51 protein-coding genes and 1 tRNA gene are annotated in these 50161 nt (G+C 70.6%); 25 read left to right on the top strand and 27 right to left on the bottom strand.

Annotated elements, in window-relative coordinates; translation table 11 throughout:
• Window positions 1-214, bottom strand: a 214-nt coding sequence (locus tag G407_RS31280) for a transposase (RefSeq protein ID WP_156917645.1), incomplete at its 3' end; no start/stop codon positions are given.
• A 137-nt stretch (window positions 215-351) separates the two neighbouring features.
• On the opposite strand from G407_RS31280, the gene purU reads away from it, so the two are divergent.
• The 4 genes from purU (at window position 352) to G407_RS0118990 (ending at window position 4394) form a co-directional block, all read left to right on the top strand.
• Window positions 352-1218, top strand: a complete 867-nt coding sequence (gene purU, locus G407_RS0119005; protein ID WP_029032093.1) for a formyltetrahydrofolate deformylase — start codon at window positions 352-354, stop codon at window positions 1216-1218.
• A gap of 108 nt (window positions 1219-1326) precedes the next feature.
• Window positions 1327-3183, top strand: a complete 1857-nt coding sequence (locus G407_RS0119000; protein WP_156917643.1) for a hypothetical protein — start codon at window positions 1327-1329, stop codon at window positions 3181-3183.
• Between the two features lie 136 nt (window positions 3184-3319).
• Window positions 3320-4171, top strand: coding sequence for a phenylalanine 4-monooxygenase (gene phhA, locus G407_RS0118995; protein WP_029032091.1), 852 nt, complete (start codon window positions 3320-3322; stop codon window positions 4169-4171).
• Window positions 4172-4318: 147 nt separating this feature from the next.
• Window positions 4319-4394: transfer RNA gene (locus G407_RS0118990), tRNA-Lys, on the top strand.
• Between the two features lie 921 nt (window positions 4395-5315).
• On the opposite strand, the gene G407_RS0118985 is transcribed toward G407_RS0118990, so the two are convergent.
• Window positions 5316-5753, bottom strand: coding sequence for a hypothetical protein (locus G407_RS0118985; protein ID WP_029032090.1), 438 nt, complete (start codon window positions 5751-5753; stop codon window positions 5316-5318).
• Between the two features lie 498 nt (window positions 5754-6251).
• On the opposite strand from G407_RS0118985, the gene G407_RS0118980 reads away from it, so the two are divergent.
• Together G407_RS0118980 and G407_RS0118975 are read left to right on the top strand one after the other, a co-directional pair.
• Complete coding sequence (locus tag G407_RS0118980; protein ID WP_156917642.1) at window positions 6252-6743, top strand: hypothetical protein; 492 nt, start codon at window positions 6252-6254, stop codon at window positions 6741-6743.
• A gap of 178 nt (window positions 6744-6921) precedes the next feature.
• Window positions 6922-7176 carry a hypothetical protein gene (locus G407_RS0118975; protein ID WP_029032088.1) on the top strand — a complete coding sequence of 85 codons (255 nt, stop codon included), beginning with the start codon at window positions 6922-6924 and terminating at the stop codon, window positions 7174-7176.
• Window positions 7177-7231: 55 nt separating this feature from the next.
• On the opposite strand, the gene G407_RS28730 is transcribed toward G407_RS0118975, so the two are convergent.
• The 4 genes from G407_RS28730 to G407_RS0118955 form a co-directional block, all read right to left on the bottom strand.
• A complete protein-coding gene (locus tag G407_RS28730) occupies window positions 7232-8137 on the bottom strand; it encodes a zinc metalloprotease HtpX (protein WP_052341583.1) in 906 nt (301 codons plus the stop codon).
• Between the two features lie 15 nt (window positions 8138-8152).
• Entirely contained in the window at window positions 8153-9979 is a 1827-nt protein-coding gene (gene ftsH / locus G407_RS0118965; RefSeq protein ID WP_029032087.1) for an ATP-dependent zinc metalloprotease FtsH, read from the bottom strand.
• A gap of 70 nt (window positions 9980-10049) precedes the next feature.
• Entirely contained in the window at window positions 10050-10553 is a 504-nt protein-coding gene (locus G407_RS30710; RefSeq protein WP_052341581.1) for an SPW repeat domain-containing protein, read from the bottom strand.
• A gap of 76 nt (window positions 10554-10629) precedes the next feature.
• Complete coding sequence (locus tag G407_RS0118955) at window positions 10630-11142, bottom strand: Hsp20/alpha crystallin family protein (RefSeq protein WP_029032086.1); 513 nt, start codon at window positions 11140-11142, stop codon at window positions 10630-10632.
• A gap of 328 nt (window positions 11143-11470) precedes the next feature.
• On the opposite strand from G407_RS0118955, the gene G407_RS0118950 reads away from it, so the two are divergent.
• The 4 genes from G407_RS0118950 to G407_RS0118935 all read left to right on the top strand — a co-directional run bounded on the left by G407_RS0118950 (window position 11471) and on the right by G407_RS0118935 (window position 17210).
• Window positions 11471-12148, top strand: coding sequence for an ETC complex I subunit (locus G407_RS0118950; RefSeq protein ID WP_029032085.1), 678 nt, complete (start codon window positions 11471-11473; stop codon window positions 12146-12148).
• A 10-nt stretch (window positions 12149-12158) separates the two neighbouring features.
• Window positions 12159-13955 carry a cation:proton antiporter gene (locus tag G407_RS28720; protein ID WP_084327642.1) on the top strand — a complete coding sequence of 599 codons (1797 nt, stop codon included), beginning with the start codon at window positions 12159-12161 and terminating at the stop codon, window positions 13953-13955.
• Window positions 13956-14003: 48 nt separating this feature from the next.
• Entirely contained in the window at window positions 14004-16796 is a 2793-nt protein-coding gene (locus G407_RS28715; protein ID WP_052341579.1) for a cation-translocating P-type ATPase, read from the top strand.
• A 75-nt stretch (window positions 16797-16871) separates the two neighbouring features.
• Window positions 16872-17210 carry a PepSY domain-containing protein gene (locus tag G407_RS0118935; protein ID WP_029032084.1) on the top strand — a complete coding sequence of 113 codons (339 nt, stop codon included), beginning with the start codon at window positions 16872-16874 and terminating at the stop codon, window positions 17208-17210.
• Between the two features lie 37 nt (window positions 17211-17247).
• Here G407_RS0118935 and G407_RS0118930 read toward each other — a convergent pair whose 3' ends face one another.
• From G407_RS0118930 to G407_RS0118895, 8 genes are all read right to left on the bottom strand, one after another.
• A complete protein-coding gene (locus G407_RS0118930; RefSeq protein ID WP_029032083.1) occupies window positions 17248-18573 on the bottom strand; it encodes an MFS transporter in 1326 nt (441 codons plus the stop codon).
• Window positions 18574-18741: 168 nt separating this feature from the next.
• Window positions 18742-19974: a cation:proton antiporter gene (locus tag G407_RS0118925; RefSeq protein ID WP_029032082.1), complete on the bottom strand. Its 1233-nt coding sequence runs from the start codon at window positions 19972-19974 to the stop codon at window positions 18742-18744.
• A gap of 134 nt (window positions 19975-20108) precedes the next feature.
• Entirely contained in the window at window positions 20109-20351 is a 243-nt protein-coding gene (locus G407_RS32610; protein ID WP_245259129.1) for a phosphate-starvation-inducible PsiE family protein, read from the bottom strand.
• A 330-nt stretch (window positions 20352-20681) separates the two neighbouring features.
• Window positions 20682-22859 (bottom strand): amylo-alpha-1,6-glucosidase, encoded by a 2178-nt coding sequence (locus G407_RS0118915; RefSeq protein WP_029032081.1) that lies wholly within the window; start codon window positions 22857-22859, stop codon window positions 20682-20684.
• A 10-nt stretch (window positions 22860-22869) separates the two neighbouring features.
• On the bottom strand, window positions 22870-23964 hold the full coding sequence (locus G407_RS0118910) for a glycosyltransferase family 4 protein (protein WP_029032080.1): 1095 nt from the start codon (window positions 23962-23964) through the stop codon (window positions 22870-22872).
• Between the two features lie 198 nt (window positions 23965-24162).
• Entirely contained in the window at window positions 24163-24540 is a 378-nt protein-coding gene (locus G407_RS0118905; protein WP_029032079.1) for an SPW repeat domain-containing protein, read from the bottom strand.
• A gap of 127 nt (window positions 24541-24667) precedes the next feature.
• Window positions 24668-25075: a hypothetical protein gene (locus G407_RS30705; RefSeq protein ID WP_052341577.1), complete on the bottom strand. Its 408-nt coding sequence runs from the start codon at window positions 25073-25075 to the stop codon at window positions 24668-24670.
• A gap of 55 nt (window positions 25076-25130) precedes the next feature.
• Window positions 25131-25607 carry an Hsp20 family protein gene (locus tag G407_RS0118895; protein ID WP_029032078.1) on the bottom strand — a complete coding sequence of 159 codons (477 nt, stop codon included), beginning with the start codon at window positions 25605-25607 and terminating at the stop codon, window positions 25131-25133.
• A gap of 1000 nt (window positions 25608-26607) precedes the next feature.
• Here G407_RS0118895 and G407_RS0118885 point away from each other — a divergent pair.
• The 3 genes from G407_RS0118885 (at window position 26608) to G407_RS0118875 (ending at window position 29122) form a co-directional block, all read left to right on the top strand.
• On the top strand, window positions 26608-27969 hold the full coding sequence (locus G407_RS0118885; RefSeq protein ID WP_043540181.1) for a DegQ family serine endoprotease: 1362 nt from the start codon (window positions 26608-26610) through the stop codon (window positions 27967-27969).
• 134 nt (window positions 27970-28103) lie between these two features.
• Entirely contained in the window at window positions 28104-28667 is a 564-nt protein-coding gene (locus tag G407_RS0118880; protein ID WP_029032075.1) for an alpha/beta fold hydrolase, read from the top strand.
• Window positions 28664-29122: an alpha/beta fold hydrolase gene (locus G407_RS0118875; protein WP_156917640.1), complete on the top strand. Its 459-nt coding sequence runs from the start codon at window positions 28664-28666 to the stop codon at window positions 29120-29122. The genes G407_RS0118880 and G407_RS0118875 overlap by 4 nt, the downstream gene beginning before the upstream one ends.
• On the opposite strand, the gene G407_RS28700 is transcribed toward G407_RS0118875, so the two are convergent.
• The 5 genes from G407_RS28700 to G407_RS0118850 all read right to left on the bottom strand — a co-directional run bounded on the left by G407_RS28700 (window position 29112) and on the right by G407_RS0118850 (window position 32255).
• Window positions 29112-29597, bottom strand: coding sequence for an HXXEE domain-containing protein (locus G407_RS28700; protein ID WP_052341575.1), 486 nt, complete (start codon window positions 29595-29597; stop codon window positions 29112-29114). The genes G407_RS0118875 and G407_RS28700 overlap by 11 nt on opposite strands.
• Before the next feature lie 63 nt (window positions 29598-29660).
• Window positions 29661-30209 carry a DinB family protein gene (locus tag G407_RS28695; protein WP_084327640.1) on the bottom strand — a complete coding sequence of 183 codons (549 nt, stop codon included), beginning with the start codon at window positions 30207-30209 and terminating at the stop codon, window positions 29661-29663.
• A 61-nt stretch (window positions 30210-30270) separates the two neighbouring features.
• Window positions 30271-30414 carry a DinB family protein gene (locus G407_RS31275; protein ID WP_245259128.1) on the bottom strand — a complete coding sequence of 48 codons (144 nt, stop codon included), beginning with the start codon at window positions 30412-30414 and terminating at the stop codon, window positions 30271-30273.
• A gap of 116 nt (window positions 30415-30530) precedes the next feature.
• The gene (locus G407_RS0118855; protein ID WP_029032073.1) at window positions 30531-31169 is read right to left on the bottom strand and encodes a GNAT family N-acetyltransferase; all 639 of its coding nucleotides are present in this window, start codon (window positions 31167-31169) and stop codon (window positions 30531-30533) included.
• Window positions 31170-31232: 63 nt separating this feature from the next.
• Window positions 31233-32255 (bottom strand): GlxA family transcriptional regulator, encoded by a 1023-nt coding sequence (locus tag G407_RS0118850; RefSeq protein WP_084327638.1) that lies wholly within the window; start codon window positions 32253-32255, stop codon window positions 31233-31235.
• Window positions 32256-32569: 314 nt separating this feature from the next.
• Between G407_RS0118850 and G407_RS0118845 the strand changes: the two genes are divergently transcribed.
• Together G407_RS0118845 and G407_RS28690 are read left to right on the top strand one after the other, a co-directional pair.
• A complete protein-coding gene (locus tag G407_RS0118845) occupies window positions 32570-32914 on the top strand; it encodes a DUF1127 domain-containing protein (RefSeq protein WP_029032071.1) in 345 nt (114 codons plus the stop codon).
• A gap of 400 nt (window positions 32915-33314) precedes the next feature.
• Window positions 33315-33926 (top strand): class I SAM-dependent methyltransferase, encoded by a 612-nt coding sequence (locus G407_RS28690; protein WP_169728808.1) that lies wholly within the window; start codon window positions 33315-33317, stop codon window positions 33924-33926.
• 65 nt (window positions 33927-33991) lie between these two features.
• Here G407_RS28690 and G407_RS0118830 read toward each other — a convergent pair whose 3' ends face one another.
• Window positions 33992-35962, bottom strand: a complete 1971-nt coding sequence (locus G407_RS0118830; RefSeq protein ID WP_084327635.1) for a PAS domain-containing sensor histidine kinase — start codon at window positions 35960-35962, stop codon at window positions 33992-33994.
• A gap of 170 nt (window positions 35963-36132) precedes the next feature.
• Between G407_RS0118830 and G407_RS0118820 the strand changes: the two genes are divergently transcribed.
• From G407_RS0118820 to G407_RS30700, 5 genes are all read left to right on the top strand, one after another.
• On the top strand, window positions 36133-37194 hold the full coding sequence (locus G407_RS0118820; RefSeq protein WP_084327634.1) for an NAD(P)H-dependent flavin oxidoreductase: 1062 nt from the start codon (window positions 36133-36135) through the stop codon (window positions 37192-37194).
• Window positions 37195-37224: 30 nt separating this feature from the next.
• Window positions 37225-37404, top strand: coding sequence for a hypothetical protein (locus tag G407_RS31855; RefSeq protein WP_156917638.1), 180 nt, complete (start codon window positions 37225-37227; stop codon window positions 37402-37404).
• Window positions 37405-38019: 615 nt separating this feature from the next.
• A complete protein-coding gene (locus G407_RS32800) occupies window positions 38020-38376 on the top strand; it encodes a YjiS-like domain-containing protein (protein WP_043540180.1) in 357 nt (118 codons plus the stop codon).
• A complete protein-coding gene (locus tag G407_RS0118810; protein ID WP_156917637.1) occupies window positions 38373-39569 on the top strand; it encodes an ABC transporter substrate-binding protein in 1197 nt (398 codons plus the stop codon). Before G407_RS32800 ends, G407_RS0118810 begins: the two co-directional genes overlap by 4 nt.
• A gap of 50 nt (window positions 39570-39619) precedes the next feature.
• A complete protein-coding gene (locus G407_RS30700) occupies window positions 39620-40360 on the top strand; it encodes a class I SAM-dependent DNA methyltransferase (RefSeq protein ID WP_052341573.1) in 741 nt (246 codons plus the stop codon).
• Between the two features lie 10 nt (window positions 40361-40370).
• Here G407_RS30700 and G407_RS28675 read toward each other — a convergent pair whose 3' ends face one another.
• The gene (locus tag G407_RS28675) at window positions 40371-41438 is read right to left on the bottom strand and encodes a GlxA family transcriptional regulator (protein ID WP_052341572.1); all 1068 of its coding nucleotides are present in this window, start codon (window positions 41436-41438) and stop codon (window positions 40371-40373) included.
• A gap of 110 nt (window positions 41439-41548) precedes the next feature.
• Here G407_RS28675 and G407_RS0118795 point away from each other — a divergent pair, with 110 nt between their 5' ends.
• Complete coding sequence (locus G407_RS0118795) at window positions 41549-42637, top strand: class I SAM-dependent methyltransferase (protein ID WP_029032066.1); 1089 nt, start codon at window positions 41549-41551, stop codon at window positions 42635-42637.
• Window positions 42638-42651: 14 nt separating this feature from the next.
• Window positions 42652-43848, top strand: a complete 1197-nt coding sequence (locus G407_RS28670; protein WP_084327633.1) for a flavin-containing monooxygenase — start codon at window positions 42652-42654, stop codon at window positions 43846-43848.
• 30 nt (window positions 43849-43878) lie between these two features.
• On the opposite strand, the gene G407_RS0118785 is transcribed toward G407_RS28670, so the two are convergent.
• The 3 genes from G407_RS0118785 to G407_RS28660 form a co-directional block, all read right to left on the bottom strand.
• On the bottom strand, window positions 43879-44274 hold the full coding sequence (locus tag G407_RS0118785; RefSeq protein ID WP_029032065.1) for a response regulator: 396 nt from the start codon (window positions 44272-44274) through the stop codon (window positions 43879-43881).
• An 18-nt stretch (window positions 44275-44292) separates the two neighbouring features.
• A complete protein-coding gene (locus tag G407_RS30695; protein WP_052341571.1) occupies window positions 44293-44694 on the bottom strand; it encodes a response regulator in 402 nt (133 codons plus the stop codon).
• 211 nt (window positions 44695-44905) lie between these two features.
• Entirely contained in the window at window positions 44906-45436 is a 531-nt protein-coding gene (locus G407_RS28660; RefSeq protein ID WP_052341570.1) for a TetR/AcrR family transcriptional regulator, read from the bottom strand.
• Window positions 45437-45558: 122 nt separating this feature from the next.
• Between G407_RS28660 and G407_RS28655 the strand changes: the two genes are divergently transcribed.
• Together G407_RS28655 and G407_RS0118765 are read left to right on the top strand one after the other, a co-directional pair.
• Window positions 45559-45798: a hypothetical protein gene (locus G407_RS28655; RefSeq protein ID WP_029032064.1), complete on the top strand. Its 240-nt coding sequence runs from the start codon at window positions 45559-45561 to the stop codon at window positions 45796-45798.
• Window positions 45791-46279: an ester cyclase gene (locus G407_RS0118765; protein ID WP_084327632.1), complete on the top strand. Its 489-nt coding sequence runs from the start codon at window positions 45791-45793 to the stop codon at window positions 46277-46279. Before G407_RS28655 ends, G407_RS0118765 begins: the two co-directional genes overlap by 8 nt.
• A gap of 67 nt (window positions 46280-46346) precedes the next feature.
• Here G407_RS0118765 and G407_RS0118760 read toward each other — a convergent pair whose 3' ends face one another.
• Both G407_RS0118760 and G407_RS0118755 read right to left on the bottom strand, forming a co-directional pair.
• Window positions 46347-47819, bottom strand: a complete 1473-nt coding sequence (locus tag G407_RS0118760; RefSeq protein ID WP_169728807.1) for a winged helix-turn-helix domain-containing tetratricopeptide repeat protein — start codon at window positions 47817-47819, stop codon at window positions 46347-46349.
• Window positions 47820-48064: 245 nt separating this feature from the next.
• Window positions 48065-48973: a class I SAM-dependent methyltransferase gene (locus G407_RS0118755; protein WP_029032061.1), complete on the bottom strand. Its 909-nt coding sequence runs from the start codon at window positions 48971-48973 to the stop codon at window positions 48065-48067.
• Window positions 48974-49278: 305 nt separating this feature from the next.
• Here G407_RS0118755 and G407_RS0118750 point away from each other — a divergent pair, with 305 nt between their 5' ends.
• Window positions 49279-49785 (top strand): cupin domain-containing protein, encoded by a 507-nt coding sequence (locus G407_RS0118750; RefSeq protein ID WP_043540179.1) that lies wholly within the window; start codon window positions 49279-49281, stop codon window positions 49783-49785.
• 9 nt (window positions 49786-49794) lie between these two features.
• Here the strand turns inward: G407_RS0118750 and G407_RS0118745 are convergent.
• Window positions 49795-50161 (bottom strand): IS5 family transposase (locus tag G407_RS0118745; protein ID WP_029032059.1); only part of this gene is annotated, 367 nt, incomplete at its 5' end.

Genomic DNA, 50161 nt, shown 5'->3' with positions numbered 1-50161 from the left:
CACCCTTCTCGCTCCAGCGTTTCCAGCGATTATAGAGCGTCTTCGGTGGGCCGTACTCCTTCGGCGCATCGCACCACCGTAAGCCATTGCGATTGATGAAGATTATCCCACTCAACACCCGCCGATCATCAACCCTCGGCTTGCCATGGCTCTTCGGAAAGAACGGTCGCAGCCGCGCCATCTGTTCGTCGGTCAGCCAAAATAGATTGCTCATGATACCCCCTGAAAGTTTGGGGATTTGAATCATGCGACCAATGCGATCTCAAGCCGATTAATGGGTCCTGAGCCTAGAGCGGGACGGCGCGGAGCCGCGATGCCGTCCGCATGCCCGATAGCCCGATGCGAGATCCCATGCCCGCCGAGCCCGCCATCGTCCTGACCCTGTCCTGCCGCAACCGGCCCGGCATCGTCGCCGCGGTCTCGGCCCATCTCTTCGAGAACGCCTGCAACATCCTCGATGCGCAGCAATACGACGACACGCAGACCGGCAACTTCTTCATGCGCGTCGTCCTCAACCGGCTCGACGGCGCGCCGGCGGTGGAGGCGCTGCGCGAGAGCTTCGCGCCGCTGGCGGCACGTTTCGGCATGGCCTGGTCGATGCGCGGCACGGACGCGCGCCGGCGGGTGATGATCCTCGCCTCGCGGTTCGACCATTGCCTCGCCGACCTGCTCTACCGCTGGCGCACCGGCGAGCTCGCGATGGACCTCGCGGCCGTCGTCTCGAACCATGCGCGCGAGACCTTCGACCATCTCGACTTCGGCGGCGTGCCCTTCCACCACCTGCCGGTGACCAAGGACACCAAGCTCGAGCAGGAGAGCGCGCTGTGGCGGCTCGTCCAGGAGGTCTCGCCCGATCTCGTCGTGCTCGCGCGCTACATGCAGGTGCTCTCGGACGGGCTGTCGGCGAAGCTCTCGGGCCGCTGCATCAACATCCACCATTCGTTCCTGCCCGGCTTCAAGGGCGCCAAGCCCTACCACCAGGCCCACGCGCGGGGCGTGAAGCTGATCGGCGCGACGGCGCACTACGTGACGTCCGAGCTCGACGAGGGGCCGATCATCGAGCAGGACGTCGAGCGCATCTCCCACCGCGACACGCCCGACGACCTCGTGCGGAAGGGCCGGGACATCGAGCGCCGCGTGCTCGCGCGCGCCGTGCGGTTGCATATCCAGGATCGCGTCGTCCTCAACGGCGGCAAGACGGTGGTCTTCACCGACTGAGCGGCCGCGCCGGCGCCGATTTTTCGCCCATCCGCTCTGTCAAATCGTCGGCTCGTGGCTATGATCGCGCCGCGCCGCGGGGAGGCGCGGCCAGGAAGAGGACCTCACATGACACGAGATAAGCGCTTTCGCGCGCGGCGCCTCGCGCTGATGGCCGGCGTCGCCGCCACGGTTCTCGCGCTCGGCGACATCGGCGTCTCTCCCGTCCGCATCGCGCTCCCGGCGGGGGAGGGCCCGGTTTCCGTCGAGGCCGTGCGGCTGGAGCACGGGCTCTTCGCCGCCGCCTACGCGCAGAGCGCGGTGACGCTCGAGAACGTAACGATCGACGCCGGCCCGAGCGTCTACCGCCTGCCGAGCGTCACGATCGAAGGCTCGAGCCTCTCGCGCGAGGCGCTCCTCGACGCGATCCAGGGCAAGACCGACGCGCCCTGGCACGAGGCGCTCGCCGGGATCTCGGCCGAGCGGATCACGATGCCCGAGCTGATCATCGAGCAGGAGGTCGAGGAGGCGCAGACGACGATCACCTACCGCGACCTCGTCGCCGAGGACGTGAGCGAGGGCGTGATCGCCCGCTTCGTCGCCGGCTCCGCGCGGATCGCGGCCAAGGGGCCGGACGGACGGCCGTTCGAGGGCGAGATCGGCGAGACCGTGGTCGAGGGCTTCGACCTGCCCTTCACCGTGCGCTGGTACACCGACGCCGCGCCGGAAGACGGCGAGAACCCCTTCCGGCCGATCTATCGGTCCTTCTCGGTCGCCGACATGCGCTTCGGCGACAGCGACGCGCCGACCGCCGTCTCCGTCGGTCGCATGGCGGGCGAGACCATCGAGGGGCGCCTGATGCGCGAGCCCTTCACGCAGATGATGCCCGAGATCGAGGCGATGGCAGAGGCCGACGAGGAGCCCGGCGAGGAGGACACGCGCCGCATGCTCGGCATGATGGCCGACATGCTCGGCTCGGTGCGCTTCGGGCAGGTGGTGGTCGAGGACGTCGCCGTCACCGTCGCCGAGGCCGGCGACGAGCCGGTCTTCGCCGTCGAGCGGATCGTCTTCGGCGGCGACGGGCCGGCGCGCGCCGAGACCATCCGCGTCGACTCGGAGCAGGTTCGGCTGACGATCGCGGCGGTCGTCTCCGAGGGCTTCTCCTTCGAGCCGATGATCGCGGGGATGCGCCGCATCGCCGAGGGCGAGGTCGCGCTCGACGCGAGCGGCGCCCGCGCGCTCGCGCCGACGGTCGGTACGCTGCGGCTCGAGGAGCTCGCCGGCTCGATCGTGCCGCCGGGCCGCACGGAGGCGGTCGACCTGACGCTCGCCGCCTTCGCGATGACGGCGGACGATCTCGTCGAGGGCACGCCGACGAGCATTCGCGCAAGCTTCGACAACCTCGCCTTCGCCCTGCCGGAGGGCTCCGGGCAGGGCCGCGCGGCGCAGCTGCGGGCGCTCGGCTACGATGAGGTCGATCTCTCCGGCGCCTTCGCCGCGCGCTGGAACCCGCAGGAGCAGACGCTCGCGATCGAGGAGGCCGTGCTGACGGGCGTCGAGATGGGCCGGTTCGGTCTCGCGGCCGAGTTCGGCAACATCGGGCCCGGCGTGTTCTCGGGCGACCAGATGGCGGCCATGATGGCCGCGGCCGCCGCCACCGCCCGCAAGGTCAGCGTCTCCATTGCCGATGCGGGCCTCACCGAGCGGCTGCTCGAGATGCAGGCCGGGCGCATGGGCGCCACCGCCGACGACCTGCGCGGGCAGGGCGTCATGCTGGCGCGCACCATGGTGCCGGCGGCGCTGGGCGGGACGCCCGAGGCGCTCGCGCTGGGCGAGGCGCTGGCGACCTTCCTCGAGGCACCGGGCGAGCTCGACGTCTCCGTGAGCGCCGTCGATCCCGCCGGCATCCCGCTCGCTGCGGCGATGCAGACGGACGACCCGCTCTCGCTCCTGCCGCTCGTGACGATCGAGGCGCAGGCGCGCTAACGCATCCAATCCGACGAAGGCGGCGGCGCGGGCGCGTTCCATCGGGACGCGCCCGTTTCGCTGGCGGCGTCGCACGCGGTATGGAAATCGAAGCGCGACTCACGACTTGTACCTCCGAACGACGAGGGAGGATTCCATGAACCCCAACGCCACGAGCGACGACCCGCGCGACTTCCTGCAGGACCAGGGCTTCTCGTCCTACACGGCGGAGGACCACGCCACCTGGGCCCGGCTCGCCACGCGCCAGCGGGCGCTCCTGGAGGGCCGCGTGGTCGACGGCTTCCTGGAGGGGCTCGACCGGCTCGGCATCTCCGACGACGGCATCCCGGACTTCCGGGTCATGAACGAGCGCCTGAAGGCGACGACCGGCTGGGAGGTCGTGGCGGTGCCCGGGCTCGTGCCCGACGTCGTGTTCTTCAAGCTGCTCGCCGACCGCAAGTTTCCCGCCGGCTGGTGGATCCGCAAGCCCGAGCAGATCGACTACATCGAGGAGCCCGACGTCTTCCACGACGTGTTCGGCCACGTGCCGCTGATCATGCAGCAGGTCTATGCCGACTATCTGGAGGAGTACGGCAAGGCCGGGCTCGAGGCGGCCCGGCACGGCACGCTGCACCGGCTGGCGCGGCTCTACTGGTACACTGTCGAGTTCGGCCTCGCGCAGACGCCGCAGGGCCTGCGCATCGTCGGTGCGGGCATCGCCTCGTCGCCCGGCGAGACCGTGTTCGCCGTCGAGAGCGCCTCGCCCAACCGCATCGCCTTCGACCTCGGCCGGGTGATGCGCACGCGCTATCGCATCGACGACTACCAGGAGACCTACTTCGTGCTCGACGGGCCGGACGCCTGGCCGCGCCTCGACATCGCGCAGCTCACCCCTCTGTGGCGCGCGCTCGACCGCGAGAGCGACCTCGACCCCGGCGACGTGCTGCCGGACGACCGCGTCCTGACGCGCGGCAGCGGCGCCTACCACCGCGAGAAGGCGCACGCCTGAGGGCGCCGCCGGGGCGATCCGCGGCCGGGCCTTCCGTCCGCGAAGTTCGTCGCGAATTTTCCGTCGTGAGGGCTGGACACGCCGTCCGGCTTCGGATATCGAAGCGCCCTCACGACGGGGCGGGCCTGAACCGCCCCCGACTGGACCGGGCGCATAGCTCAGTTGGTAGAGCAGCTGACTCTTAATCAGCGGGTCCTAGGTTCGAGCCCTAGTGCGCCCACCAAATTCCGCCAGCAATGGCATATGGTTCGCGGGCGGCCCATCGGGCCGCCCGTTTGCGTTTTGCGGCCGGGGGAAACGCTGGGGGAAAACGCTAACTCCCGCGGCCTTGCACCCTGCGCCTCTCCCGCGATGAGCTTTGCGCTGCGATGGGCTCCGATTCGCGGGCGAGGCGACTGGGGGAGGGCAGCGATGGGGTTGGCTGTCGTACTGCGACCACGAGACGCCTGCCGGGAGGATCTCACGCGCGGATTAGGGCGGCGAGGCGCTTGGGTCGAGACCTCGCCCGCACGCAGCCCGACGACGTCCCATCGGTAGCTTCCGGGCCTCGCAGCCTCGGCATGGCGAAGCACGGATAGCGCGCAGGTGAGCTCCCACAGATGCAGGCCTTTGTGAACGAGGAAGCGGACGCACCGCCGCACGGTCGGCCAGGGCCAGGATCAAGAAATTGGCCGCGAGGTTCTGGAGCGCCTAGTCCTGCACGGCTCGGATCGAGCTGCGCTCCGCAGCCTCGGCCGCGAGGAACACGCTGAACTGCGACGGCCGCACGGGCGTTCAAACGTGGGCGATCGTGCTGGAGCGCGCCGCCTGACGGCGGCCGCATAGGTGGTGCTGGCGTTCCCTTGCTACGGTCGAGGCGGGTCCGAACCTCAGCGCCCTGATGGCCGCGCGGCGCCTCGACGAAGGGCCGCATGATCTTTTCTCGCTGAAGTCACGCGGCGCGTCGAAGACGAACGCCCGAGCGCCTGCATCCGCCCTTGGATTGATCCAGCAGGCCGCGGCCGCGAAACGTCATCACCGAGGCGCGCTTGCTCGGGCTCGCATTCATGCCCCTCCGGGGTGGCGTGGCTCTCTCGTCGAGTCGCTTGGCACGGCGCAGGAGAAACGAGCTGCTCGATCGCGCGCCCCCAGGGCACGACGCTCTTCAGCCGCCGATGACGGCCCTGGAGACGGCGCCGGCGGTGAAGCGCTCGATCCAGCCCGCAAGATCTCCCGCGTGCCGCTCGTCCATGACAATCGAGAAATTGTGCGCCTCGGCCATCACCCCGTGCCGCCCGCGGGAGGAGCGCGCTGCGATCTCGGCGTGAGGCTCTTCGATGACGTCGGAGAAGTCCGAAGATCTAGCGACGGGCGCGCCCGCGGTGACGCCGAGCAGCGGGATGTCCGCGGGAAGGGCCGCCTCGCGCGGCCTCCGGGCGATGGCATCCCAGGCGTCGAGCTCGGACGGCGACGCGGCGAGATGGACATGGTCGCCTGCGAACAGGGACGCGGCCCGGAGCGCGCCGTGCCCGAGCCCCTCGGCGCCGGCCTCCAGCGGATTTTTAAGCTGCAGCAGGCGAAGACGCGAGACGTCGGCGGGCACCCGCAGCTGGCCGGGAAGGAACGAAACTGATCGACCATCTCGGGCTGGAAAAGCGAGAGACCGTCTTCGTGGGACGGGTCGACGAGCACGTGGCCACCGACCTCCTCAGGACGCCGGCTCGCGAAATCGCGCACCAGGAGCTCGCCCAGGGAATTACCAAAGAGGACGTAGGGACCCTGCTCTCCGTGCGCCGCCAGCGCGGCCGCGAGGTTCTCGCTCGTCCGGTCCGGGTCGAAGCCGTCCGTCGGAGCATCGCTGAGGCCGAGGCCTGCCCAATCCTTTACAACGCGCCTCTTGCTTCCCACGTCTTGACGCGCGCCAGAGCGCATTCACTCATCTGCTCGCTCGCCCGACATCTCGGCCGACGTGCCGGCCGACCATCGTCGAGGCCGGCTGAGCGGCCGCGACCCGATCGGCCCGACACCGGGCCTGCGGCGAGCAGCACAGGCGGAGACCACGTCAGCATTGGAGGAGCCGATGATGGTGAGAGCTTGGCGGATGGCGACGATCCTTCTCGCCTCCCTCAGCATGGGCATGGCGTTCTGCCACCTGCTCGAGATGCCGGCCAGGTTCGGCTGGGACGCCGAGCTGTGGGTCGGCACGACCGTCGTTGGGGAAGTGTTCGCGCTGTTCGGCACGGTCGGCGCCGCGATCGAGACCGGGGCCTGGATAGCGGCGGTGGCCCTGGCGCTAATGGTCAGGAACCGCAGCGGGGCGACGTTCATCACGAGCGCCGCCGGAGCCGCCTTCCTCGTCGCCGCCTTCGTGGCATGGTGGGCCTTCGTGTTTCCTGTCAACGCCGAGATGTCCGGCTGGACCGTCGCGAGCCTTCCCGAGAACTGGGAGGCCTGGCGAGCTCAATGGGAATACGCCCATGCGGGCCGTGCGGTGCTCCTGCTCGCCGGGCTGGGCGGCCTCGTGCTTTCCGTCGTGCTGGAGACGCCGCGCGAGCGGCCTGCCGGAGAGGCGACGCCGGCTCGGGCCCGCTGAGGCGCAGCGGAGAGAGAGCGGAACTTTCGCTCCCTCCCGGTACGTCTGCGCGCGAAGATCGGCTGCGCGACGCATCGTTCCAATTCGACCTTCGCGGCGAACCTGGCCACGCCGAGCGTGTTCTTCTCAAGATCTCGCACGAGATAAGACAATCCGAGACGAGCGAACATCTGCCAAGATGATCATGGCGACCATACGCATGGATCTCCTGCCGAGCGACGTTCCCGAGACGGAGCGGGCCGACGATCTCGATCCGACCGTCTTCGCCGGAGTGAGAAGCGGAGGATCCGGACACGACTATGCCTGCGGGAATTGCGGCGAGGTGCTGGTCTTCGACTACGACTACGCGACCGCCCCCTTGAAGATCTCCGACGCGGTGATCGTTTGCCCGAAATGCGGCGCTCGCAACAGGATGTCGCCCGAGAAGTCTTGACCCGTGGCGCGTCCAGCCGGCGACGGCTCGAGGCCCGCGCCGCGGCGCGTTAGCGCTAGGCCCAGCCGCCCGAGCCGAACGCCGGCGGCCGGCGGTGAGGATGCCATCCGCGCGACCGGCCGCTCGCGAGCTCCTTCAGCCGCGCCACTCGCTCTTCCGTCGGCGGGTGCGTCCTGAGCAGCGAAGGCTCGGGAATGCGCCGTCCCTGCAGCAGGATATCCTCCCACCAGCGCCCGACCCGTCGCTCCAGCTTCAGCAGCGCCCGCGCCAGCCCTGCAGGGTCTCCGGTGAGCTCCGCGGCGCCGAGATCTGCGTCGAACTCGCGGGCGCGGGAGAGGGCGAGCTGCAGCAGGCTCATCACCGTCGGGGCCAGAAGCAGGACGAGGACCGTCGTCCAAGGCACCAGCACGACGCCCATCATGAGAAGCGGCAGCCCGAAGAGGACGATGAGCTGCCCGATCGCCACAGAAAGGCCGACGAGCCGCGCCATGACGTCGGCCAGCGCCATGAGCCAAAGATCCCGGTTGGCGATGTGGCTGACTTCGTGGGCTAAGACGCCGGCGAGCTCGCGGGCGTCGAGCAGGCGCAGCAGCCCCTCGCTCACCACGATTGCGCTGTCCCGGGGCGAGCCGAGGGCGAAGGCGTTCGGAAGCCGGCTCGGGACGTACCAGAGCTGGGGTACGGCCGGCAGCTCGGCGCGCACCGCGAGCTCGCGCAGCGCCGCGACACCCATCGGGAACTCGCGGCTCGTCAGGAGCCGCGCGCCGTGCGCGGACAGGACGAGCCGCTTGGGCACGCTCGGCGCGAAGGCGAGGCTTGCCAGGAGGACGAGCAGGGCCGCGGCGCCGCCGTCAGATCCCCACAGCGCGCTCGTCGCGGCCCAGGTGATGGCCGCCATCGCGGCCACGAGGACCGCGGCGTGCGCGAGATTGCGGAGCTTGTGCCGGAGGGTCGGCGCCATGGCCTCCGCCCCGCCTCAGGCCGCCACCGGCGCGCTGCGCTGGTCGACGATCCGCGCGAGATCCTCCTCGGCGAGCGTCTCCCGGCGCAGCAGCTCGGCGGCGCCGCGCTCGAGGGCGGGCCTGTTGTCCTCGATCAGCCGCAGGGCGCGCTCGAAGCAGCGCTCCACGATCTCGCGCACGGCGTCGTCGAGCCGCTCCGCCGTGCGCTCGCTGTACCGCCGGCGGCCGGCGCCGGCGTCCGCCGCCTGCCCGAGGAAGTTCGGGCGCTCGGGATCGAGGCTCACCTGCCCGAGCTGCGCGTCCATGCCGTAGCGGGCGACGATCGCCTTGGCGATGTCGGTCGCGCGCACGAGGTCGTCGGCCGCCCCGGTCGACACCTCGCCGAAGACGAGCTTCTCGGCGGCGCGGCCCGCCATCAGCACGACGATCTTGTCCTCGAGCTCCGCGCGCGTCATCAGGAAACGCTCCTCGGTGGGGCGCTGCATCGTGTAGCCGAGGGCGCCCACGCCCCGCGGGATGATCGAGACCTTGTGGACGGGATCGACGCCCGGCAGGAGGCGGGCCGCGAGCGCGTGGCCCATCTCGTGGTACGCCACCACCTCCCGCTCGCGCGGGTTGATCAGCCGGTTGCGCTTCTCGAGGCCCGCCACGATCCGCTCGACGGCCTCGGTGAAGTCGCCCATCGTCACGGCCTCTGCGCGGCGGCGCGTGGCGAGGAGCGCCGCCTCGTTCACCAGGTTGGCGAGGTCCGCGCCGCTGAAGCCCGGCGTCATCGCGGCGACCTTCTCGACGTCGACGTCCGCCGCCGCCTGGATCCTGGCGAGGTGGACCGAGAGGATCTCGACGCGTCCCGTCCGGTCCGGACGGTCGACCAGCACCTGCCGGTCGAAGCGCCCGGCCCGCAGCAGCGCCGGGTCAAGGATCTCGGGCCGGTTCGTCGCCGCGAGGAGGACGATGCCGACGGAGGGATCGAAGCCGTCGAGCTCGGCGAGCAGCTGGTTGAGCGTCTGCTCGCGCTCGTCCTGCCCGCCCGGCTGCGGGCCCGCTCCCCGCGCGCGTCCGAGCGCGTCGAGCTCGTCGACGAAGATGATCGCCGGCGCGGCCTTGCGCGCCTGCTCGAAGAGATCGCGCACCCGCGCCGCGCCGACACCGACGAACATCTCCACGAATTCCGAGCCGCTGATCGAGAAGAACGGGACGCCGGCCTCGCCGGCAACAGCGCGCGCGAGCAGCGTCTTGCCGGTGCCAGGCGGGCCGACCAGGAGGACGCCCTTCGGCACCCGGGCGCCCAGGACGCCGTAGCCCTTCGGGTCCTTGAGGAAGTCGACGATCTCGAGCAGCTCGGTCTTGGCCTCGTCGACGCCCGCCACCTCCGAGAAGGTGACGCCGGTCTCCTTCTCGACGTAGACCTTCGCCTTGCTCTTGCCGATCGACATCAGGCCGCCGAAGCCCTGGCGCTCGGCGAAGCGGCGAAAGAAGAAGAACCAGATTCCGACGAAGAGCAGGATGGGAACGATCCACGACAGCAGCGTCGAGACGAGGCCGCTCTCGTAACGTCCCGCATACTCGATTCCCGCCTCGTCGAGCCGCTCGGTCAGGCCCGGATCGACGCGCACGGTGACGAAGCGATCCCGGCCGTCGACGGGCTCGAGCAGCCGTCCGCTCACGGTGTCGGCATCGATCACGAGATCGTCGACCTTGCGCTCCTCGACGAGCTCGACGAACCGGCTGTAGGGTATCGCGGCGACCGTGCGCCACTGCTCGACCAGGCCCTGGATGACCAGGACCGCGAGGATGGCGAGCACGACGTACCAGAAATTCAGCTGCTCCTTCGTCTTCACGTCCCTTCTCCCGAAAGGTCACGCACAGGGCCCGGACCCGGCAACAGCCGGGCTCCGCGCCACCCCCCGGCTAGGCCGAGCGGCGGTGCACGGCTTCGTCCGCACGCAGGGTCCTGCCCGCAGCCCGGCTGGGGCGCGGCGCGTCCCGCCGACGCTCCGTGCGGGCCGCGGGCGGCGTCCTCGCCGCGCCCTCGTGCCGCTTCGCCTCTGTGCCGGCGCGGGCGCGACGCTCGCGGATCACGTCGTCGTCGAACGCTGCACGCAGGACTGCGAGCGCCGCGAGCCCGACGCCGAGCGCCACGTGCATGCCCGCCGCGTTGCGGACGTCGGCGAAGCCCAGAAGCCACGGCGCGGCGGCGGCGAGCCCTCCGGCCGCGAAGGCGACCCAGGTTCGCGTCTCGGCGCGCGGCAGCGCCAGCGAGGCGCACGCACCGAGACCCAGCGCCGTCGCGCTCGCCAAGGCGAGGATCTCCTCTTCGAAATCGTAGAGCCAGGGCGAGGCCGCGAGCCCTAGGCCCAGGGCGGCAAGGACCCAGTCCATCGCCGTTCGCTCGTTCGTCCATCTCACGATCATGACCCCATCCTCCGACCGGGTTGGACAGGACGGGCCGGGCGGCGTCCCGCCCGGCCGTCGGATCGCATCTCCCGGATCACGCCGCCTTCTGCTTCGATCCGTTCACCGGGATCCGGCGACGGTGCTCCTCGGCCTCGGCCGAGCGCGGCAGGGTCACCGAGAGCAGGCCGTTGTCGAAGGCGGCTTCGACGCGCTCCTCGTCCACCTTGTACGGCAGCGGGATCCGCCGCTCGAAGGCGCCGTACCAGCGCTCGCTGAAGCGCCGATCCTTGTCCTCGACGGTCTCGCGGCGCTCGCCTCGCACGGTGAGCACGTCGCCATCGAGGGTGACGTCCACGTCCTTCTCCTCGAGCCCCGGCAGCTCGGCGACGACCTTCAGGCCGCCGTCGGTCTCGCTGACCTCGAGCGCCGGCCAGGCCGTGCCCAAGGAGCGCATCGGCACGCCGCCATCGAGGCTGCCGAACGCGTTCTCGAAGAGACGGTCGATCTCTCGATGCAGCATCGCGAACGGGTCGTCCCGGTCGCGCATCGTCGCCAGGGCAGAACGCTCCTGCCCGCGACCCCAGGGAATGAGACCTCGAACCTTCATGGCATCCTCCTTCGATGATGTGTCACCGAATTCAGCGCCTTCGCCAGGGCCAAGTTTTCGAAAGCATTCGCGGCGATCTACCAAGTCGGTCGCGGCGACCGCGGCCGACCTGCGCTCCCGGCGCAGACGCCTACGAGCATCGAGATGGTCGCGTCGATCGCCGTGTCAAGGGGGAGCGATATCGAGACAGGCGTCGGGCTCGAGGCCGGTCGCCGAGAGCTGGCGAATTCTTGAAAAGCGAGGCGCGACGACGCAAATCGAGGCGGTGGGGCGGCTGGGGCCGCCCCGGATCGGTCCTTCAGCTCCTGCGCCATCATGGAGGGCTGCGATGACCAAGCTCTTCGCAATCGGCCACGACACATTTCTGCACGACCCTTCCCCGACCGCCGCCGAACGGCGCGCACTCATCGTCGAGCGAACGAGGAGACCGAAGCAGCGCGGCCGCTATCGCAGGCGGGGCTGGCTGCTGCGCATCGAGCCTGCGCCGCCGACGGGGAACGGCGCCCCGACCGAGCTCGCCTTCGACACGCTCGAGCAGGCGGAAGGCTACGCACGGCGGGCGGGCCTGGACTACGAGGTGGTCGCCGCGAAGGCGGCCGGACGCTCGAGCTGCCCGGGCGCCGCTGTCGGCGACGCGGAGGCCGGCCTCGAGGCTTGGGCCCATCTCTGGACCGCGCTGCTGCGGGCGCGCTACGGACTGTGCGATCCGCCCCTCCTCCCGGAGGTCGAGCGCGGCCTGTCGGCGCCGTCCGCGGCCTTCGCGTCGCCGTGGCGCGTGATCGCCCATCCGGCGCTCGACGAGACCGCAAAGCGCGCGATTCTCGAGCGCTGGACCTGGGACGAGCTCGCGCTGGAGCGTCTCGCCGAGGACGGCGGGATCACCGGAGACGGATCGCGGCTCGACGAGGTGCGGCGCGCGATCCACGCCCTGGGAGCAGCGCCCACCACGGAGGCGCCCGAGCTCGGGCTGCGCGCGCCCGAGCCGGAGAGCCGCAGCAGCGCGTGAGGCCCCGCGCATGGCCGACGGCTCGATCTTCTACCAGATCGCCGCGATCCTGGCGCTGGCCGCGGCGCTCGGGGCGGCGACGACCGCGTTGAGGCAGCCGCTGATCGTCGCCTTCATCGTCACCGGCATGATCGCCGGGCCCGATCTTCTCGGGCTCGTCTCGTCCGGCAAGATCATCGATGTCCTGGCGGAGATCGCGATTGCGGTGCTGCTCTTCCTCGTCGGGCTGATGCTCGACCCGCAGGCGGTCCGCTCGCTGGGGCCCGTCGCCCTCGCCACCGGGCTCGGGCAGATCGCCTTCACGGCGGCCGTCGGCTTCGTCCTCTGCCTCGCGCTCGGCCTCGATCCGGTGACGAGCCTCTACGTCGCGGTCGCGCTGACGTTCTCGAGCACGATCATCATCGTCAAGCTGCTCACGGACAAGCGCGAGGTGGACAGCCTGCATGGGCGCATCGCCATCGGCTTCCTCATCGTCCAGGACGTCTTCGTGATCGGCTGCTTCGTAGCCCTCTCGGCCTTCGGCCTCGCCTTGCGGCCTGCCGCCGAGGCGATCGCGTGGCCGGCGGCGCTCGCGCTCGGGGCCAGCGCGGCGCTCGCGCTCGCCGTCTTCACCCGCTATGCGGCCGAGCCGCTGATGCTGCGCATCGCGCGCACGCCCGAGTTGCTCGTCGTCTTCGCCATCGGCTGGGCGGTGGCGCTCGCGGCGCTGTTCGACACCGCCGGGCTCGGCAAGGAGCTCGGGGGCCTCGCGGCGGGCGCGACGCTCGCCTCGACATCGGTCCGCGAGGCGGTCTCGACGCGCCTCGCCAGCCTGCGCGACTTCCTCCTGCTGTTCTTCTTCGTCGATCTCGGCGCGGGGCTCGACCTCTCCTCTCTCGGGCCCGAGATCGAGGCCGCGCTCGCGCTGTCCGCCTTCGTGCTGATCGGAAACCCGCTGATCGTGATCGCGATCATGGCCGCGATGGGCTACCGCAGGCGCACCGGCTTCTTCGCCGGGCTGACCGTGGCGCAGATCAGCGAGTTCTCCCTCGTCTTCGTGGCGCTCGGCGCCTCCCTCGGTCACGTCCCGGAGGACGCCGTCGCGCTCGTGACGCTCGTCGGTCTCGTGACGATCACGCTGTCGACCTACATGATCACCTATTCGCAGCAGCTCTACCGCATCGTCGAGCCGGCGCTGTTCTGGGCCGAGCGCCGCAACCCGTTCCGGGAGCGCGTCGACCGCACCCGCGAGGAAGACGCCTTCGACGTGATCCTCATCGGCCTCGGGCGCTACGGGCGCGAGATCGCGGATGCGCTCGCCGCCTCCGGCGCGCGGATCTTCGGGGTCGATTTCGACCCGCAGGCGCTACGCCGGTGGCGCGCGGAGGGCCGCGCCGGCGTCTTCGGCGACGCGCTCGACCCCGAGCTGATCTCGACCCTGCCCCTCTCCGGCGCACGCTGGGTCGCCATCGTGACGCGCCCTCCGGTCGCGCCGAGCTTCTGGCAGGCCGACAGCCGGCTCGCGGCGATCGACGCGCTGCGCCGGGCCGGCTTCGAGGGCAGGATCGCCGTGCGCAGCCACGACGCAGACGACGCGGCGCGCCTGGGCCGGGCCGGAGCCGACCTCGTCCTGTCCCCGTTCGGCGACAGCGCGGTGCAGGCATCGCGGCTGATGGGGTTCGACGCCGACGCGGTCCCGAGCGGCGTGCGGCCGAGCTGTCCCGCGCCGGCCGCGCGCGGAACCGTGCCGGCCGATCGCGGTTCAGAGGGCGAGCCCGCACTTCCGGCCGCCGATCCCCGTTCTCATGGTGGGCGTCCTCCCGCGTGAGCCGGCAGGGCCGAGGCGCGGAAGTATATCGATCCTGGTGAAGATCCGATGGCTCATCTCGACGAGAAGACCCGCCGGGGCGGCCCGGCGAGCCCATCGCACGACCATCCGACCTGGCACGCGTCGCCGCCCGAGGAGACGCTCGCGGCGCTGCGGACCGGTCAGCGCGGCCTCAGCGCTGCCGAGGCGCGCCGCCGCCTCGAGGCGCACGGCCCGAACATCCTGCGCGAGGAGAAGACCCGACCCTGGTGGCGCAGGCTGCTCGCCCAGTTCGAGAACGTGCTGATCATCGTGCTCCTGATCGCCGGGACTGTGACGCTGTTCCTCCAGCAGTGGATCGACGCGGGCGCCATCTTCGGCGTGGTCGTCATCAACGCCGGCATCGGCTTCTACCAGGAAGGCAAGGCCGAGAAGGCGCTCGACAGCATCAAGCGGATGCTCTCGCCGCGCACGGTGGTGATCCGCGACGGGTCCAGGACCGTCGCGGGCGCCGAGGAGCTCGTGCCGGGCGACATCGTGGCACTCGAAGCCGGCGACCGCGTCCCGGCAGATATCCGCCTGCTCCGCGCGAGCCGCCTGCGCACGCAGGAAGCCGCGCTCACGGGCGAGTCGGAGCCCGTCGACAAGAGCACGGACCCCGTCGAGGCGCAGGCCGCGATCGCGGACCGCACCTGCATGGCTTTCGCCGGAACGCTCGTCGCGCAGGGCGCCGGCGAGGGCGTCGTCGTCGCCACCGGCCGCGACAGTGAGATCGGGCGGATCTCCGAGATGCTCCGCGAGGTCGAGCAGCTCGAGACGCCGCTTTCGCGCCAGCTCGACCGGTTCGCGAAAATCCTCGCCGCCGTGATCGTCGCCGTCGCGGCGGCGATGGCACTCTTCGGCATCACTGTCCACGGCTCGAGCATCCGCGAGATGTTCCTCGCCGCCGTCGGCCTCGCGGTCGCCGCGATCCCGCAGGGCCTGCCCGCCCTGGTCACGATCACGCTCGCGGTCGGGGTTCAGCGCATGGCGCGGCGGAACGCGATTATTCGCCGGCTCCCGGCCGTGGAGACGCTCGGCACCGTATCGATCGTCTTCTCCGACAAGACCGGGACGCTCACACGCAACGAGATGACCGCCCGGCGCGTCGTCCTGGCGGACGGCGAGGCGGAGATCTCGGGCACGGGCTTCGCGCCGGAGGGTCGCTTCCGCTGGACGAGCGGCGACGCCGCGGACGACGCCTCGTCGCCCGGCACGGACCGGGAACTCGCATCCGTCGAGGCGGACGCGCCTGCGATCCTGCGCGACTTCCTGGTCGCGGGAGCGCTCTGCAACGATGCGGCGCTGGAGGCCGACGAGGGACATTGGTCCATCGTCGGCGATCCGACGGAGGGCAGCCTGATCGTCGCGGCGGCGAAGGCCGGGATCGACGCCCGCCAGCTTCGCGAAACAGTCGAGCGGGTGGACGAGATCCCCTTCGATTCCGACCGCAAGTACATGGCGACGCTCGACCGGGAGAGCGGCGCGGAGGCGGGTGTCGTGCATGTGAAGGGGGCTCCGGAAGTGCTCCTTAGCCTGTGCGACAGGGTCGCGACGTCCGCCGGCGATACGCCGTTCGACCGGGACGAATGGGAGAGGCGCATCGAGGCGCTCTCGGCCGACGGCATGCGCGTCCTCGCCGTGGCGCGGCGCTCCGGGGAAGGCGTCGACCGCCTCTCGGAGGAGACGGTCGAGGGCGGCCTCGCCCTTCTCGGCCTCGTTGGCATGATCGACCCGCCCCGCGAGAGCGCGACCGACGCGGTGCGCAAGTGCCTCGCCGCGGGCATCCGGGTGAAGATGGTCACGGGCGATCATGCACTGACGGCGCGCGCCGTGGCGGCGCAGCTTGGGCTCGCGCGAACCGACCTCGCGATGACGGGCGCGGAGGTCGAGGAGGCGTCGAGCGGCGACCTGCGCGCGGCCGTCGAGGATACCGACGTCTTCGCCCGCGCGTCCCCCGAGAGCAAGCTCATGCTGGTGCGCGCCGTGCAGGAGGCCGGCGCCGTCTGCGCGATGACGGGCGACGGCGTGAACGACGCCCCGGCCCTGAAGCAGGCCGACGTTGGCGTCGCCATGGGGCGGCAGGGAACGGAGGCCGCCAAGGACGCCGCCGAGATGGTGCTGGCGGACGACAATTTCGCCACCATCGCCGCCGCCGTCGAGGAGGGCCGTACAGTCTACGACAACATCCGCAAGGCGATCACCTTCCTTCTGCCGACGAACGGCGGCGAAGCGCTCTCGATCCTCGGCGCCGTCATCGTCGGCGTCTCGCTTCCGATCACGCCGGTGCAGATCCTGTGGGTGAACATGGTGACCGCGGTCACGCTCGGGCTTTCCCTCGCCTTCGAGCCGGCGGAAAGCGACGTCATGGCGCGTCCGCCGCGCGATCCGGACGAGCCGATCCTCAGCCCCTTCCTGATCTGGCGCATCCTGTTCGTGTCCGCGCTCCTCGTGACCGCCGTCTTCGGCGTATATCTCCTGGTGCGGGACATGGGCGGCAGCGTCGAGCTGGCGCGGACGGCGGCCGTCAACATGCTCGTCTGCGGCGAGGCGGCCTACCTCTTCAACACTCGCTTCCTCGTCGAGCGGTCGATCTCCCGGCGCGGACTCGTCGGGAGCCGACCGGCGCTGATCGCGCTGGCGATCGTGATCGCAGCCCAGCTCGCCTGGACCTACGCGCCGCCGGTCCAGCTCCTGTTCCAGAGCACGGCTCTCTCCGCCTCGACCTGGGGCCTGATCGCCGGGATCACGGTGCTGCTGTTCCTCGTCGTGGAGGCCGAGAAGCTCGTCTGGCGTCGCCGGGCGCGGCCGGGATCCGCGTGATCGCCGCCCGGAACCGGCGCGCCGGCGATCACGCTTTTCGCACGTCCCAACCAGTCTGCAGAGGAGGAGAGGACGATGAAGCGTTCCATCCTGTCCTGCACCGCTGCCGTTGCGGTCGCCTGCGCGCCGGCTCTCGCCCAGGACCAGGCCGCCGACGAGCAGGCCATGGCCGAGGCGGGACGCGCCGCGGACATGATGATCGAGCGCAGCTCCATCATCCTTCCCGTCGCTCCCAAGACGCCGGACGAGATCGTGACGCGCGTGCGGGAGCTCGGGTACACCAACATCCGCGACTTCGACGTCGAGTTCCGGACCTACGAGGTCGAAGCGACATCCCCGGGCGGCGACGAGGTCGAGATCGAGGTGGATCCGCTCTCGGGCGCCATTCTCGACACCGACGAGAACTTCCTCTGACGGCGCAAGACCTTCCCAAGGGCGCAGACGGCCCGGCTCAGGTGCGGACGCCGCAACCGGGCCGCTCATCGCCGCCCGGCGTGACGTCCGCCCGCTCGTGGGTCGCCGGGCGATTGCGCCCTCGAGGCGGCTGCCGCGGGTCCATCGAGGACGCGTTCAGCGAGCCGAGGGGCACGGACACGAAGCCCTGCTTCAGGAACGGGAGGGCGCGACGGGCGAACAGGGCGACGAGCGCGAGGACGGCCGCCGCCGTGCCGGGCCAGGCGAAGATCACGCGCGTCCCGAACGGCTCGAGCAGGACGCTCGTGAACAGCGGCCCCGCCGCCGATCCCGCCGCGAACACGGTCAGGAAGCTTCGGCTCAGGCCGACGGATCGGGAGGCGGGCAGCCGATCGCCCGCGAGGGACAGGCAAAGCGGATAAAGGCTGAATGCGAGCCCCCCGAATGCGAAGGCGGCCGCGTAGAGCCAGGGTTCGCGCGGCGTCTCCGCAATCGCGAACGCCGCGGCGGACGTGCCCGCCGCCGCCGCGCTCAGGACCAGCTTTCTCGGCAGATGGTCCGAGAGCCATCCGATCGGCCATTGCAGCGCGAGGGCGCCGGCTAGAGCCGAGAACATGAAGAGCGAGGTCCCGCGCATCCCCAGCCCGATCCGCGAAGCGAAGGCGGCGCCGAGAGCGTAGAATGTGCCGGCGACGACGCCGGCTACGAAGGCGCCGAAAACCGGCTTCGGCCGCTCCCGCACGAGCCCTCTCGGCGACAGCGCCTCGACGGCATCGAGCGGTTCCCTACGGATGCGGAACAGCGTCATCGGCACAACCGCGAGCGCGAGCACCATGCCGGCGACGACGAACAGGTCGTCGGCCCGTGCGCTGCCGAGGTTGAGTGCGAGCTGTCCCAGCCCTGCGGATCCGAAGAACACGATCATGTAGGCCGCGAGCAGGCGCCCGCGGCTGCGATCGGTCGCGATCCCGTTGAGCCAGCTCTCCGCGACTAGGACGACGCCGTAGTACAGGATTCCGGTCGCGATCCGCAGCAGGCCCCAGGCGGCTGGCCCGGTTACGAGGGCGTGCAGAAGAATGACGCTCGCGAGAAGCGCGGACAGAGCCGCGAAGGATCGAACATGCCCGACCCGCGCCACGACCCGCGGAGCGAAGTTCGCGCCGGCGATGCCGCCCAGCGCGAATCCTGCCGTCACGAGGCCGAGCGTCCACTCCGGGAAGTCTCGCAACGTCATCTGCAGGGCGACGAGAGAGGCCACGAGGCTGCTGCCGGCGCCGAGCAGGGCCAGCCCCCCGAACAGGGGAGCGGCGCGTAGGACGGCTCGCTTTTCGAGGCGTTCGGATCTGGTCGGGCGGTCTCGCATGCGGCTCGGAGGCGTGGGTTTTCCGTGATGCGGCTCCGCAAATGAGACGTCTTGGCCGGCGACGAAGGGGGAGGGCGAAAAACTATGCCGCGCGTCAACTGAACACGTGAAACCCTCGCCAACCGCTGTCGGTTCCTGGAGACAACTGATCTGATTTACCGATCGGGCTCACGGTGCGCCCCGACCCTCGCGCGCTCGCGCATCGATTGCACGGGCGACAAGTAGCGGCCCGACCAGGCAAGTCGCAATCGACGCGAGAACGGCCGCCGAGTAGAGGAAAGGCGGGACGGCCCAATGGCCGAGCGAGAGCCCGTGTAGCATGATGACGAAGTAGATTTCTGCTCGCGGAACCATGCTCGCCCCCATCAGGAGCCCGGTTCGTGCATCCGCGGCCAAGGCGGCCGGGACTCCTGCACCAAGAACCTTGCCCACGGTTGCGACCAGGAACAGCATCGTGCCCAGGAAGATCGACGGCAGGATCGCTTCGGCCTGAACCGACAGCCCGATAGAGACGAAAAAGAAAGGACCGAAGATCGCCAACAGCAACTCGAATGGCTGGGCGACGCCCCGCTCCAGCGGATCGCGGCTGAACGCCAGACCCGCGAACAGCGCTCCGACCGCCATCGAGAACCCAAGCAGATCGGCGAGCGCCGCGATCGCGAAGACCGCCCCAGCCGCGAACAGGAACGGTCCGAGTTTCGGATCGAGGCTCGCAAAGGCAGCTGAGAGCTTTCCCTCGATAAAACGGGCGAAGGCGTAGCACGCCGCGCTGAAAGCCGCGATCATCGCGACCTGAGCGAATGCCGTAACGCCTGCCGCTCGGACCGCCCCATCGGCGTTCGCGTCGGCGATCAGCGGCGCCGTCGCAAGAAGAACGCTCAGCAGAACGACGGCCGAGAGATCGTCCAGCTCCGCCACATCGAGCAGGAGCGCGCCTTCCGGCGTATTCAGTATGCCGGCGTCCTTCCAGGCGCTGACGGCGACGCCGATGCTGGTCGCGCTTGCCGCAGCTCCCACGAACAGGGCTGGGATCAGGCCGAGACCCGGCCAGAAGTAGATCAATGCGAATGCGAGCGCCGCGGGCACGATCATGTTCGGCGCCCAGACCAGCGCGGCCTTCCTGAGCTGCCTTCGGAGTAGGTCGAGGTCGCTCTCCAGACCGACACGGAAAAGCAAGGCCACTATGCCGAGGCTGGCAAGGAACTCGATGTACTCCCCCACCGGATCGCTCAAAACGTCGAGGCGGGCATTTGCTATGGACAAGACGATGCCGAGCATCGTGAACCCGATTGCCGCGGGAAGCCGCAGCTTTCCGAAGCCAGCTCGAATCGGGATCGCGAGCAGGGTGACGAGGGCCATGAACAGGAGAAGCCCGCCGTAGTGCTGGGCGCCTTCGACCATGAGCGCGTCTCCCTCCCGGTGCACCTGCTCCCTGCTCGATCCCGCGCTCGCGGACCGACGGGCTCGGCTACGAACAACGCCGGAGCCTGCGAACCGCTCCTTCGAAGAGGGCACGCCCGGCGCAGCCCCGCGCATCACGCCGGTCCGCGATCCTTGCGATCCTGATCGCGAACCAGCCAGTACACGACGCCGAGCGCCAGGCTCGCGGCGGCGAGGGCGAGCAGCTTTCCGGGATCGATCGTGCCGAGGTCGAGCACGATGATCTTGCGCACGATGGCGAGGAGCCCGACGAGGATGACGGCGCGCGCCTGGACGATCCCGAACTGGCGCTCGCCGACGACCAGGATCGAGCGCTTGAACTCGAGCGCGATGATCACGGTGAGGATCGCGCCGACAGCGGCCTGGAATACCCGGTGGTCGGTCGGGTGAACGAGCCCGTCAGGACGAGGTCCGCGACGACCGCGGTGAGCAGGCTCCAGACGGCCGCGAGGACCACGATGGCGATAAGGCCGGTGAGGACGAGGACGATCGTCTGCTCGAAAGCCCCGTAGACCGGCGAGCCATCGCGCGTCCGAGCGCGCTGCGCACGGCGCGAGTGACCCGTCGCGCCCGTGTTTCCGCGCCAAGCGCGTGGTTCGGTGCCCTCGAGCGGGCGAAGCGCTCGGCCTGTCGTCCGCTGTGCATGGTCGCGCGGCTCCCTGGATCGCTCAAGCTACCGTCTCGATGCACACACCTTCCGGACGCGAGAGCGCATGGACGACGACCTCCTCGCCCGCGCGTCGCACCGTGAGGTCCACCCGGTCATCCCCGACCGGCAGGCGGCGCACCGAGACCTCGTCGAGGAAGCGCGGCAGGACAGGGCGGTCGAGGCGCACCACCCGCCGGCCGGGGTCGACCGAGATCCCCAGGCAGGCCCCGAGGAGCGCCATAGGCGCCGCCGCGGCCCAGGCCTGCGGCGCGCAGGCGACGGGATAGAGCGTCGGTCCCTGCCCGCGCCGCCGCGGGAAACCGCAGAACAGCTCCGGCAGGCGGCGCAGGTCCATGTAGGTCGCGGCGTGGAACAGGCCGTCGAGAATGCGCGCCGCCTCGTTCTTGAGCCCGTAGCGGGCGAGGCCCATCGCGACGAGCGCGTTGTCGTGCGGCCAGACCGATCCGTTGTGGTAGGAGATCGGGTTGTAGCGCGCCTCGCCGCGGGCGAGCGTGCGCACGCCCCATCCCGAGAACCCGTTCGCGCTCATGAGCGTGCTCGCGACGCGCACCGCGCGCGCCGGCGCAGCGATCCCCGCGAAGAGCGCGTGCCCCGCGTTCGAGGTCCTGATCCGGCAGGGCCGCTTCGCTCCGTCGAGCGCGAGCGCGTAGGTGCCGAGATCCTCCTGCCAGAAGGCCGCGTCGAAGCGTGCGGCGAGCGCCCGCGCCTCCTCCTCCAGCTCCAGCGCCCGCTCGGGCCGATGCACACGGGCCGCGATCGCGGCCGCGGCGCGCTTGGCGGCGTAGACGTAGGCTTGGACCTCGCACAGCGCGATCGGTCCGTGCGCCGTGGCGCCGTTCTCGTGGAAGACCGAATCGTGGCTGTCCTTCCAGCCCTGGTTCACCAGCCCGCTCCCGGAGCGCCGCTCGTACTCGACGAAGCCGTCGCCGTCCCGGTCGCCATGCGTCGCCATCCAGCGCAGCGCCGCGTCGATATGCGGCCAGAGCGCACGCAGGGTCTCCAGATCTCCGGTACGATCGAGGTAGGCTCCGGCCAGCACCACGAAGAGCGGCGTCGCATCGACGCTGCCGTAGTACCTCGCGAACGGCACCTCACCCAGCGCGGCCATCTCCCCGTGGCGCATCTCGTGGAGGATCTTGCCGGGCTCGGCGTCGCGGGCGGGATCCTCCTCGGTCGCCTGATGAGCGGCCAGGAAGCGCAGCACGCCACGCGCCAGCGCCGGGTCGAGCCACAAGGTCTGGAGCGCCGTTATCAGCGCGTCGCGGCCGAACACCGCCGAGAACCAGGGCGTGCCCGCATAGGGATAGGGGCCGTGCTCGGTGTCGGTCGCAAGCATGGCGAGGTCCGCCCGAGCGCGGGCCAGCGCCTCGTCGAAATGCTCGTTCGAGGTCGAGACGGACCCGGTGCGCGACAGGGACGCGCGCAGCGCCCTGCGCGCGTCGACGAGCGCGCGCAGGTAGTTCGCCCGCGGCGAGAAGGCCGGATCGCCTGAGGCGCAGGCGACCTCGACATACAGCACGCGCTGGGCACCCGGCTCGAGCGCGAGCCTCCAGGTCGCGCTGTCTGCGGCGATCGCGTCCGGCGCCGGTTCGAAACGCAGCCGCGTCACGCGTTCCCGACCGTCGAGGCCGGCGTAGCGCAGCAGAACGCGGCTCTCGGTGATGTCGGGCGGCTCCTGCCGACCGCGACGCGGGCGGCGCGCGCCCCGCGTCTCGAACAGGTCGGCGAAATCGGCGGCGAAGCCGAGCCTGAGCGAGAGCTCGAGTGGAACCGTCGCGAAGCTGCGCACCGAGATCCGCTCGAACGCGGTGGCCTCGAATAGGAACTTGGTGCGGCGAACGTGGACGAGATCGTGCTCGAGAACGGTATCGCCTCGATCGTCGCCGATATCGGGGTTCGTGAGGTCGAAGATCAGGGCCGCGTTGTCGTCGCGCACGATCGACGAGAGCAGGATGGGTCGACGCCCGTCGATGCGCAGGTCGAATCGCGAGAGATGGCGCGTGTCCCGATGGTACAGCCCGTCGGCACTGCCCGGACCCGTGAGAAGATCCCCGTTGGGATCGAGCACGGCGAACGTGTCGCCGTGCTTGAGCGTGCGCGCGCGACGCTCGGCGAGCGACGCGTAGGCGACGACCCCGATCGGGCCGGACGAAGCGATTGCCTGGTCGTCCTCCATCGAGCCCCCCTCACGCCACGACCTCGAGGCTTCGATGCCCGCCGCTGGCCCGCCGCAGATGGGCCGCGTCGAGCCGTACGCGGGCGAGCCCACGATAGACGTCGAGATAGTCCGCCGCCATCCGCGCCGCGGTGAAGCGCTCCTCGAAGGCGCGGCGGACCTCCTCGCGACTGAGGCTGTCGAGCCAGCCGACCGCCTCGACGCCGCCGCCGACCGTGTCGACCACGAAGCCGGAGCGCCCGTGCTCGACGATCTCGGGAATCGAGCCGCGGCGGAAGGCGATGACGGGCGTGCCGCAGGACATCGCCTCGATCATGACGAGCCCGAACGGCTCGGGCCAGTCCACGGGGACGAGCAGCGCCAGGGCGTGGCCGAGGAAGCTCGCCTTCTCCCGCTCGTCGATCTCGCCGACGAACTCGACGTGAGGCTTCGTCCGGACCAGCGGCTCGACGACGCCGTTCCAGTAGTCCCGATCGGCCTCGTCGACCTTGGCCGCCATGCGCAGCGGCAGGCCGGCGCGCTCGGCGATGGCGATCGCCGCCTCGGGTCCCTTTTCGGGCGAGATCCGCCCCAGGAAGGCGAGGTACCCGCCGTGCGCGCGGTCGCTGAAGGGCAGTAGATCCGGCGGCAGGCCGTGCGGCACGGTCCGGACGAAGTTCGCGCCGGCCAGCGGGCGGCGCTGATCGTCGGAGATCGAGACCAGCGGCGCGTCGGAAAACGTGCGGTAGAATGCCGGCAGCTCCACGAGATCGAGCCTGCCGTGCAGCGTCGTCACCGTCCGCCCGGCGAAATCGCGGACGAGCGGCATGTGGAGCAGATCGGTGTGGAAATGGATCACGTCGAAGTGGTCGGCTCGGCGGCGGACCTCGTCCAGCATCATCAGGTGATGCGGGAGAGGATCCGTGACGCTGGGATTGAGCCGCAGCGCCATGTCGCAGAACGGCACGAGCTCGGCGCTCGTCACGGAATCCCCCGATGCGAACAGGGTCACCTCGTGCCCCTGCCGAACGAGCTCCTCGGTGAGGTAGGAGACGATGCGCTCGGTGCCTCCGTAGAGCTTCGGCGGCACGCTTTCGTAAAGCGGTGAGACCTGGGCGATCCTCATGAAGCGATCTCCTGAAGGTGGTGGGGGTTTCGCCGCGTCCCTTCGGGCCCGCGGCCGGTCGAGAGAGGCGCCATGCGCCCGGCGGCGCTCGCGTGCGCGATCCTGCGCCGGCGAGGCGCCGGGCGGCGACGTGGACATGCCTCGGAAAAACGCTCGGGAAAAGGGAGGCCGGCGCGACCGCGCCGGCCTCCGGACGGGTCACGCCGTCTGCGGCTCCGGCGAGCGCCAGCGCCACAGCTGCACGCCGGCGACGATCAGATGGGCGAGACCGAAGCCGCCGAGCGACCACATGGCGTCGACGATCCCGGCGAAGCCGAAGATCCACGGCGCGACCGCCGCGAAGACGCCGAGCCCCGCGAGGGACCACGCCTGCCAGTCCCGCGGGTCGTAGGCGCCGTAGCCGGCGACCGCGAGGCCGACGACGCCGATCGACAGCGCGGTCCAGAAGGCGCCGGCCTCCGCCGTGAACCCGAAGAGCCACGGCGACGCCGCGAGCGCCAGGGCCACGAGCGCGTGGATGCCGTTGGCGATGCGCTGCTCGTTGGTGCGGTTGGTGTTCTGCTTCGCGTCTTGCATGTCATCCTCCTTCGAGAAGCAAGGACATCAGGCTTGGCGCCGATCGGCGCCCTCCGTCGCGCCCGACGGCCGCGGCGGAGCTGGGCCGGGCGGCCGCTCGCGCCGCCCGAAGCCGCTTGTCGAGCCCTCAGGCGAGGGCCTGCGCGGGGACCCCGCCATGCGGCGGAGGTCCGGCGCCCCAGGGGCCGGCTCCCCGGCGAGCGGCGGTCCAGCCGGGCGCGAGCTCCCGGCTCGCCTGGGCGAAGAGCCAGGCGGCGTCCGGGTCGATCTCGACCAGCGCGTCGAGGACGAAGGCGAGCCGGGAGCGGACGCCGAGATCGCGAATGGCGTCCGTCGCGGCCGCCTCGACCGCGAGCTCGTCGCGGGCCCAGGAGATCAGCGCGATGCGCTTCTCCTCCGGGTCGAGGTCGGGGCAATCGAGCACATCGCGCGGGGAGGCGAAGCACTCGGCCGGCTCGACCAGCGCGCGCCAGCCCGGGGTGTCGGGCTCGCCCGGCCGAGCCGGGGAGCCCGTAGCGGTGTCGATGTCGAGCATGGCTCGGTTCTCCCTGACAGGCGTCTCGTTCCGTGGTTCGAAACGTCGGGCCCCGTCAGGCCGCCTTCGGCTCGTGCTCGATCTGCGCGACCCGCGAGCCCGACGCGCCGCCCGTGGCGATCGGGACACGGCGCGGCTTGAGCTCCTCGGGCACCTCCCGCACGAGGTCGACGGTGAGGAGGCCGTTCTCCAGCCGCGCGTCGGTGACGCGCACATGGTCGGCGAGGCTGAAGGCCTGCCGGAAGGCGCGCCCGGCGATGCCGCGGTGGAGCACCTGCACGCCCTCGGGCTCGGGGCGCTTCTCGCCGGAGACGGTCAGGCTGTTCTCGTGCTGGGTGATCTCGATCTCGTCCGTCGTGAACCCGGCGACCGCCATGGTGATCCGATAGCGGTCCTCGCCCAGCTTCTCGACGTTGTAGGGCGGCCAGTTCGGCGAGATCGGCTCGACCCGCGTGGCCTGGTCGAGCATGTCGAAGAGACGATCGAATCCGATCGTCGAGCGGTAGAGAGGCGTGAAGTCGTTCGTCCTCATAGCCACATCCTCCGTGAGCAACGTGAGTACGAGGAGGGTCCGAACCGTGCGGACACGCTCCGAACTGCCGAGCCCGGATGGGGCGCCCGGCGACCGACGAGGTGGTAACGCCCTACCTCCGTTCAAGAGGTCCGACGCGATTTTTTTTCGTCCTCTTCGTGGACCGGGATCGGCGCTTGCCGAGGCGCCGGCGCGCCTCGGCAAGACGGGCGCCGAGCTCGCGAAGCTCGGAGTGGAGCTCCGCGGTCCGCCGTGGCGCCTCGGACGGGGCGCATCGCAGCGCGCCGGCGGCGCGAGCGAGCAGCCTCGAATGCGCCTTCAAGTATGCCAGCGCCTCGGGGCCGGACGCCCCTTCGATGCGCAGCGTCCCGTCCGGCTCGGCGACGACGCATGTCACGACGATCATCCCGAGGCCGCCTGCGAGACGTCCCGTTCCATCCGCGCCGACAGGCCGGTTCGACAGGATCGCCTCGCTCGCGAGCGCTTCGGCCCGGGCGAGGTGGTCCTCGCTCGGGAGAACCGAGAGGCGCAGCGAAAACCCGTCGTCGGAGACGCGCGACGCCACGAGCCCAGGGTCGGCGCCGAGCGCCGTCGACAGGGTCTCGAGGAAGAGCTCGGCCGCGAGGCGATGTCGCGCGGCCGCACGCGACCTCCCCTCGCCGCCCGATCCGCTCGCCGCTCCCGGGTACCCCTCGGCGGGCCGGGCGGAGCGCACGTCCGTTGCCAGCGAGTCCGATGAGCGTTCTTCTTCCGCCAGCATGGTCACCTCGCGAGTTCTGTGCACGACGTGAGCATGGAGCCGGTTTCCGGCCGACGACGATCTGGTCGCGCCGTAAGCCCCGGTCAAGATCGCCGGCGGGGGACCTTGCAGCGCGTCTGCCTCTACCTACATCGACTGCCGCGCTCCGACAGCGCATGACATCACCTGCGCGTTCGCCCGGGATCTCGGCCGACCTGCGGGCCGACGATCGTCGGGTCCGCAGCCTGGAGGATCAGGACGATGAGGCAGATCGTGCACGCGCTCGCGATCGTCGCGTCGATCGCGCTGGCCGCGCCCGCAGCGGCCGTCACCCGTCCGAGTGCGCCCCAGGGCGCGCTCACGCTCGCACCGGTGCTGGAGAAGATCACCCCGGCGGTGGTCAACATCTCGGTCGCGTCGAGCGCTCCGATGAGCCGCAACCCGCTGTTCCGCGACCCCTACTTCCGTCGTTTCTTCGACGTTCCCGACATGCCGCCGGCACGCCCACGCCTCAGCGCCGGCTCGGGCGTGATCGTGGACGCCGAGAACGGCTACGTGCTGACGAACCACCACGTCGTCGCGGACGGCGACGAGATCGTCGTCACGCTCAAGGACCGTCGCGAGCTCGAGGCCGAGCTCGTCGGGAGTGACCCCGACACCGACATCGCGGTCCTGCGCATCCGCGCCGAGAACCTGGCCGCTCTCGAGCTGGGCGATTCCGACCTCCTGCGCGTGGGCGACTACGTGCTGGCCATCGGTAACCCCTTCGGCCTCGGGCAGACGGTCACCTCCGGCATCGTCAGCGCCCTGGGCCGCACGGGCATCAACGCCGACGGCTACGAGGACTTCATCCAGACGGACGCCGCCATCAATCCCGGGAATTCCGGCGGCGCCCTGGTCACCCTCGACGGGCGCCTCGTCGGCATCAACACGGCCATCGTCTCGCCCGCCGGCGGCAACGTCGGCATCGGCTTCGCGGTGCCGACAAACGTGGCGCGCGCCGTCATGGAACAGCTGATCGAGCACGGCGAGATCCGGCGCGGGCTCCTCGGCGTGTCCATCCAGGACCTGACGCCCGACCTCGCCGAGGCGCTCGGCGTCGCGGCCGCGGGAGGAGCCATCGTGACCCGGGTCGAGCCCGGCAGCGGCGCCGAGGCCGCCGGGATCCTGGCCGGGGACGTCGTGACCGCCGTCGACGGCCGGCCGGTCCTCGACGCGGGCGACCTGCGGAACGCCGTCGGGATGCGCCGCGTCGGCGACCGCGTCGCAATCGCGCTCCTGCGCGAGGGCGAGCGGCTCGAGCTCCTGGCCAGCCTCGGCTCCCCGGAGCATGGGCCGACGCTCGACGATCCGTTCGAGAGCCCGGTTGCGGGCGCGCGCCTGCGCGACCTGAGGCCCGGGGATCCACTTTGGGGCGAGACGAGCGGCGCGCTCGTCGAGGACGTGACGCCCGGCAGCCCGGCCGCGCGCCAGGGCCTGCGCCCGGGCGACCTCGTCGTGGCCGTGAACCGGACCCGGGTGACGGACGTCGCGGACCTCCGCCGGGCGCTCGCTCAGGCGCGGAGACCCGTGGCGCTGACGGTGCAGAGAGGACGCGGACGCATGCTGCTCGTCATGCGCTGAACGCGCGCAGTAAATGCGGGGTCCCGTCAGCCAGCCGAAGGTCTCCGTCCGCGAACCGGGGTTGAGCCGTCTGCGAGAGGCACCAACTCGCGGGTTGTCGAAGTCGTGCTCCCGGATCGATGGAGAAGGCACGGATGAGAAGCGAGGCGCTCGAAGCGTTCACGCTCGGCGGCATCGAGCAGTACGTCCTCCTGCGCGGAGACGCGCGCAAGGGGCGCGTCATCCTCTATCTTCACGGCGGCCCCGGCATGCCGGTGCTTCCGCTCGCGGACCGGATCGGCGCGACGACCACGCTCGAGCAGCGGGGCGTCGTGGCCTATTGGGAGCAGCGCGGCACCGGCGTGACCCTCCGCTCCGGCGGGTCCGACGCGGCGATGACGATCGACCGCTACGTGGACGACGCGATCGCGCTCGCCCTCGCGCTGAAGCAGCGCTACGGCGTGTCGCGGGTCGACCTCTTCGCTCATTCGTGGGGCACCGTCATCGGCACGCGCGCCCTGCTCCGGCGCCCGGACCTGTTCGGGTCCTACATGGCCGCGGGGCAGGTCGTCGACTTCGCGAAGGGCGAGGAGCTCGGCTATCGCTTCGCGCTCGAGGAGGCGCGCCGCCGCGGCGAGACGCGCGCGCTCCGCGCCTTGGACCGCATCGGCCCCCGCCCTGGGACGCCCGCACGACGATGTCGGAGCGGAGCTTCGTGATCCGCTATGGCGGCAACATCCACGAGGAGCCGCAATCCGTGCTCGCCGCGGCGCTCGAGATCGCCCGCTGCCGGCATTACGGGTGGGGCGACGTCTTGCGTATCCTGAAGTCGCCCTTCTACGCGCTCGAACGTCTCATCGACGAGCTCTACTGCGTGCGGCTCGACGAGGAGGCGCACCGGCTGCCCGTCCCCGTCCTGCTGCTGGAGGGGCGGCACGACTGGACGGCGCCGTCCGTCCTGGCCCGCTCGTGGTACAAGGCGCTCGACGCGCCGTGCGGAAAGGACTTCGTCTGGTTCGAGCACTCGGCCCACTTTCCGTTCGTGGAGGAGCCGGGCCGCTTCGACGACGCGCTCGACCGCTTCTATTCGCGATCGGCGTCGCCGGGCTGGCCCGAGATCGGCTCGTCAGGCTCCCCCATGGAGGCCTCGCCGGCGCGCGAGGTCATGCGGTGAGCCTGCGCCCGATCCACAGGAGAGCGGGTATGGCGGCCACCGTCGCCGGGACGAACAGGGCCGTCGTGACCAGGAATGCGTCCAGGCGCAGCAGGCCGGCGGCGAATCCGCGCTCGAGAAAGGCGATCGCGCTCGGCAGGACGAGCGCGACGCCGGTCCCGAGGCCGGGCGCGTAGGAGCGCGTCGCGATCGTCACGATCAGGTGGGGAAAGACGACGTTGAGGGCCTGGCCGAGCGCGTAGGCGGCGACCAGATGCCACCAGATCGTCGCGTGGGTGGCGGTCGCCAGCACGACGAGCGCCGCCGCGAACGCCGTGAGCATGCATACGGCGAAACGAAACGCGCCGTCGGCGACGGGACGGCGCCACCGGTCCTCGACGCGCCGCGACCAGGCCGGAAGCCAGAGTGCCTCCTCGAGATTGTGCACGGCGACGGCTCCGGCGAAGGCCCAGGCGAGAAGGGTTTCGTTTGGCATCGCAATCGAGCTGGTACTGCCGACGTGTGGCGAACGGGAACGAACCGATCGGCGCGCCGGCTCCTAATCGCCCCCTCCCGGGGCGGTCGGAAGCCCGAGGACGTCGGGCCCGATCTCTGGCGCGACGTGCAGATCGGTCTCGTCCGGGCGCGCGCCCGCCATCGTCAGCATGGCGTGGGCCTGGCCGCGGTGGTGGGTCTGATGGTTGAAGAGGTGGACGACGCAGAAGCCGAGCCTCGGCCGGCGTAGCGCGCCGTTCTTCATCCAGGGCGCCTCCCGGCCCATAGCCGCGGTGGTAAGGTCGTCGGCCCAGGCGATCAGCGCGTCGTCGAGCTCGCGGCGCAGGCGGACGTACTCCGCCCAGTCCCGGGGCTCGTCCGCATAGGGGTGAGCATACGGAATGGACTTGTCGCGCCCGTCGCGGGCGAGGCGCGCCGACCAGATGCGGTCGTCCCAGTAGACGTGGTTGAGCGTCCTCGCGATCGACCCCAAGAACGCGCCCCGGTCGCGCCAGCGCTCGGCGTCCGAAAGCGTGCTCGCGGCCGCGATCAGCGAGGCGTTCTGCCAGCGATTGTAGCGGGCCATGATCCGGGGGTAGTCGGGCGTGATCATCCTGTTCCTCGCGGTGCCGGGGGCGCGCCGGCGTGCTCGAGCCTCAGCGCAGAGCGCCGCTTCAGAACGGGCTGCCGGGTCGGAACCACAGGTCGGTGGATCCGTAGTCGACCCCGACGCGGTGCAGGGCCGCCGTCACCTGAGCCCGGTGGTGGGTCTGGTGATTGAACATCTGCATCAGATAGAGCGCCCTGGGATTTGCCACGCTTTGTAGGCGGCCATCTCGCCGACATAGCCGGGCCCGATCAGGGCGGGGCATTTCGATCATGGGGTCGTCTCCGCATGCACATCCCGATGCCGTCGCTCGCGACGGTCGGTTCCTCACAACGCGATCTGTTTCTCGCCCAGCACGACCGGCAGGGACCGAGCGCCGGCGGTCAGCGTACGACCGGCAAGGAACCGATACGACAGGCTTCTGTAGAAGGGGATGGCGTTGAGCGTCGCGACGAGGCGCATGCGGGTGCGCCCGGCCCGAGCCGCCCGCTTCTCAACGGCCTCCACCGCGCGCCGGCCGAAGCCGTAGCCGGCGAGTTCCGGATCCGCGAACACGCAGCGCAACCAGGCATCGCCGGGCGCCGCGTCCTCCGCCTCGGAAGGACCAGCCTCGCTCCAGCCGGCGCCGGCAACGACGCGGTCGCCGCACACCATGACGGCGTAGCGGCCGTCGCGGATGAGCGCAGGGTCGAGCAAGGCGCCGCTGGCGACCAGCGTCTCGAGGGTGTCCGGGTCGTAAAAGCGCGCGCAGCCCCGCCGGAAAGCCTCGGCTTGAACCGCCGCGATCGAGGGGACGTCCGCGCTCTCGGCGAGCCGAAGAACACCGTCTTCTCGGGGACCGCGATCGCGGAGGAACCCGGGCCGGAGGCGCAGGAAGGCCTCCGCGCGCAGCGCTCGAGCGCGGACCATGTGAGGCGCGAGATCGAGCGCGCCCTCGGGATGACGGGGTGTGATGTCGATCGACATGCGTCGTCCTCTTGGCAGGCTGCCCGAACGGGGCGCCTGGATTCGACGCCCGCGGGCGCGGGATCAGGCCGCAGAGCGGCGGAAGCGCTGGCGATAGGCGCGGGGCGATACCCCGAGCCGTCGCTGGAAGACGCGCCGCAGGATCTCGGCGCTGGGAAAGCCGCATTGGATCGCGATCACCTCGACGGGCTCGTCGCTGTCCTCCAGCCCATGACGCGCCACCTCGAGGCGCGCCGTCTCGACGAAGTGGGCCGGCGTCTGGCCGGTCTCGCGGTGGAAGACGCGCGCGAAGTTGCGGGGGCTCATCGCGGCGCGGTCGGCGAGCGCCTGGATCGACAGATCGCCCGCCAGGTTCGCCAGCGCCCAATCCTGGACGGCGCGGATCGGGGTGCGCTCAGCCGCCTGAGCGGCGAGGAAGGTGCTGAACTGCGACTGGCCGCCCGGTCGCTTGAGGAACAGCACGAGCTGGCGCGCCACCGCGAGCGCGGCGGCGTGCCCGCAATCCTCCTCAACGAGCGCGAGCGCGAGGTCGATGCCGGCGCTCACCCCCGCGGAGCTGTAGACCCCGCGGTCCTCGGCGAAAATCGAGTCGCAATCGACCTCGATCGCCGGATGGGCGGCCGCGAGATTGGCGCATTCGCGCCAGTGCGTCGCGGCCCGCCGGCCGTCGAGGAGACCCGCGGCCGCGAGCAGGTAGGCGCCGGTGCATACCGAGCCCACGCGGCGCGCTTGCGCCGCGGCGTTCCGCAGCCACTCCACTGTGCCGGGCTCGCGCGCAGCCTCGTGCACGCCGCGTCCGCCGACCACAAGCAGCGTGTCGAGCGGACCGATCTCGTCCTCGAAGGTCGCGTCCGGCGCGAAGGCGAGGCCCGCGCGGGTGCGCACGCTCTCGCGCCTCGCCGCGGCCGTGACCATCCGGTAGGGCGCGGCGCGACCGTCGCGCTCCGCGAAGCTGCTGGCGGTGCTGAAGACCTCCATCGGCCCCGCGAGATCAAGGAGCACGCAGCCCGGGTAGACCAGGAACGCGATCGTCAGCGGCGCGCCGCGGCAAGCGTCCACGGTATGGGAGGCGGGTTCGGACCGCATGCTCTTCCTCCGGTATTCGGCGACGTTGTGCTCTCGGCCTCGTTCGTCTGCAACGACATGCTTCCCACGATTCGCGCCAAAGCGCATCCGGGGAGGGTCGTAACCGAGTCTCCCCGACCGCGCGGCTTGCAGGGAGGGAGACGGCGATGCGTTTTCATTCGATTTCACCCGCTCGAATACTACACAGATACAATAGAAACAAATTGTTTGTCGTCCGTATAGGTGGGATGACTGTAATTGTCGGGTTCCGTACGCGAGAACATGGTGCGGCATCCGCGAACGCCCGTTCGCCTCTCCGCGAAGGACAAGACGTTATGAACGCCCCCACACCCGCCGTCTGCTTCGAGACGGACGCACAGCCCTATTCCGATTTTCGCCGCCCGGAGCGCCACCGCCCCGCGTCTGCCGTACGCCTCGAGCCCGAGCTCTCGCCGGAGGAAGCGGCGCTGCAGCCGTTCGGCGAGCCAGTGCGCCGCTCGAGCTTAGCGGCCCTGCTGACGGACCTCGCCCACCGCGTCGCGCACATTCTCGCCGCCCGGCAAGCAGCGCAGCACCTGCATGCGCTCGACGACCGCCTGCTGGCGGACATGGGCCTGACCCGCGGCAGCATCGACGCCGTCGTCCTCGGGCACAACGAGGATCCGCGCGAGCGGTGGTGAACGCCGACCCCGAAACAGGAGACACCGACTCGGCCAAGAGACTCGCTCTCGCCGGCGGCGTCGCGCTCTCGGCGCTCTGGGCTCCGGCTCACGCCACGGAGCCCGCTCGCATCGGCGTCCTCCTGGGCTTCGCCGGCCCGATCGACAGCCTCGCGCCCGCGATCGTGCGCGCGGCCGACCTCGCCTTCGAGGAGGCCGCCATCGTCTTCAAAGGGCGCGAGCGGCGTCGAGCTGGTCGGCCCCGGAGAGGCGGCGGGCTCCTACCGCCTTGACGGGGTCGAGGACCTCGCGATCGGCACCATCCGTTTTCATTGAAGCTCGCAGGCGGGGAAGAGACGATGTGCCTTCAATGCCGCTCGGTCTACGCCAGCGTTCTCGCGCCGCGCCTCGTCCATCTCGGATGTGGCGCTCGCGCGTTCGATTCCATGCGCCGGCGCGTGCTGCCGCTCGCAACCGGGCGGTCGTCGAGATCGGAGCAGGCTCGCTCGCGAGCCTGCCGTTCTATGACCCCGCTCGTGTGCGCACGATCCGCGCGATCGAGCCGGACCCCGTGATGCGGGCGCTGGCCGCCCGGCGGGCCCGACGCGGTGAACTCGCCGTGACCGTCGAGGACGGCTGCGCCGAAGCCCTGCCCGTCGGGGACGGCTGCGCCGACACCGTGGTGGTCGCCTACGTCCTCTGCAGCGTGGCGGACCCCGTCGCCGCCTTGAGAGAGGCTGCACGGGTTCTCGCACCCGGCGGTCAGCTGGTGTTCGCGGAGCACGCGGCGAGTGACGGTCCCGTTGCGGCGCGTCTGCAGCGCGGGCTCGACCCCTTTTGGCGGCGCTTCGTCGGCGGATGCAGCCTCGTCCGCGACCCGCTCGCGGCGGTCGTGAATGCGGGCTTCACGCTGCGCCGCTGCGAGACCGGAGTCTTCACGGGCGCCCTCGCCGCGCTCGGCCGCCACCTGGGCGGCATCGCGGAGATCGGTCTCGCCACGTCGGCGGGAGACACTGACGCCGGCATGCGGTGAGCCGAAGGCGGTCCTCCTGCGGAGCATTGCTCTGCAGAGCCCCGCTCGGAGGGCCGGCCAGCGCGCTATCGCCGCCGCGGGGCGCCCGGAAGCGGGATGCTTCCACGGCAGACAAGGCCGGTCGGCTCGTGCATGAGCTCGGCGCTCCCACCCGCCATCGCGAGCTGCCGCTCGATGAGCCGGGTGCCGAAACCAGGCGTCCTCGCACCCTCGACCGGCGGCCCGCCGCGCTCCCGCCATTCGAAACCGATGGTGCTTACGCTTCCCGGCGGGGTCACGCTCCAGGTCAGCTCGACGCGCCCCTTCTCTTGCGAGAGTGCGCCGTATTTTGCCGCGTTCGTCGCCAGCTCGTGGAACAGGAGCACGAGAACGAGCGACGTGCTCGGCTGAACGCGCACGTCGGGCCCTCCCAGGGCGATCCGCCCGGTCGCTTCGTCCCCGTAGGGAGCCAGGATCGTCTCCAGCAGGCGCGCCAGCCCGACCGGCTCGGAAGGCGCGTCGATCAGGAGGTCGTGCGCCCGGGCAATCGCGCGGACGCGCCCCATGAACTGCTCGCGCGCCTCCTTGAGCTCGGGCGCGCTCAGGCTCTGGTGCGCCAGCGCACCGATCACCGCGAGCGTGTTCTTGACGCGATGGGCGAGTTCCATGGCGAGCATGCGTGTGCGCTCCTGCGCCTGCCGCTGCTCGGTGACGTCGGCGAGGACGCCCACCACCTCGGCAGGGGCGCCGGCCTCGTCGGGAATGATCTCGGAGCGGAGCAGGAGCCAGCGCAGATCGCCGTCGGGGCGGACGTAGCGGTACTCGACGGCGAAGCTGTTCTCCCCGCTCGCGAGGGCGCGCTGGAGGACGCCTCGGACACGTTCCTGCTCGCCGGGAAAGTAGCCGGCCCGGATCTCGTCCAGTGTCGGAGCGCTGTCCTCGGGAAAGCCAAGAAGCCGATTGAGCTCGCGCGATCCGGTGATGGCCTCGGCCCGAAGGTCGACGGCCCAGCAGGCCATCCGGCCGGCCTCGAGCGCCAGCCGGAGCCTGCGCTCATCGTCCTGCGCCCTCGCCAGCTCGAGCTTCTGCGCGGTCACGTCCTGCGCGGCGCCCACGTAGCGCAGCGCGCGGGGCGCCTCACCCTGCGAGAAGATCGCCTCGCCATGGGCGAGGATCCAGCGCAACTCGCCGTCGCCGGGCCGAACGATCCGGTACTCGTAGGCCTCGCGGGCCCGAACGGCCGGATCGAGCGCGTGCGCGGCGATCGCCTGCATAAGCGGCAAATCCTCGGGATGCGCGGCATTGCGCCAATCCTCGACGGTCAGGGATCGTGCGGGCATGAACCCGAACATCTCGCGCATGCGGACGTCGAAGTGGATGGCGCCAGTCTGCACGTCCCACTCCCAGACGCCGATCCGCGAGGCTTCGGCCGCGAGTGCGAGCCGTCGCTGCGCATCCGACAGGGCCTGCTCGACGGCGCGCTCCGCCGTGACGTTCCGTACCGTAACGACGACGCCGGACGGCGAGGGAACGACGCGGATGCGGACGTCGACGCCCGCTCGTACGGTGGAGGGCGCGACGAACTCCTCCGCCTCCCGTCCTCGCATGACACGGCGTGCGCAAGACTCGAACGGCCCTCCCGCCACCGCCGGCAGCGCCTCCCAGACGACCCGGCCGAGGGCCTCCTCGCGCGCAAGTGCATAGTGCGCCTCGGCAGCGGCGTTGAAGGCGACCAGCCGCCACTCGCGATCGAGCGCGTAGGCGCAGTCCTCGAGGGCGTCCAGCACCTCCTGAAGCAGGTTCGCGGGCACTCCTTTTCCGGTCCTCACAAAGTACCTCCCGGAGCTTCGAACGCGGAACGGCGCCGAGGCTGCGCCATCGGAACGGTAACGCAACGGGCGGCACACGTCACCGCAAAGCCCGACGGCAGAGCGCTCGACGCGGCTCCACGCGCCTTCGAGGTCGTTTGCGCTCGCGCATCTCGCGGAGGAGCACGGCCGCGAGATGCGCTGCGATGTGCGCCGCGTCGGAATATCCCCGCGCGCCGAAGGCGGCATCGGCCGTGAGCTCTCCTCGAGCCGGGTCGACCTGCGCGCGATCTCGAAGTAGGTTTCGCATATCCGTCGACGGATTCATGATGCTCGATTTTCGCCCACCTCCGGGGTGATCCGCGGGCGGTCGCGGCATAGAGGTCCCTCCGTTCACGAGAAACGGAGACGACCCTGCCATGCAGACCGCCACGACCGCCCCCGCCGGGGTCGCGGAGGGCGCGCGCATCCGCACGCGCATCACCGAGCGCTTCGGCGCATCGACCCCCATCCTAAACGCCGGCATGGTGCTGATCGCCGGCCCCGAGCTCGCCGCCGCCGTCTCCAACGCGGGGGGGATCGGCACGATCGGAGCGACCATGGTCCCGCCGGAGGGCCTGCGCGGCATGATCCGCGCGACCCGCGCGCTGACCCCACGGCCCTTCGGCGTCGACCTGATCGGCCAATTCGTCGAGCCCGCCCACGTCGACGTGCTGCTCGAGGAGCGCCCGGCGCTCGTCATCTTCTTCTGGTCGGCGCCGCCGGCCTCGACCATCGAACGGCTGAAGGCCGCAGGCGTCTGTGTATGGATGCAGGTCGGCACGGTCGCCGAGGCCCGTGACGCCGTCGCCCTCGGGGTCGAGGCGCTCGTCCTCCAGGGCTCCGAGGCCGGCGGGCACAACCGCGCGGAGATGACGCTCGCAACGCTTCTGCCGGCGATCCGGCAGGCCTGCTCGACGCTGCCGCTCGTCGCCGCCGGCGGAATCGTCGACGGCTGCACCATGGCCGCGGCGCTCGTCGCCGGCGCAGAGGCCGTGTGGTGCGGCACCCGCTTCCTCGCCACGCACGAGGCGAACGCGGCGGAGGGCTTCAAGAGCCGCGTCGTCGAGAGCGGGCCCGGCGACACCGAGATCTCCACCGTGTTCGGGCCGGAATGGCCCGGCGAGCCGGTTCGCGCCCTGGCGAACGCCGCGGTCCGAGCGGCGCGCGGGCGCGCCGCCGAAGCGCTGGAGGAGGCGCAGGGCGAGGTCATCGGGACGGTCGTTCTCGGCGGCGAGCGGCTGCCGGTGCCCCGCTACAGCGCGATCCTGCCGATCCGCGACATGGAGGCCGATCTCGACTGGGCCTGCCTCACCGTCGGCGAGGCCTCGGCGGTGATCGAGACGATCGAGCCCGCCGCGGCGCTCGTCGCCCGCATGACCCGGGACGCCCTCGCGCTTCTGCCCGCCTCCTCCCACTCCGCCACCTCCCGCGCTGCCTGACCGGCGCCTTCTCCGACCGGAGCGAAAGCCATGAGAACCTGTATCGGAATCGACTACGTCTGCCCGTCCACCCGCTGGGAGGACGTTATCAAGGGCCCGCCCGCAGCCGTCTCGCGCGCCCACGTGCGCCGGCTGCTCGCCTTCCGCGAGCCGCCGGCGGACCCGAGCCCCGCTGCCGTTGCGGCTTCGGCGCTAAAGAGGGCGGCGTGATGAACGGGCGAAACGAACCCGCCAGGCGCACCGCAAAACAGCTGAAGATCGCGATGGCGCTCGTGTTCCTGGGGCTCGCCGGCTGGTGAGCACGGGGTGGGACCGGGGCCGGGATCAACGCCGATCCGACCGTTGCTGGCGTTTGAGAAGCCGGCCTGAGCAACCCCCAAACCTCGAGTTATTCTGACCGACTGGCTGCTCTTACAGGCGGATCCGCCACGCTTCGTATCCGTCGGCGCGCGCGGCGCTGACCGGACCACCGCTGGGTTTAGCGATCACCGATGTCTCGACACGATTCGCAAGGACAATCACCCCACCGATTCGGACAAGACGGCAAGTAACCTAAGCGAATAAGCCTCTTTCTATATCGTTCTACCAAGCATATTGGGCAGAAACCGACCGCGCTAGACGAAGATTGGTCCGTTTTCGTGGGATCTATGGCATTCGCGCGCTGGCCGAAAACGTGCATATGAAGCGCGACGCGGCGCGCAGCTCTGCGATGACCGCTGCGCGTCGCGCTCATCGACCTTGCGCCATTGCGACGCGACCCGCAGACGCCCGGCTTTTGTGAGCCGAGGCGGACGGGCTGCCCGCGCACCAGGAAAGGAAGACGACATGTCCTTCTTCGTGCCACGCCGGCGCGTCGAGGAACACGCGCGCCCGCTTCCACGCCCCGTCCCGCCGGACGTGGCGACCGGATCCGCGCCCGCATGGGCCCCGCACACGCCGGCGACCGATCCCGCCGACGCGGCGCTCGAACCTTTCGGCGAGCCCGTCTGGCGCCCGGCTTGGCTCGTCGCCCTGCGCGCCGGGCGCGCCCGCCTCATGGCCTGGCTGCGCGCGCATCGCGACGCACAGCGGCTGCACGCCCTCGACGACCGCCTCCTCGCGGACATGGGGATCTCGCGTGGCCGAATCGACGCCGCCGTCCGCGATGGCGATTTGCATTCTCGGAAAGGAGAACGGAGATGATCAGGACCTGCATTCTCGCCGGCGTCGCCCTCGCGGCGCTCGGCGCACCCGCATCGGCGTTCGAGCCGGTGCGCGTCGGCGTGCTCCTCGGCTTCACGGGGCCGATCGAGACCCTCGCGCCCGCCATGGCGCGCTCCGCCGATCTCGCGTTCGAGGAGGCGACCCGCTCGGGTCGCTTCCTCGACGGGCGGGCGATCGAGGCGGCGCGCGCCGACTCGACCTGCGCCGATGCCGCCGCAGCGACCGCCGCGGCGGAGCGGCTGGTGTCGGTGGAGGAAGTCGCGGCCATTCTCGGGGCCGACTGCTCCGGCGCGAGCGTGGCGGTGGTCTCCGGGATCACGGTGCCGCGCGGCGTTCTCACGGTTTCGCCGGCCTCGACGGCGCCGGCTCTGAGTACGCGCGAGGATCGCGGCCTGTTCTTCCGGACGGCGCCCTCGGATGCGCGGCAGGGCGAGATCCTCGCAGCGGTCGCGCGCGAGGAGGGCGTCGAGGAGATCGCCATCACCTACGTCACCAACGACTACGGCAAGGGACTGGCCGACAGCTTCGCCGCCGCGTTCGAGCGGCTCGGTGGGACAGTCCTGATCAGCGCCGGGCACGTGGACGGCGCGGCGGACTACTCCGCGGAGATCGGCGCGCTCGCCGCGTCCGGCGCGGAGCACCTCGCCGTGTTCGGCTACCTGGACCAGGGCGGGCGCGGCGTCGTTCAGGCGGCCCTGGACACGGGCGCCTTCGAGCGCTTTGTCTTCGCCGACGGCATGTACGGCGAGAGTCTGGTGGAAGCCATTGGCGAGGATCTCGACGGCGCCGTGATCGGCACGGTTCCCGGCACGAGCGGCGCAGGGGCCGAGACGTTCCAGGCGATGGCGGAAGAAGCGGGCTTCGACGGGGCCAGCCTCTTTGCCGGGGAGAGCTACGACGCGGCGGCACTGATCACCCTCGCCATCGCCGCCGGCGGCGGCGAGGCCGGCGGCGGGACGCTCGCCGCCAACCTGATGGAAATCGCCAACGCGCCCGGGGAGCCGATCCTTCCCGGCGAGCTCGACCGGGGCTTGGAGATCATCGCTGAGGGTGGCGCGATCGACTACGAAGGGGCGAGCGGCGTCGAGCTGATTGGCCCCGGCGAGGCCGCCGGCTCGTATCGGGTCTACGGGGTCGAGGGCGGCGAGATCGTCACGCTCGACTTCCGCTGAGGCCTTCGGACGGCGCGCGCTTTCGTGCGCCGTCCGCATGGAGAGCCGACATGAGCACGCAAGATCCCTACGGCGACGTAATGGCCGAAGCTTACGACGCATTCGTCGAGGCCGACGCGCGGGAGGACCTGCAAGACTGGCTTGACCTCGCGCGCGCGTGCGCAGGACCGGTCCTGGAGCTCGGATCCGGCACCGGTCGGCTTCTCGTGCCGATGCAGGCGGAGGGACTCGACGTCGAGGGACTCGACGCTTCCGAGGCGATGCTTGCGCGCTGTCGCCGAAGAGCCGAGGAACACGGGCTGAGTGCCCGTCTCCACCATAGGAACATGACCGCGTTCACGCTCGACCGCTCGTTCGCGCTCGTCTTCTGCGCCGCCGGAACCGTTTCTCTCCTCGGCGACGGCGCGCTCGACGCGATGCTCGCCTCCACACGGCGGGCCTGTCGACCCGGTGCCCTCGTCGCGCTCGACGTCGACCTGCCGGGTCCGGCGCCCGACCTCGGTGATGAGCACCTCGTCCGCGACGTCCTGCGCCCCGACGGCGTTCGCATGACCTGCCGGCTTCGTGCGCTCGAGATCGGGGCCGACGGCGTCCATCGCTACCGGATGACCACGGAGATTACGGCGCCCGGGCATTCACCACGCGTCGAGGTTCGTCCGATCTCGTTCCGCCCGCGGACGCCGGAACTCGTGGCCAGCCGTCTCGCTCTCGCCGGCTTCGTCGACATCACGATCCGTACGGCTCCCGGTCGGAACGCTGAAGGTCGGCTCGTCGTCGGACAAGCGCGGTAAGGCCGGGAGATCACTCCCGCTCCTCCGCGAGCACCCTCTCCTCGCGCCGCCCCCCTCTGCCGCCCCTCCCGACCGCGATCGCCAGGCGGCGGCGATAGCGCGCCGGCGAGACGCCCGTGGCGCGCTTGAACAGGCGCCTGAACGACGCGGGGTCTTCGTAGCCGACCTGCGCCGCCACGGCGTCCGTCGGGAGGGCGGACGTCTCGAGCAGGTGCTTGGCCTCCTCGATCCGGATCGCCTGGACATAGGCAACGGGGGCGTACCCCGTGGCGGCCTTGAACCGCCGCTTGAAGGTCCGCTCCGAGAGGCGCGAGCGGGCCGCCATGCCCGCGACCGGGTGCGGCTCGGCGTAGTGGTCGGCGATCCATTCCTGCGCGGCCGCGATCGCGACGTCCTCGTGGCGGCGCGGGCGCATCATGGCGGCGAACGGCAGCTGGCCGTCCGAGCGGTCGCCGAGCAGGAAGGCGCGATCGAGCCGCAGCGCCTCGCCCTCGCCGCAGGCGCGCGCGACGAGCCAGAGCGCGAGATCGGCCCAGGACGCCGCGCCCCCGCTCGTCACGATCCGATGCTCGGGTCCCGCCGGGCAGAGAACCCGCTCCGGGCGCAAGCGCACCTGCGGATAATGCTTTCGGAACAGCGGCGCTGCGGCCCAATGCGTGGTCGCCTCCAACCCATCGAGGAGGCCGGCCTCCGCCAGGGCCAACGAGCCGGTGCAGACCGATGCGATCGTGGTGCCCGTCGCGTGACGCTCTCGCAGATAGTCGCACTCCGACGGCCAGCGACCCCGCGGATCGCCGTCGAGGTCGACGGCGGTGACGACGACCACCTCGGCGTCGGCGGCCTCGGCGCAGGACCGGTCGACCGCGATCGGCGGCCCGGCGCGCGAGCGGAAGCTCGCGCCGTCGCGGGAGACGATGCGCGGAGCGATGCGGCGCGTCGCGATCTCGGGCTCGCCGGTGAGCTGGCTCCAGGTCGTGCCGGCCGCGCCGAGCACCTCGGCGAGGCCGTAGAGCGTGCCGGGCGTCGTCTCCGGCAGGGCGAGGAGCGCGACCTCCAGGGGCGGCGCAGGCTCGATCATGGCGTCGTAGATGGCACGATCGAACCGGTCCTGTCCAATCCGCCCCTCGTCGGCGGCCGGCGCTCGCCGTACTCCTCCCCGCATCCCAAAACTGTTCAGGAGACAAAGGGATGACAGCTCTCGACACCCATTCCCGAACCGCCTTCGACGAAAAAGCCGCTGAGGTCTTCGCCGGGCGCGTCGCGACCATCCTCGACGACGGCGCCATCGCCGTGATGATGGCGCTCGGCCATCGCGCCGGCCTGTTCGCGGCGATGGCCGACGCACCGCCGTCGACCAGCTCCGCGATCGCCGAGCGGGCGGGCCTCGCCGAGCGCTATGTCCGCGAGTGGCTCGCCGCGATGACCGTTGGGCGGATCGTCACCTACGATCTGCAGGCCGGGACCTACACGCTCCCGGCCGAGCACGCCGCCTGCCTCGTCGACGGCGCGCCGCTGGGCAACTTCGCGATCTACGCCCAGCACGTCGCCCTCCTTGGCGCGGTGCAGGACCGGGTCCTGCGCTGCCTGCGAACCGGCGAGGGAACAGCCTACGGCGACTATCCCTGCTTCCACCAAATCATGGCGGAGGACAGCGCGCAGACCGTCGGCGGAGCCCTTTTCGACGCGGTGTTGCCCCTCGCCGAGGGGCTCGTCGACCGGCTCGAGCAGGGCATCGACGTGCTCGACGCGGGTTGCGGGCGCGGCGGCGTCCTGATCGCGCTCGCCGAGCGCTTTCCGCGCAGCCGGTTCGTGGGCTACGACCTCGGCTCCGACGCCATCGCCTTCGCCCGCGAGCGGGCCGAGGCGGCCGGGCTCGGCAACGTCCGCTTCGAGGCGCGCGACCTCACCGGCTTCGAGGAGCCGGGTAGCTTCGATCTCGTGACCTCGTTCGATGCCGTCCACGACCAGAAGGACCCGGAGGGGCTAGTGCGCGGCATCCGGGCCTCGCTGCGGCCCGGAGGCGTCTACCTGATGCAGGACATCGGCGGGTCGGCGCGGCTCGAGAACAATCTCGACTTCCCCATGGCGGCGATGCTCTACGCGATCAGCTGCGCCCATTGCACGCCGATCTCCATCGGCCAGGGCGGGCCGGGGCTCGGCACGATGTGGGGCTGGGAAACGGCGCAGGCTATGCTCGAGCGCGCCGGCTTCGCCGCGGTCGAGCGTCACGTCCTGCCGCACGATCCGATGAACGTCTGGTTCGTCGCGCGCACCTGAGATCGGAGACCGTCATGACGAGAGACGACACGCTACCGGCTCTGGTGATCGGGGCCGGTCTCTCCGGGCTCGGCGTCGCGCGCGCGCTCGCCGATTCCGGGATCGCCTGCCGCGTGCTCGAGGCCGAGGCGCGGCCGGGCTCGCCCTGGCGCGCCAGGCATCCGCAGCTGCGGCTCAACACGCGCCGGACGCTGTCGGCGCTGCCCGGCCGCGCGCTGCCGCGGGAGGCGGGCGCCTTCCCGCACCGGGACACGATCGCGGACTACCTCGAGGCCTATGCCGACACGCTCCCGGTCCCGATCGCCTACGGCGTGCGGGTCGCGCGCATCGCCCGCGACGGCGGCGCCTGGCGCGTCGACACGGACGCCGGGGTGATGCGCGCCCGCAACGTCGTGGTCGCGACGGGCCGGGACCGCGTGCCCTTCGTCCCGCGCTGGCCGGGCGCGGAGGCCTGGGCCGGGCGGATCGTGCATGCGCACGATCTGGGGCCGGTCGCGCGCTATCGCGGCCGGCGCGTCCTCGTCGTCGGGGTCGGCAATTCCGGCATGGACGCGCTCAATCATCTGGTCGGAGCGGCGACCGCCTCGCTGTCGGTCTCGGTGCGCGAGGGCCCGACGATCTTCCCCAAGCGCCTCCTCGGCTTTCCCGTGCAGCAGCTGGCGCCCATCCTCGCGCGGCTTCCCGTTCCCGTGCTGGACCGACTGCTTTCGGGGATGCAGCGGCTCGTCTTCGGCGACCTGCGACGCATCGGGCTGCCGAGGCCGGCCACGGGAGGCGCGACCCGCCTCGTCCAAGGCGGCATCGCGCCGGCAATCGACGACGGGGCGGTCGCGGCCATGAAGGACGGACGCATCGCCGTCCTGCCAGCCATCGCGCGCTTCACGCCGGACGCCGTGCATCTCGCGGACGGACGGACGATCCGTCCCGACGTCCTGATCGCGGCGACGGGTTACAGGTCCGGCCTCGATGCGATGCTGGACGGGCTCGACGTGCTCGACGAGCGCGGCTTCCCGCGGATCTCGGGACCGGAGCAGATTGACGAGGCGCCCGGCTTGTTCTTCGCCGGGATGAAGCCGGGGCTCGCCGGATTCTTCCACGAGGCGGGCCACGCCGGTCGGGCAATCGCGCGCGCGATCGCCCTGCGCGAGCGGCGCGCTGTGCTCCAGACGGATGCGCGCGTGGCCGTGTCTGAGGCCCGAGAGGCCGCATGACTCGCCGGCGCTCCACCCGGCGGCGCCCCCTCAGCTCTGCTCCAAGTCCCGGCCGCGCGTCCGCGCAGCGCGAAGCTTCTTGATCCTCTCGAGGACCGCCTTAGGATCGTGGGGCTTGGGAAGCGACGCACCCTCCTCGCAGATCGTCGCGGCGCGCTCGACCGCGCGCTCCGCACTGCCGGCGAGCAGGACGTCGATCGCGGGGTTCTCGCTTCGCAGCCACGCGACGAGAGAAAAGGCGTCCTCCGCGCCGGCGAGGCCTATATCGATCAAGGCGATGTCGATGCCGAGGTCCGCGTCAGCGACGAGGGCGCGGGCCTCTGCTGCGGTCGCGGCCTCGGCGACGCGCAGGCCGCATTCGCGCAGGAACTCGGCCAACTCCTTGCGGACGAGGACATCCTCGTCGACGAGGAGAACGGTATGCATGGCATTCCTCCGGGGTGCTTAGCCGTTCGAACGAGATTCGGCGACGAGCCGTTCCACCACGGCGCATAGGCTCTCCTCCGCCACCGGCTTACAGAGGAACGCGTCGGCGACCCAGGCTTCCTCGGGCCGCGCGTCGCCGGACATGACCACGACGGGCATACCCGGCCGGGAGCGCTTCACGCGATGCGCCAGCGTCAGTCCGTTTAGATCGCCGGGCATTCGGACATCGGTGACCAGAGCGTCGAGCGGCGTGCCGGCCAGAACCACGTCCAGAGCTTCGTCGGCTGTCGCGCATTCGATCACCTGCGCGCCACGCTCGCGGAAGGTCTCGGCTACCGAGAAGCGAATGATCGGTTCGTCTTCGGCCAGGAGGACGGTCAATCGCTCCTCCGCAGCCTTCGGGACGTTGTCCAGAACCATCTAGAGCCGCTCATTAAGAATGTTTCAGGCTGATGTGAGATTATGTTAGTGAACGGCGGAACAATCAAGAAAAACTTAGCTCAACGCTGGAAATTCAATTGAGATCTTCGCCGAAGCTAATGTTGATTCTAGCAGGGATTATCTTCGGTTCCTGTTCTACTCGCAATGCACGGCCATCCGGCGAATGGCCGAGCCTCGTCGGGGACCGACATCATCGATCATGGTTTGCCTCGCCTGCGGCCTCGGTCCACCGGTGCGCGAGCTGCGCCGCCGCCTCCCGCGCGAGGCCCTGGTCCGCCAGCGAGGCGAAAGTAGCGAACTGTACGACGTGCCCGATCGTGGCGCGACGGGCGAAGGCGTCTCCATCCCGCGACACGTAGGCCGCATCGAGATCGTCCGCCACCGATGCGGGATATTGACGCACCGCCCCCATCGGCCCTGCCAAGGCCGGCACCACGGCCTCGTCGCGGTAAGACACGGTCCACATGCGTCGCGTGGCGGCGTAGTAGCCGTAGAGCGCGCTCAGCGCCGCGCGTGCGCGCTCGGGCGCGGACGCCGTGTCCGACCACGAGCGCGGATCGGGCGGAGGGTTGAGGGCCAGCCAGTGCGAGGTGCAGGCTTCGAACAGCGCCTCCTCGTCCGGAAAGTGCCGGTAGACCGTGAGACGCTGAACGCCGGCCCTTTGCGCGATCGCGCTGATCGTGGCGTTGCGGGGTCCGAGCTCCTCGTGGAGAGCGACCATGGCCTCGACGATCCGCTGGCGCGTCTGCGCCTGCGATTCCGCCCGCTTCTGCCTTCGGAGCGCTGATTCAGGAGCCCGCCGAGGAGGCGGCCGCGATCCGCGCCGAGGCGCTGCGTACGGGCATGACGACCTGGTCCTCGATCGACGCGCCCTGGCTCGCCCAGCTCGATCGCGGCGCCTTCGGGCGCGCGCTCTCCGCGATCGAGCGGCTCGACCCGGAGATCGTGCTCTCGGGCCACCTGCCCTCCGCGCGGGGGCTCACCCGCGATCTCCTCGGCCACCTCGCCGCCGCCCAGGAAAGCGGACCTGTGGAGGCGCCCGATCACGAGGAGATCGGGCGCCTCGTCGCGGCTCATGCCTGAGCCGATCGAATCCACATCGCACGCCCCAAATTCGCAAAGGAGAAACGACATGTGCTGCAGTCTTGCCATCCAGCGTAACAAGGATGCCGTCGCCCGCTTCTTCGAAGGCACCCATACCGGGCACCTCGACGTCATCGACGAGACCGTCGCCGAGGACATCGTCACACACGGGTTTCCCGGAGGAAACCCGACCTCGCGCGAGACATACAAGGACTGGTTCCGCGGCTTCGCCGAGAGCTTCTCGAACATGAGCTCGGAGGTTCTCGCGACCGTGGCCGATGCGCATCGCGTGGTCGTTCATTGGCGTGTATCGGTCGATCATACGGGCCCGTTTGCGGGCTTGCCGGCGACCGGCCGCCGCGCGACCTTCGACGGCGTGGCGATCTACCGGATGCGTAACGGACTGATCGCCGAGACGTGGCTCTTCCCGGACACGCCGTCGCTCCTGGCCCAGATCGGCGACGCCCGAGAGGCGGCGTGAGGGCGCAGGAGAGCCGGCCCGCCAGGACGCGGGCCGGCCCGGGCCCGCGGAGCCGGATGCGGTCGGCTCACTTCACCCCCGCCTTGCGCAGCCCCTCCAGGAACGCCTCGATCTGGTCGCCGTCCTTGACGTAGAAGAGGCGGTCCCGCGCCAGACGGCGGGAAAAGCCGGGACGCATGCGCGACAGCGCCTGGACGGCTTCTTCCGCCTGGCGGCCGGCTTCGCAATGGCCGAGCGCGGCGACCAGGTTCGCATTCGCCCAGTAATGAGCGTTCGGCAGCTGCGTCGCGCGCCGCGCCCAGCGAGCGGCATCCTCGAAGGCTCCATCGAAGAGGTGGGCGAGGGAGCGATAGGACATGAATGCCCATCGAAAGGGGTCGTGCGGGCTCAGCTCGATGGCGGTCTCGAACCGCTCGATCGCCTCGTCGAGGCGGCCTTCGTAGGCGAGGGAATCGCCCATTCCGCAATGGGCGAGGGCGAGGCACGGATCGAGCCGCAGCGCCTCCTCGAGCGCGTCCATGGCCAGCTCGTACTCGCAGCGCGCGAGCCGCACCCGGCCGAGCACGAAGAACGTCGCGGCGTCCTGGTCGTCGCAATCCACACCCCGGCGCGCGAGATCGAGAGCCTCGTCCAGCCGGGCCCGATGGCGCTCGCCCTCGAAGTAGACCATCTCTAGTACGACGGCGTAGGCGAGGCGCGCGTAGGCGCTGCCGAAGGCCGGGTCCTGCTCGATCGCCTGACGCATCAGCCGCTGGCAGCGCCGATTGCTCTCCGCGGTGAACCGGTAGAACTCGAGCGACCCGAGCTGGTAGATCTCCCAGGCGCCCCGGTTCTTGCGGGGCTCCCGGGCGGCGCGCTCCTGCTCGGTGACGCCGAGCTCGGTGGCGATCCGCGCCGAGACCAGCCGCGAGATCTCGTCCTGGAGGGCGAAGATGTCCGCCATGTCGCGATCGAAGCTCTCGCTCCAGATGCAGCGCATGTCGCGGGCGTCCGCGGTCTGAACCGAGATCCGCACCCGGTTGCCGTCCCGCCGCACCGTGCCCGAGACGAGGTAGTCGGCGCCCGTCGCGGCTGCGACGTCGGCAGGGTTGTCGGCGGCGCCGCCGACTGCGATCATCGTGCTGCGCGGGACCACGCGCAGCCAGCGGGTCTTCGAGAGCGCCGTGATCAGGTCCTCGACCAGACCCTGGGCCAGAACCGCGCCCCGGCCGTCCCGGTCGAGGCTCACGCAGGGCAGCACCGCGATGGTCGGCCTGCCGGTCCGCCCTGTCGCCGCCGCGACGTCCTGCGGCTCCTCCCTCATCTGGTCCGCGCGGCCGCGGAGCCGGAAGCCGCGGCCGTGGACCGTGGCGATCATCTCCTGTGCGCTGCCGTCGTCGCCCAGCGCGCGACGTGCTGCGCGCACCTGGCTGCTCAGGGCCGCGTCGGACACGATGCGGTCGCCCCAGACCTCGTCGAAGAGCTCGTCGCGGGTGACGGTGCGGCCGGCATTTCGCGCAAGCACCCGCAGGAGATCGAAGGTTCGCGGCTCGACGGGCACGATCCGTCCATCACGGCGAAGCTCGAAGCGCCGAGGATCTAGCTCGAAGGGGCCGAATCGAAGGATCTCCTCCGGGACGGCGGGCTGCGTCGGGTCTCGAGTCGAGGAGCGGCTCATAACGGCTCTCCCCAATCCTGCCGAGGACAGGCGAGCCAGCGCGGCGGTCTCGATGCGCGCCTCGCCCGTTTCTCGACCTTACCAAGGCGCGGCACTCCGCCGCAAGCGGAGCCGCCGACTTTGGCCGTTCAGAGACCGGCGGCGGGGTTCAATGCGCTGATCACCCAGGACGAGCTCGGCATCACGATGCCGTCCGCCGCGGCGGCCTGTCTTCGTGTGGCGTCGGCGAGCGCTGCCTCGATTTCGGCGCGCCTGGCCTCGGCCCGGTCGCCGGCTTCCCGGAAGACCTCGCCGGCCGGGCCGATGGCGAGCTGGAACTCGATGGCGTCTCGCACGTCGTGGCCGATCAGCACCGGCGCGTCGACGCGCTCGAAGCGGATGTCCTCGTACCCGGCGATCTCCATCATCTTCCGCACGGTTTCCTCGTCGGCCATGGAGAACGGGCCGGGGCCGCAGGTGCGGGCGCCGTCGCCCGGCGCGGGCAGGTATCGCAGGACGATCTCCTTGGCCATCGAGAGCCAGGGATTGTCCGCCGGCTCCCGCCAGACGATGTGCGCCATGCGGCCGCCCGGCCGGAGCGCGCGGCGCATGTTGCGCAAGCCCGCGACCGGGTTGGCGAAGAACATCGTCCCGAACCGGGCGAAGACGAAGTCGAATCGTTCCTCGGGAAGCGCGATCTCGGCGTCGCCGCGCAGGAACCTGAGGTTCTCGACACCGGCCTGCTCCCGGTCGACCTCCGCCGCGGCGAGAAACGCGTCGCAGCAATCGATCCCGACGACCTCGCCCTCCGGGCCGACGATCCGCGCGAGCGCGAGTGCGGTGTCGCCGAACCCGCAGCCGACGTCGAGCACGCGATCGCCGGGCCGTACGGGGAGCTTCGGAAAGACCGCCTCGCTGTGGCGGGTCAGGCCGTCGACGAGGATGTGGCGGAAGCGGATGAATTTGGGCGCCAGGACTTCGTTCCAGAAACGCACGTATTCGGTGTCGACGGGGGGCGCCGTGGGCGGGCGGCTCCCGGCTTCATGCAGGGATGTCATCGTTCGTCTCCCTTGCTCGCAGTGTGGAGGCCGACGATAAATCAGAATCCGCTCAACGAGCTTGGGGCATTCGTGGGGGATTTTCAGAGAATTCGTGAGGTGCCTGCAGGGTAATAATCTTTGCCCCAGCGCCGCCGCCGCTCATGAAATCTCCAGACGAGGATCAAGGCTTCCCCAAGCGGGGTCGGGCAGCCCGGCCTAGGGTAGTGGTCGCCGGCGATCCCCGGGCGACCGCTCGTTGGCGCCGCGTTCCGAAGCTTTCAACGCCCGCATTCGAATGTGGGAAGATCAAGGGAGATGCTTCAATGACCCCGACCCGCTACGTAAAGCTGGCTCGAGACGTGACGTCCGCCGCCACAGCCGTCATGCTGCTGGTCCCGGCCGCGTTTGCCCAGGACTCCGCGCCGGCTCAGCCGCAAGACGATCACGTCCTGATCGAGAGCGAGGCTTTCACCTACGAGCCCGGGCCGCCCTCCCTCGCGGAGGGGGCCGAGTACTCCGTTCTCTACGGGGATCCTTCCGGCGAGGGCGTTTTCGCCATGCGCCTGAAGCTGCCGGACGGCTACCACATCGCCCCGCACTTTCATGGCCAGCCCGAGATCGTGACCGTCATATCCGGCACCTTCCGCATCGGATCGGGCGAGGAGGCTGACCCCAAGGCGACGACGGCTCTCGAGCCGGGCGGCTTCTTCGCCTATCCGCCGGGCTCGGCGCACTACGCCTATGCCGAGGGCGAGACTGTGGTTCAGCTCAACAGCACCGGGCCGTGGACGATCACCTACGTGAAGGACGAGGACGATCCACGCAGCTAGGATGCGGACTCATTTCGTAGCCAGCCAGATCCGGATGGCTGCGAGCTTGAGCGCGGCGAGGAAGTTGTGGGGCGAGCGGTCGTAGCGGGTGGCGAGGCCGCGGAAGTGCTTGATGCGGTTGAAGAAGCGCTCGACGAGGTTTCGCTGGCGGTAGACCCAGGAGCTGAAGGGGAAGCTGCCCTTTCGGATCACGCGGGGCGGGATGTTCGCCCAGGCGCCGCGCTCGGCCATCGTCGCGCGGATCGCGTTCGTGTCGTAGGCGCGGTCGGCGACCAGGATGGCGCCTTTCGCGACGAGCGGAAGGAGCTGCTCGCAGGCCGGCGCGTCACCCGCCTGCCCGGCGGTGAGCACCAGGCGAACCGGCCGGCCTTCCGCG

The sequence above is a fragment of the Salinarimonas rosea DSM 21201 genome (assembly GCF_000429045.1).
Lineage (GTDB): Bacteria > Pseudomonadota > Alphaproteobacteria > Rhizobiales > Beijerinckiaceae > Salinarimonas > Salinarimonas rosea.
Note: the sequence above shows the minus strand (reverse complement) of the source record. Positions and strands in the feature narration are given on the sequence as shown.

What these genes read in the sequence shown, in the direction of transcription:
- G407_RS28655 (WP_029032064.1), top strand. Translation starts at nt 45,559, where the DNA reads ATGACGACCTGGTCCTCGATCGACGCGCCCTGGCTCGCCCAGCTCGAT.
- G407_RS0118880 (WP_029032075.1), top strand. Translation starts at nt 28,104, where the DNA reads ATGAGAAGCGAGGCGCTCGAAGCGTTCACGCTCGGCGGCATCGAGCAG.
- G407_RS0118950 (WP_029032085.1), top strand. Translation starts at nt 11,471, where the DNA reads ATGACCAAGCTCTTCGCAATCGGCCACGACACATTTCTGCACGACCCT.
- G407_RS30710 (WP_052341581.1), bottom strand. Translation starts at nt 10,553, where the DNA reads ATGATCGTGAGATGGACGAACGAGCGAACGGCGATGGACTGGGTCCTT.
- G407_RS0118845 (WP_029032071.1), top strand. Translation starts at nt 32,570, where the DNA reads ATGAACGCCCCCACACCCGCCGTCTGCTTCGAGACGGACGCACAGCCC.
- G407_RS28730 (WP_052341583.1), bottom strand. Translation starts at nt 8,137, where the DNA reads ATGGCGCCGACCCTCCGGCACAAGCTCCGCAATCTCGCGCACGCCGCG.
- G407_RS0118855 (WP_029032073.1), bottom strand. Translation starts at nt 31,169, where the DNA reads ATGTCGATCGACATCACACCCCGTCATCCCGAGGGCGCGCTCGATCTC.
- G407_RS0118955 (WP_029032086.1), bottom strand. Translation starts at nt 11,142, where the DNA reads ATGAAGGTTCGAGGTCTCATTCCCTGGGGTCGCGGGCAGGAGCGTTCT.
- G407_RS28690 (WP_169728808.1), top strand. Translation starts at nt 33,315, where the DNA reads ATGTGGCGCTCGCGCGTTCGATTCCATGCGCCGGCGCGTGCTGCCGCT.
- G407_RS28695 (WP_084327640.1), bottom strand. Translation starts at nt 30,209, where the DNA reads ATGATCACGCCCGACTACCCCCGGATCATGGCCCGCTACAATCGCTGG.
- G407_RS28715 (WP_052341579.1), top strand. Translation starts at nt 14,004, where the DNA reads ATGGCTCATCTCGACGAGAAGACCCGCCGGGGCGGCCCGGCGAGCCCA.
- G407_RS28660 (WP_052341570.1), bottom strand. Translation starts at nt 45,436, where the DNA reads ATGGTCGCTCTCCACGAGGAGCTCGGACCCCGCAACGCCACGATCAGC.
- G407_RS30705 (WP_052341577.1), bottom strand. Translation starts at nt 25,075, where the DNA reads ATGCTCGACATCGACACCGCTACGGGCTCCCCGGCTCGGCCGGGCGAG.
- G407_RS0118930 (WP_029032083.1), bottom strand. Translation starts at nt 18,573, where the DNA reads ATGCGAGACCGCCCGACCAGATCCGAACGCCTCGAAAAGCGAGCCGTC.
- G407_RS0118750 (WP_043540179.1), top strand. Translation starts at nt 49,279, where the DNA reads ATGACCCCGACCCGCTACGTAAAGCTGGCTCGAGACGTGACGTCCGCC.
- G407_RS0118785 (WP_029032065.1), bottom strand. Translation starts at nt 44,274, where the DNA reads ATGCATACCGTTCTCCTCGTCGACGAGGATGTCCTCGTCCGCAAGGAG.
- G407_RS0118905 (WP_029032079.1), bottom strand. Translation starts at nt 24,540, where the DNA reads ATGCAAGACGCGAAGCAGAACACCAACCGCACCAACGAGCAGCGCATC.
- G407_RS30695 (WP_052341571.1), bottom strand. Translation starts at nt 44,694, where the DNA reads ATGGTTCTGGACAACGTCCCGAAGGCTGCGGAGGAGCGATTGACCGTC.
- G407_RS0118810 (WP_156917637.1), top strand. Translation starts at nt 38,373, where the DNA reads ATGATCAGGACCTGCATTCTCGCCGGCGTCGCCCTCGCGGCGCTCGGC.
- G407_RS28720 (WP_084327642.1), top strand. Translation starts at nt 12,159, where the DNA reads ATGGCCGACGGCTCGATCTTCTACCAGATCGCCGCGATCCTGGCGCTG.
- G407_RS0118830 (WP_084327635.1), bottom strand. Translation starts at nt 35,962, where the DNA reads ATGCCGCCTTCGGCGCGCGGGGATATTCCGACGCGGCGCACATCGCAG.
- G407_RS0118795 (WP_029032066.1), top strand. Translation starts at nt 41,549, where the DNA reads ATGACAGCTCTCGACACCCATTCCCGAACCGCCTTCGACGAAAAAGCC.
- G407_RS0118755 (WP_029032061.1), bottom strand. Translation starts at nt 48,973, where the DNA reads ATGACATCCCTGCATGAAGCCGGGAGCCGCCCGCCCACGGCGCCCCCC.
- phhA (WP_029032091.1), top strand. Translation starts at nt 3,320, where the DNA reads ATGAACCCCAACGCCACGAGCGACGACCCGCGCGACTTCCTGCAGGAC.
- G407_RS0118895 (WP_029032078.1), bottom strand. Translation starts at nt 25,607, where the DNA reads ATGAGGACGAACGACTTCACGCCTCTCTACCGCTCGACGATCGGATTC.
- G407_RS0118935 (WP_029032084.1), top strand. Translation starts at nt 16,872, where the DNA reads ATGAAGCGTTCCATCCTGTCCTGCACCGCTGCCGTTGCGGTCGCCTGC.
- G407_RS28675 (WP_052341572.1), bottom strand. Translation starts at nt 41,438, where the DNA reads ATGATCGAGCCTGCGCCGCCCCTGGAGGTCGCGCTCCTCGCCCTGCCG.
- purU (WP_029032093.1), top strand. Translation starts at nt 352, where the DNA reads ATGCCCGCCGAGCCCGCCATCGTCCTGACCCTGTCCTGCCGCAACCGG.
- G407_RS32800 (WP_043540180.1), top strand. Translation starts at nt 38,020, where the DNA reads ATGTCCTTCTTCGTGCCACGCCGGCGCGTCGAGGAACACGCGCGCCCG.
- G407_RS0118915 (WP_029032081.1), bottom strand. Translation starts at nt 22,859, where the DNA reads ATGGAGGACGACCAGGCAATCGCTTCGTCCGGCCCGATCGGGGTCGTC.
- G407_RS31855 (WP_156917638.1), top strand. Translation starts at nt 37,225, where the DNA reads ATGAGAACCTGTATCGGAATCGACTACGTCTGCCCGTCCACCCGCTGG.
- G407_RS0118910 (WP_029032080.1), bottom strand. Translation starts at nt 23,964, where the DNA reads ATGAGGATCGCCCAGGTCTCACCGCTTTACGAAAGCGTGCCGCCGAAG.
- G407_RS0118820 (WP_084327634.1), top strand. Translation starts at nt 36,133, where the DNA reads ATGCAGACCGCCACGACCGCCCCCGCCGGGGTCGCGGAGGGCGCGCGC.
- G407_RS30700 (WP_052341573.1), top strand. Translation starts at nt 39,620, where the DNA reads ATGAGCACGCAAGATCCCTACGGCGACGTAATGGCCGAAGCTTACGAC.
- G407_RS0119000 (WP_156917643.1), top strand. Translation starts at nt 1,327, where the DNA reads ATGACACGAGATAAGCGCTTTCGCGCGCGGCGCCTCGCGCTGATGGCC.
- G407_RS0118885 (WP_043540181.1), top strand. Translation starts at nt 26,608, where the DNA reads ATGAGGCAGATCGTGCACGCGCTCGCGATCGTCGCGTCGATCGCGCTG.
- G407_RS0118850 (WP_084327638.1), bottom strand. Translation starts at nt 32,255, where the DNA reads ATGCGGTCCGAACCCGCCTCCCATACCGTGGACGCTTGCCGCGGCGCG.
- G407_RS0118925 (WP_029032082.1), bottom strand. Translation starts at nt 19,974, where the DNA reads ATGGTCGAAGGCGCCCAGCACTACGGCGGGCTTCTCCTGTTCATGGCC.
- G407_RS0118765 (WP_084327632.1), top strand. Translation starts at nt 45,791, where the DNA reads ATGCCTGAGCCGATCGAATCCACATCGCACGCCCCAAATTCGCAAAGG.
- G407_RS28700 (WP_052341575.1), bottom strand. Translation starts at nt 29,597, where the DNA reads ATGCCAAACGAAACCCTTCTCGCCTGGGCCTTCGCCGGAGCCGTCGCC.
- G407_RS0118975 (WP_029032088.1), top strand. Translation starts at nt 6,922, where the DNA reads ATGATCATGGCGACCATACGCATGGATCTCCTGCCGAGCGACGTTCCC.
- G407_RS28670 (WP_084327633.1), top strand. Translation starts at nt 42,652, where the DNA reads ATGACGAGAGACGACACGCTACCGGCTCTGGTGATCGGGGCCGGTCTC.
- G407_RS0118980 (WP_156917642.1), top strand. Translation starts at nt 6,252, where the DNA reads ATGGCGACGATCCTTCTCGCCTCCCTCAGCATGGGCATGGCGTTCTGC.